The organism is Burkholderia sp. Tr-862 (genome assembly GCF_011753085.1).
Classification (GTDB): Bacteria; Pseudomonadota; Gammaproteobacteria; order Burkholderiales; family Burkholderiaceae; genus Burkholderia; species Burkholderia ambifaria.
This window is the reverse complement of sequence record NZ_VWWG01000004.1, coordinates 1-55,919: the sequence shown is the minus strand read 5'-3', so window position 1 is coordinate 55,919 and position 55,919 is coordinate 1. Positions and strand designations below refer to the sequence as shown.

Genomic DNA, 55,919 nt, shown 5'->3' with positions numbered 1-55,919 from the left:
ATGCGAAGCGCGTCGTCGAACTGCTGAATCCGCTCGGCGTCGATCTCGTCGAGCTGTCGGGCGGCAGTTACGAAGTCCCGGCGATGCAGGGTGAAGCGCGCGACGGCCGCACCTTGGCCCGTGAAGCGTATTTCCTCGAATTCGCGCGGGACATCACCGACGTCGCGGCCATGCCGCTGATGGTGACGGGCGGGATCCGGCGTCGCGCGGTGGCCGAGCAGGTGGTCGCCAGCGGCGTGGCGATGGTCGGCATCGCGACCGCGCTGTCGATCGATCCGAACCTGCCGCGCGACTGGCAGGCCGGCAAGGACAGCGCGCCGGCGCTGCAGCCGATCCGGTGGAAGAACAAGGCGCTGGGCGCGCTGGCGAACATGGCCGTCGTGAAGTTCCAGCTCGCGCGGTTGAGCGCCGGGCGGCGCACGCATCCGGGCGTGTCGCCGCTGCGCGCGCTGGTGTCGCAGCAGATGGCCGCGCAGTGCCAGACGCGGCGCTACCGCAAGTGGATGGCGGGGCGCGCGGCGCGTTAGGCGTGAGGGCGATGCGTCGTGCGGCCTGATGCCGGCTCAGACCGGATACGCATCGTCGACCTTCAGGTTCGCGAGCCGGAACAGCGTGCGCAGCGTCTGCGGATGAATGTCGCGGCGCGCGGCGAGCGACGTCAGCATGAAGTCGAGCACCTTCGCGTAACGCAGCAGCACGAGGCAGCGCGCGAGGTCCGCGTTGCCGCCGCGCATGCCTTCGGCGAAGTGGACCATCTGGGTCGACAGCGAGCGCGCCATCTCGAGTTCCATCTGCTGTTTTTCGGTCCATTCGAGCTGCGGCTGTTCGAGCAGTTTCGCGAGAAAGAGCTGGAACGACGCATCGGATGAGTTGGGCAGCGCATCCATGGGGAGCCTCGTTGCTTGCGTGGATCGTTCGGGCGTATCCGGTGGACGGATCCCGATCCGGTTCATGTCCGCGCCGACCGGTGACGCGGGTGTCACTGCAATGCGGATGCAGGTTTCGTACCAGCGGCGTGATCCGATTGTCGAGCAACGTTGACGCGGGGCGCGGCCGCGGTCATCGCGTCCCGCCGGTGCTGGCTTGCATGGAAAATCGACGAAGGGATTCATACGCCGCGCGTGGTCACGATCGACCGCACGTCAGGGCCCGGACGGATGAAATGCTTCAGCGATGTAACGTAACGCGGCGTTGAAACCGGTTGCGTGTTTCGGTCGACGGATCGCCGGAATGTCGCGACGCCTGTGTGTCGGCGGCGCCCCATGGCCTCGGGCGGCTGCGTGGCGCGCGCCGCGACCACGTCCGCCGCATCGTCGAGTGCCGCGACGCCTGCGCCGGATGTTTCATATCCGAGACGTTTTCGCGCGCGGCGATCCAGATGCATATGCAACGGACCTCGCCCGCGCGATCCAACTGGCCCTGCGAATAACCGGACAACTGTCCATGGGCAGCCGCGCCGTGTTTGCGAACAATCTCCGCATCATCCCTGCGAGGTTCGACATGAGCGTCCACGCCTTCTTCTCGGCCAACCTGCTGCTCGCCTACACGGCTTATTTCATCGGCACGGCCAGCCCCGGCCCGAGCAATCTCGCGATCATGTCGGTCGCCGCGAACCATGGCCGCAAGGCGGCGCTCGCGTTCGCGCTCGGCGTCATCTCGGGATCGATGTTCTGGGCGACGGTGGCCGCGCTGGGCGTGTCGGCGGCGCTGCTCGCATGGTCGAAGCTGCTGGTCGCGATCAAGCTGTTCGGCGGCGTGTATCTGCTGTGGCTCGCGGTCAAGTCGGGCCGCACCGCGTGGTCGGCCAGTGCGGCCGATACGCTGAAGGCGGCGCCCGAGCAGAAGCTGTCGCGCCTCTACGCGCGCGGCGCGATGCTGCACCTGACGAATCCGAAAGCCATCCTGGTATGGGTATCGATCGTCGCGCTGTCGTCGAACGGTGCGGGTGCGTCGCACGGCGCCGTCGTGCCGGGCTGCATCGCGATCGGTTGCGTGGTGTTCGGCGGCTATGCGCTGGTGTTCTCGACGGACGGCGCACGCCGGCTGTACGTGCGCGGCCGGCGTGCGATGGAAGCGTGTCTCGCGGTGGTGTTCGGCGTGGCGGGCGTCCGGTTGCTGGCGTCGAACGTATAGGGCGGCGCGTCGCGAAACGGCGGCGCGCGCATCGACGCGCTAACGTTCCCGGTCCGCGCGTGGCGCGCACGCGCAAGAAAGCCGCTGCACCGGCGCGGGCAGCGGCTTGTTCCGGGCACCGCGCTTCAGAAAATAAAGCCGGTGTTGATGAACTTCGAGTGGTGATCCGACACGATCGAATCGAGCAGCTGCTTGCTGCCCTCGGTCTGCTTGGCCGCGACCATCGAGCGGATCGAGAACGCGCGCAGCGCATCGGTCACCGACAGCGTGCCTTCCGCCGAGTCCTTGCGACCCGCGAACGGGAACACGTCCGGCCCGCGCTGGCACTGGCAGTTGATGTTCACGCGGCAGACCTGGTTCACGAGCGGATCGACGAGCGCGCCGATCTGCGCCGGATCGGAACCGAAAATGCTGACCTGCTGGCCGTGGTCCGACGTCGTCACGTAGTCGAGCGCGGTTTCCACGTCGTCGAACGTCGCGACCGGAATGATCGGCCCGAACTGCTCCTCGCGATACAGCTTCATGCCTTCGGACACCGGATAGACGACGGCCGGGTAGAACAGCGTCTTGCTGAACTCGCCACCCGAGTGGTTGACGACCTGCGCGCCCTTGGCCTTCGCGTCGTCGATCGCGTCGGTCATGTACGCGGTGCGATGCATGCCCGGCAGCGGCGTGATGCTGACGCCTTTCTCCCACGGCATGCCGATCTTCAGCTGTTCGAGCGCGGCGGTGAAGCGCTTCAGGAATTCGTCGACGATCGAACGGTGCACGAGCAGCATCTTCAGCGCGGTGCAGCGCTGGCCGTTGAACGACAGCGCGCCGAGCAGGCATTCCTTCACGGTGAGGTCGAGATCGGCGTCGGGCAGCACGATCGCCGCGTTCTTCGCGTCGAGGCCGAGGATCGCGCGCAGCCGGTGCGACTTCGGGTGCTGCTTCTTCAGGTGGTCGGCCACCTTGCTCGACCCGATCAGCGCGAGCACGTTGATCTTGCCCGACGCGAGCATGTGCGGCACGACCACCGCGCCCGGCGCGTAGATCGTGTTGATCACGCCTTTCGGGAACGCGTCGCGGAACGCCTCGAGCAGCGGCTCGAACAGCAGCGTGCCGTACTGAGGCGGCTTGAACACCACGGTGTTGCCCATCAGCAGCGCGGGGATCAGCGTCGCGAAGGTTTCGTTCAGCGGATAGTTGTACGGCCCCATGCACAGCACGACGCCGAGCGGCGTGCGGCGGATCTGGCCGATCGTGCCTTCCGCGATCACGAAGCGCGAGTTCGCGTTGTCGAGCTCCTTCAGCGCGTCGATCGTCTGCGTCATGTACGTGACGGTGCGATCGAACTCCTTCTGCGAATCGGCGAGGCTCTTGCCGATCTCCCACATGATCAGGTTCACGACCAGCTCGCGCTGCGCGACCATTCGCTTGATGAAGTCCTGCATGCACGCGATGCGCTGCTCGACCTTCATCGTCGGCCACTCGCCGCGGCCCGAGTCGTACGCGCGCACCGCGGCGTCGAGCGCCGCGTCGCTTTCCGTCTCGCCCATCACCGGATAGCTGCCGATCTCCATCTGCGCGACGCTGCCGTCCGGCTGGCGCACGCACACGGGCGACAGCACGGTCTTGGTCGTGCCGTCCCACGGGCGCAACTCGCCGTCGACCAGCGAGACGCGCTGATGGATCGGGGCGGCGAGCCGGAACTCGGCGGGGATGTCTTGATAGTCGGGAAACAGCTGCTGCAGGGAGGCGGAATCGGGCATGACGGTCTCGTTTGACAGGTGTCCGGGAAGGACGGGCGATGCGGAATCCTGAGCTGAATGATCCTCGATCCTTGAATCGGCATGATGACGCGCGCACGACGTGACGTCACGCGGCGTCACGCGACGGCATGGCCGAAACACGGACTGGAACCAGTTCCATTAAAAAGGAACGCCGAGCCGATTGCAACATTTACCGAACGCGATCGTTCGGTGCGTAAACGTTTTGTAGGATTGTTTCCAAATGCCGGAAATAAGCCGCTCGGTGCGTGCGCAAACGTTTCACGACGGCCGGTTTGGGCGGATAATGGCCACGCGCGGCACAGAAAAAATTGCCCCGGGACCTGAGAGAAAACATACGCAGTGAAGAAATGAGAGAAGGTGCCGCCGCGCTGCCGAAGCGAGGTCGGCTGCCCGGAGCGCCGGGTCGGGGTTGCCCGCCCGGCGCGCACCGGACCTGTCGCGGTGCGCCGCGATCATTCGACGTCTTCGTCATCCTCCGCATCGAGATCGTCTTCCTCCCCGTCCCGCCCCGGCGCCGCATACGCGCTAGCCTGTTCCAGCAACCACGCACGAAATGACTCCAGCGGCTTGCTGTGGCTGAGCTCCGTCGGATACACGAGGTAGTACGCCGAATCGCCGACCGTCGCCGCGTCGCACGGCACGACGAGGCCGAGCTGCTGCAGCTGTTCCTCGACGAAGAACTTCGGCACGAGCGCGATCCCGAGTCCGGCCGCGGCCGCGCTGATCAGCATCGTGTGGAGTTCGTAGCGCACGCCCTGCATCGTGCGGATGTCCTCGACGCCGTGCGTCTCGAACCATTGCGCCCATGCGCCGGGGCGCGTCGTCGAGTGCAGCAGCGGATACGCGAGCAGATCCTCCACGCGTTCGACCGGCCCGTCGAGCAGCGCGGGCGAGCAGATCGGCACGACTTCCTCGCCGAACAGATAGTCGGACGACGTGCCGGGCCAGGTCGGCTTGCCGTAATGGATCGCGGCTTCGAAGTGCGTGTCCTCGAACGAGAACAGGTCGGTGCGGCTGCCCATGTTCACGCGCACGTCCGGCGTGCGGTCGTAGAAGCTCTTGATGCGCGGGATCAGCCAGTGCGACGCGAAGGTGGGCAGCACGGCGAGCTCCAGGTAGCCGCCGCCGCTGCCGTGCGCGATGATCGACAGCGTGTCGCGATCGAGCGCCTCCAGCGCGCGCCGCACCTGCGTGCCGTATAGCTTGCCGGCGCGCGTGAGCACGACGCGCTGCTTCACACGTGCGAACAGCCGCACGCCGAGGCTCGCTTCGAGCGTCGCGATCTGCCGCGATACCGCGCTTTCGGTGAGGAACAGCTCCTTCGCCGCGTGCGTGAAGCTCTCGTGGCGCGCCGCGGCTTCGAAAGCCACGAGCGCGCCCATGTTGGGGATCTTGAATTTGCGCATGATTTTGTCTGACGAAGGAACCCGCCCGAAGCGGGCCGGCGGACGAGGGCGGGAACCGTGAATAATTCCAAAAACTCATCACGTGTCAATTTAATCTCGCTTTACGCCCGGCTGCAACCCTTTGAATAATGCATCCCACGCAAGGTCAGGCGCCCGTTGGGCGGCCGGCCAGCCGAGATGCCGGCACGTTTGCCGGTGGTCCCCCGACACGAGAATCCTGATGCGCAATCCGAATATCGAGAGCCTGCTGACGAAGCTGCTGGGACAGGCGAAGACCGACGCCCTGTTCGCGACCCTGAACATGCCGGCCATCCTCGACGAATGGGAAACCGACGTCGTCACGCGCGCGGAAATCGCCCAGGCAATGAACATGGCGCTGTTCGAAGGGCTGCTCGAACGTTCGGCGAACGGCCGCGCGTATACGGCCGAGGCAATCGAAAACGGCGGTTCCGTCTACTTCGACCACGGCGCGCTGCGCACGGTGCGCTGGCCGCACACGGGCGCGCTGCCGCCGGGCGAAGCCGCGTTCACGCGGATCCTGCGTCCGCTCGGCTTCCGCCTGAACGGCCGTTATCCGCTCGACAAGCTCGGCATGACCGGCCGCGCCTACGCCCATGAAGACGCACCGGACGAGATCGCGCAATTCTTCGTCAGCGAACTGCATCCGGAACGTTTCTCGAAGGAATTCCAGCAAGCCGTGACGAACGTCGTGAGCTCGTCGCGCGATCCGCTGTCGCCGGCGGCCGTCGCGCTGCTGTGGGAGATCGAGCGCGAAGGCTGGCTGTCGCTCGACGCCGCGCATGCGCTGCTGCCCGAGATCGTCGGCGCGTTCGCGCGCCAGCACGACCTGCCGAACGAACTCGACTACGAGACGCTGCTGCTCGAATCGGCCGAGATGGCATGGATCGCGACCGAAGGCAACGCGTTCAACCATGCGACCGATCGCGTGAACGACGTATTCAAGCTGTCCGACGACGAGAAGGCGAAGGGCCGGCCGATGAAGCCGGAGGTCGAGCGCTCGCGTTCGGGCCGCGTGTTCCAGACCGCGTATCGCGCCGACATCGTCGAGCGCGAGTTCCGCACGCGCGACGGCGGCACGGTGAAGCGCAACGTGCCGGGCTCGTTCTATGAATTCATCACGCGCCGTCGCACGTTCGACCAGGCGGCGCGTCGCTGGGTGACGGACCTGCGTTTCGATGCGGGCAACGCGCAGGGCATCTTCAAGATGACGGCGAACGCGGCGAAGTAAGCACGACGCACGCAAGACAAACGGGCCGGTGGCTGATGACAGCCGCCGGCCCGTTTGCGTTGCATGGGCGCCTCGCGCGTCAGAACAGATGCGTGACCAGGTAGAACAGCACCAGCACGCCGATCGGTATGCCCAAGAGCCATGCGATCAGATACTTGCCCATGTCGTTGTCCTCCGCGTGACCGCAACGCAGGACGCGTCGCGGCGGTGTGAGGAGACTGACGCGTTACAGCTCGCGATCGAACTCCTTCATTTGCTTCTCGGCTTCGTCGCGCGCGATCCCGTAACGCTCCTGGATCTTGCCGACCACATACTCCCGGTTGCCTTCGGCGACGGCCAGGTCATCGTCGGTCAGCTTGCCCCACTTGGCCTTCAGCTTGCCCGACAACTGCTTCCACTGACCCTTGATCTTGTCTTCGTTCATGGTGTGCTCCTGTCGTAAAGGGAGAAAAGTGCGGCGCTAGGCCGCGTGACACCTCAGGCCTTCGCCTTCAGGCCGGATGCGTCGACGTGCTTCACGCCCTTGACCGAGCGTGTCACGGCGATGGCTTTCTTTACAGCGATCTTCGAATGCAGCACGCCCGTCAGCGTGACGACGCCGTCCACCGTCTTCACGTCGATGTCCGTGCTCTTCACCCCTTTGGTGGTCGCGAGTTCGCTCTTCACCTTGGTCGTGATCCATGTATCGGTCACGGGCTGGTCCGATTCGGCCTTCATGGATTTCTCGGTCGACGACGCCTGTGCGTGCACGTTCGTGAGCGGTGCGGCAGCGAGCAGGAAGGCCGCGCTGACGGCGAGCAGCGTCGAAAGGTGCGAGGTCTTGTTCATTGATGTTCTCCTTCGATTGGCGTGAGTGAATGAATGTGAATGGGGATCGCGCGGCGAGTTATCGCGCGATCGGCGTGTCGTAGCCGGGCTCGCGCGGCGGCATGTCCGGGCGCGGCACGTCGGGCGGCCGTGGCACGGGTGGATCGGTGCCAGGCGACGGTTCGGGCGGATGGTCCGGAGCCGGTTCGGGCCGCGTCGGATCAGGTGTCTGATGCAGCTTCATCGGGTGGTCCTCCTCTGCTGTAGGTCAGCGCGTGAGCGCCGATGCAGTACCAGCGTACCGGCGCGAACGCACGCACACATCGCGCAAATTCACCGGGTTGCCTAGTGCGTTTGCACGGGGACGGAACGGGCGCGCGGGAACGGGAAATGCGCCGACAGACGGCGATGCGGAAGGACAGGCGCGGGTGCCGCGCTGCGCGCGGCTTGGCGGGATAGCGCACGCTGGCGGCGCGGCACGCGAATGTACTATTGCGCGTGATGCATCCGCGCGTGCCGAGCGCATCGGCGGCACGCGACCATCGCGACAACGTGCCGGGCCGGCGCATGTCGGCGCCTCATGGCGCGGATGCGGCCGAACCGGCAACCATGCAGACGACGTGGACGACCCTTCAATGGACGATCGAGTAAACGAACAGACGCTCAAGTCGCATACCGACCGGCGTCAGCTGTATCAGATCATCGCGGGGCTCACCGAAGGCGTGATCCTCATCGAACCCGACCAGCGCATCGTGTGGGCGAACGAGGCCGCGCTCGCGATGCACGGCGTCACCGAGCTCGACGCGCTCGGCGCGGACGTGACCGAGTATCGCGAGCGCTTCCGGCTGCGCTACCGGAACAACCATCCGGTGGGCGACGGCCACTATCCGATGGACCGCGTGATCGCGGGCGAGGAGTTCAGCGACGTGACGGTCGAAGTCGAATCGGCCGCCGACGAGAACGTGAGCTGGGTTCACCGGATCCGCAGCCTCGTGCTGACGAACGCCGCCGGCGAGCCCGACTGTCTCGCGCTCGTGCTGCACGACGCGACCGAATGGGCGAGCGCCGAGGAGCGCTTCGAGCTCACGTTCAACGCGAACCCGGCGCCGGCCGTGATCTGCCGGCTCGACGACCTGCGCTACGTGAAGGTCAATCAAGGCTTCCTCGACATGACGGGCCACGCACGCGACGACGTGCTCGGCCGCTCCGTCTACGAAGTCGATGTGCTCGATCAGGCCGAGCAGCGCGAGCTCGCGATCGAGCGGCTCGGCGAGGGCGCGACGATCCCGCAGATGGAGGCCGTGCTCAAGCGCGCGGACGGCGGCACGAAGGCGGTCGTCGTCGCCGGGCAGCCGATCGACATGAACGGCGAAGCGTGCATGCTGTTCACGTTCATGGATCTCGAGCCGCGCAAGCAGGCCGAGCTCGCGCTGCGGCAGAGCGAGGAGTGCTTCGCGAAGGCGTTCCGGATGGCACCGGTCGCGACCGCGATCGTCACGGCCGACCGCTTCGAGCTGCTCGACGTGAACGATGCATTCGTCGGGATGGCCGGCCATGCGCGCGACGATCTGCTCGGCAAGTCCGCGGACGAGATCGGGCTGTGGGCCGAACGCGGCGCGCGCCAGCGGATCGACAGCGAACTCGCGCGCGACGGCAACGTGCGCAACGCGGACGTGCAGATCCGCACGCGCGATGGCGACGTGCGCGACTGCGTGGTGTCGGCCGAACCGGTCGCGATTCACGGGCAGGATTGCCTGCTGATCGCGTTGCTCGACATCAGCGATCGCAAGCGTACCGAGATGGAGCTCGTCTACGCGATCGAAACCGCGATGCAGGATGCGTCGTGGTTCAGCCGCACGCTGATCGAGAAACTGGCGAACGTGCGGCGCGCGAATGCGCCGGACGCGGGCGCGCAGCTATCGGATCTCACCGCGCGCGAGCGTGACGTGTTCGACCTGCTGTGTCACGGCCTCGCCGACAAGGAGATCGCCGGCCGCCTCGGGCTCGCGCCGAACACGGTCCGCAATCATGTCGCGACGATCTACGCGAAGCTCGACGTGCATAGCCGCGGCGAGGCGATCGTGTGGGCGCGCGAGCGCGGGATCGTCGGCGCGGCCGACGCGAACGGCGCGCGCGGCGAGAAGGGTGCCGACAAGGGCGGCGCGAACGGCAAGGACTGACGACGCCCGGGCGCAGGCCGTCTCCCCCATCGGTGCGAATGCACCATGCAGGCTGGTGCATCCGCATCTGCCGCGCGCGGCGCGCGGCTGCGATCCTGTCCACTCGGCGGTGCGGCGCGGGCTGCGGCACCGTCGGCTCTCTCCCCAATTCATTGCAGGAGACGACCATGGACAGGAATCGCATCGAAGGCAAGCTCAAACAACTGAAGGGTTCGGTCAAGGAAGCACTCGGCAAGGTGACGGGCGACCGCGAGACGGAGGCGGAAGGCGTGGCGGAACAGCAGGCCGGCAAGATCCAGGAGAAGGCCGGCGAGGCGGCCGACGAGGTGCGTCGTCATACGGGCACCGACCGGCACTGAGCGCCATTGACCCATCGCGTGATGCGTCGACACCGCATGACGCAGCGATGATGCTCGATCGACATCACCCCACGCAGCCTTGATTTGAAGGCACGTGCACGCGTCCCGCCCGATGTTTCTCCTTCCCGGTCCGCCGTCGCGCGGGCCGGCGCCGTCGACACGCATGGAACTTGATGACAATTCCTCACTACATAGTTCCGATATTTCGTTTGCTGCACGCGTATTGGCTACCCACAATCGGTTCACCTCTTTCGCGCTGACAGGTTCTTCGGAGACGGAACCGCGGTGATCGACCGGCAGGCGTTGCGCCTTTGGTGCAGCCCCGGCGACAGCAGAATTCACCGGCACGCGGGAGGTCGCCGCCGCGCGATGGTCGCGCGGCGCACCCGACCCATACAAGAAGGATTGGCCGATGACGTTCCGCATTCGTTCGCTTTCCGGCATTGCACTGACCGCCGCGATCCTCGCGTTCCAGACGGGCGTGGCCCACGCGCAGGAGGCGGTCATCAAGGTCGGCGTGGCCGTGCCGCTGACCGGCGGCGGCGCCGCTTACGGCAAGGACATCGAGAACGGCGTGCGCATGGCCGTCGACGAGGCGAACGCCGCGCATACGACGATCGGCGGCAAGCCGGTGAAGTTCGTCGTCGCGTCGCAGGACGATCAAAGCGATCCGCGTATCGGCGTACAGGCCGCGCAGCAGCTGACCGACGCGCAAGTGGCAGTCGTGATCGGCCACTTCAATTCGGGCACGACGCTGCCCGCGTCGAAGATCTACGCGAAGGCCGGCATTCCGATGATCACGCCGTCGGCGACCAATCCCGACATCACGCGCGCCGGGCTCGGCACCGTGTACCGCGTGATCGCCACCGACGCGCAGAACGCCGGCAACGCCGGCGCCTATGCGGCGAGCGTGACCAAGGCGAAGCGCATCGCGATCATCGACGACCGCACCGCGTTCGGCCAGGGCGAAGCCGACGAGTTCGAGAAGGCCGCGAAGGCGAACGGCGGCACGATCGTCGCGCGCGAATTCACGAACGACAAGGCCGTCGACTTCAGCGCGCAGCTCACGAAGATCAAGAGCACGAACGCCGACCTGGTGTTCTTCGGCGGCCTCGACGCGCAGTCCGCGATGCTGGTCAAGCGCATGCGCCAGCTCGGTATCCGCGCGCAGTTCCTGGCGGGTGGCGGCGTGATGAACGCGAACTTCATCAAGCTCGCCGGCAACGCGGCCGAAGGCGCGTCCGTGTGGGAGTACGGTCAGCCGCTGTCGCGTCTCGCGAAGGGCAAGCAGTTCGAAACGAAATTCAAGCAGAAGTACGGCGTCGACATGCTCGCGTATGCGCCGTTCGCGTATGACGCGACGTGGATCGCGATCAACGCGATGCAGAAGGCGAACTCGACGAAGCCGGCCGATTTCAACGGCGCGCTGAAGGGCACGCGCTACGACGGCATCACCGGCACGATCGCGTTCACGAACACGGGCGACCTGAAGAACCCGAGCTCGACGCTGTATGAAGTGAAGAACGCCGCGTGGCAGCCCGTCACCACGCAAACGGCGGACTGAATACCCGAACGCGCGCGGACTTTCGCGGCGACGCCCAACGTGCTGAAATACCCAAGGCGATCGGATGCGATCGCCGCGCATGTCGGGGCGATTCGCCGGGCGGTCCGCACGCACGACGCCGCGCGCGACGCGGCACGAACAACCTTCGGGCGCGGCCGGCTGGCCGCGCCTTTCACGTGCAACTGGAGTCAGTCGTGAGTTCTCAAGTCGTCATCGTCGGCGGTGGTGTGATCGGCAGCTCGATCGCCTATTTTCTGCGTGCTACCGATCCGACGGTGTCGGTGACCGTCATCGAACGCGATCCGACCTATGCGAGGTCGTCGTCGGCGTTGTCGGCCGCATCGATTCGCCAGCAGTTCTCGACGCCGCTGTCGATCGAGATGTCGCTGTTCGGGATCGACTTCCTGCGCACGATCGGCGAGCGGCTCGAGGTCGACGGCACGCGGCCGTCGATCGATCTGCATGAAGGCGGCTACCTGTTCCTCGCGACGCCGGCAGGCGATGCGACTCTGCGCGAGAACCATGCGCTGCAGACGAAGCTCGGCGCCGATATCCGCTTGATGGATCGCGATGCGCTGCGCGCGAAGTTTCCGTGGCTGAACGTCGACGATCTCGTGTCGGGCGCTTATGGCGTCAGCGGCGAAGGGTGGTTCGACGGCTACGGGCTCGTGCAGGCGCTGCGCAAGAAGGCGCAGGCATTGGGCGCGCGCTACGTGCCGGCCGACGTGACCGGCGTCGTTCGCGACGGTCGCAAGGTGACGCATGTGATGACGAGCGACGGCGAGCGCTACGCGTGCGACACGCTCGTCAACGCGGCGGGCGCATGGACGCGCACGCTGTCGTCGATGATGGGCATCGACATTCCCGTGTATGCGCGGCGTCGCAGCATCTTCAACGTGTCGTCGCCGGCGCAGCTCACCGGTTGTCCGCTGCTGATCGATCCGACGGGCGTGTATTTCCGGCCGGAAGGGCGCACGTATATCTGCGGGACGTCACCGAGCCCGGATCGCGATCCCGACGATCTGCCGCTCGACGAGGTCGATCACGACCTGTTCGACGAAGTGATCTGGCCGACGCTCGCGAATCGCGTGCCGGCGTTCGAAGCGCTGCGCGTGGAGAACTGCTGGTCCGGGTACTACGAGTACAACGTGTTCGATCACAATGCGATCATCGGGTATCACCCCGAGCTCGATAACGTCGTGTTCGCGAACGGCTATAGCGGGCATGGGCTGCAGCAGGGGCCCGCGACCGGGCGTGGGGTGAGTGAACTGATTCTGGGCGGGCGGTATGAATCGCTCGACCTGTCGTCGCTCGGCTGGGAGCGCGTGCTCGAAAACCGGCCGATCGTCGAAAAGAACGTCGTGTAGCGCGGCGTGACCGCCCGGTGTGGGGTGGGCGGGATTCTCCTTGTGTCTCAATCTGATTGGCCCGGCTTTGCCGGGCTTTTTTTGTTCTTCGGGGATTATGGGTGGGGCGGGGGCGGTCGGCATTCGGGCAGTAGCGGACGGTCGCTATTGCGAATACTCGAAGAAGCTCAGTTGCACGCATGCGCTTCATGCCAACAGACCGGGTTCGGCCATATACGGTCACCCGCCCGGACCATCCCCTCGACATTGACGCGTCCGGTCCTCATCCATGAGCGGCCGTTCGTTTGGCGACGATGCAAGTCGCTTCATCTGCCTATGCGCGCGACTTTTCTTTGCGTCCAATTCCTCTTACGTGACTATTGGCAGCTAGTGCGGCTGCTATTGATCTGCGCGTTCGAACCGTTCTCAGACCGTTCGTGAAAATTTGAAGCGGCTTAGGGTTTCCGAGCTTGTTGCCACCTACTACATTGACTAAAAAAAAGTGCTCGCCACTCAACTCTTCCTGTCTGATTCGTCGGCGGCGACCCGAGCCCTCTCAAACAGCAATGTCATCGTGACCGGCCGCACTGCTGGGCCGCCCAGCACCACCGCTTTTGACGATCTCGCATGAGGTGTGTCCTTCGCCGTGCGAGGGAGGTCATCATGTGTCACAAGCAGCTAATATCCGCATGCCTGCTAGCGGCCCTCGCATCCGCTCCGACCCTTGCCCAACACGAAAACCACGCCGCTGCGGAACCGGGGGGCGGGAAGTTCGGCACCGTGAAGTTCCCCACGTCATGCAGCCCTGCGGCACAAGTCCAGTTTGAGAAGGCACTGGCGATGCTGCATTCATTCTTTTACCCTTCGACGCTCAAGGCGTTCGAGGCCGTGACCCAGATCGATCCGCAATGCGCCATCGCCTATTGGGGCTTGGCTATCGCCCAGCGGCCCAACCCCCTGGTCCCACCCTTTGACGAGACGGCACTCAAGCGCGGATGGGACGCAACGGAGCAGGGCTTGGCGCTGGGTCCCAAGACCGAACGGGAACGCGAATGGCTGCTGGCAACCGAGGTGTTTTACAAAGACTACGACAAAATCCCCCAAAGTCAGCGCACGTTGGCATACGAGCACGCGATGGCGCGCTTGACGAAGAAGTATCCCGACGACACCGAAGCCGCGATTTTCTACGCGCTCGCACTCAACGAGGCTGCGCTGCCCAGCGACAAGACGTATGCCAATCAACTCGAGGCTGCAGCGATCCTGGAGAAAATCTACCGTGTGCAGCCCGACCACCCCGGTGTCGCACACTATTTGATCCACAGCTACGACTACCCAGCGCTCGCCCAGCGCGGGCTGCCGTATGCCAACCAATACGCGCAGATTGCCCCGGCGGCGCCGCACGCCCTGCATATGCCCTCGCACATCTACTCGATGCTTGGCATGTGGGACGAATCCATCAAATCGAACCAGGCAGCGCTGACGGCGATGCAGGAAGAAACTGCCAGAAGCTGGCCAGGCGCCACCCACGGTGGGGCGCCCCATTCATGGGATTTCATGGAGTATGCCTATCTACAACTGGGCCAGGACGCGCATGCAAAACAAGTCCGCGATGAGGCCAACGCTGCGACGAAATTTCCATTTGACCGACTGGCAGTCTATACGGCGCTGGCTGCCATCCCGGCGCGCTATGCGCTCGAGCGCGGTGACTGGCAAGAGGCTGCCACGCTCGAGCCGCGTGGCAGCCGCTGGCCGCAAGCCGAGGCAATCACGTATTTCGCCCGCGCGCTAGGCTGCGCTCGCAGCGGCAAGGTGGACATGGCGCAGACCAATCTCGATATGCTCGCGCAGCAGCGTGCGAAGCTCGAAGCGGCCAAGCAGCCATACTGGGCCGAGCAGGTCCAGATTCAAATCCAGGCCGCCTCGGCGTGGCTGGATCATGTCCAGGGCAAGGACGATCAGGCGCTGAAGCAGATGCGCGCCGCGGCCGACCTGGAGGACAGCACCGAAAAGCAGGTCGCGATGGAGAACCGGCTTTACCCGATGCGCGAACTGCTGGGCGAGATGTTGCTCGATCTGAAGCGACCTGCCGATGCGCTGAAGGAGTACGAGGCATCGATGCAAGCAACCCCCAACCGCCTGCGCGGCCTGTATGGCGCAGCGAAGGCGGCAGACCTGGCGCAGGATAAACAGAAGGCGCAGCTCTACTATGGGAAGCTCGTCGCGCTTACGCAAAACGCAGATACGGTCCGGACCGAGGTACGCGTGGCCAAGCTGTACCTTGACCAGCATTAGGGCGGCCAGCGTTGGCCGCTTCACCCTTGAAAGCTGCCGCTGAGGTAGCGTCGTGTCGAACGTCGGCAACGGGTCGACTCCGGTCCGCTGATGATCTGCGAGCGCGAGCACGGATTAGGGGTGGGCTTGCCCAATCGCGCTCGCATGGGCGCGACCACCACGGCTGCGATCACTCTCGAAAGGACGGATCAAGCCCCTCGACCAATCGCATCAGCGCATAAAGTGCCCTTGCTTCATGACCCGCGTGCAAGTACTCGAACTGTTGCGCCGCGTGTTCACAAACAGCGGGTGCCGGTAAGGTCCAGTTGTTGATATTGCCTATCGGCGTGTCAAAGTGCGGGCCGAAGGGCAAACAGCCCCGGCGTGAAACACACATGAAACCGGGGCTGTCGGGTACGTCAATGCAGTTGTCGCTTTAGATCGGAAAGTTCCGAATGCATCGTACTTACTGCATTCGTGATCTTGGCATCAAGACTGCCGGCCTGTTGGCAAGCACGCTCTGCACGATCACCGATTCGTTCGAGATCGTCGACGCATTGCCGAATACGATCTTCATCGTTGGACGCCATGAGCTTCTTCGCCGATTTGCATTCCTTGTCCAACTCATCCACCCAGTTGATCAGGTCCTTTGGAATCGTCCTGTCGGCGTGACAGGTACGTGATGCCTCGCTCACGGTTTGCTGCAGATGGGTAAAGCGCTTTTGGATTTCACTGGCTTGCAACATGATGAACTCCTCCTTGAACGTCGGTTCCAGATGAGCTCAGGCAGCAGATAACTCCGGCGTCGCCTGTGGTATCGCCAGTCGCTCGCTTCAATCGGCCGGCGGCAACACTGCATTGCATCAAAGCTGCAACCGAGCCCGCGGAACGTGGAAGTTCTAGTGTAGGCCACTACCGCAGGGAGTACTAATCCGGGCAGGCCGCCAGGATGCGACATCGACGTGACACTCCGTGCACCGCCGACGGCGCAGGCTGATTGCTCGAGGCAATATCTCCTGTGCGCTCGCGCCCTGTGAGCTGCAAGGGCTGCAAAGGCTCCTTACCCCGAATACGCATGGCCTTGGATGCCGGACTCGTCGTCCCATCGGTAAGCGATCGATAAAAGACAGAAACCGGCCATCTCCGGCCGTTCGCGCGCGCTGCCGAGCGGGCATTTAAATGTCCTGTCCTATCTGCTTGGCGGACGCTCGCCACAGTGTTCAATTTGTCGCGTTGCCGATCATTGCGAACATCGCCCCGAAGAAGTCAACGTGACCGGCTCGACTGAAGGCTTCGTTTCAAGCTTGATCCGGGGGAATACAACCGAAACTGCTGGCAAAAGCGATATCAGCGCGAGGCCTGACGCGACATAGACGAACGCCTTCTACCAATGCAGCGTGCTGTCGGGCAACTTTGCGCCCGTCCACACGAAGGCAAGCAACGCGCCATTGATGGCGACGAGAAAGCCGGCCATCGCGTCAAGTACCGTGACCCACTTCCGTGAAAACTCACTGGCGCCGCTCATGCTGCTCGCGAGGGCACATCCCAACGCCACCACATAGCTCCGTCGACTCGTCGCAGAACACGCTTGCTTCCCTCCTTTATCCGTCGGCCAAGAAAAAGATAAATTTGCGCTGAATCTGTGCGCTCAAACCAGCATCGACTGCTGGGCGAAGATGCCCGCCATCGCGCCCTGCGATGATGCCTGGGTGACCGAGGGCAAGAGAGGCGTGGCAAGGTCGCCGGCGGCGTAGATGCCGGGCATGCTGGTTTGGCGGCGCTCGTCGACCTTAAGGGCGATGCCGACGGGCGTATCCACCGTGGCGAGGCCCAGCGATTCATGCAGATTTGCGGACGGCTTGTTGCGCGGATGGGCGAACAGGACGTCGACCGCGACATTGCGGCGGGTATCGAGATTGACGGTGGTGATACGGCCCTGGTGATGGGCGATCTCGACGATCCGGCCATCGACGACAGGTATGTTGCGGCGCGCCAGATCGGCCTGGATATCGGGCGCAATGTCATGACCATCGGCGAAGACAGTCAACTTGTCAGTCCAATCGCGGAACAGCCTGACAGACTGGTGCGACTGCGGGCCGGACCAAACGAGGCCCCAATGCTGGCCGGCGACTTCAAAGCCGTCGCAATACGGGCAGGGCACGATGGACGTGCCCCAGCTTTCGGCAAAGCCCGGAACATCAGGCATCTGGTCGGCGACGCCATAGCTCAGGATCAGGCGGCGCGCCCTAAGGCTTTCGTTATCGTCAGTGACGACGCAGAAATCGTCGATGGCGCCAGACACGCTCTCGGCCCGGGCATCGACCAGCCTGATCGTTGGATAGCGCGCCAGCTGCTGCCGCGCCTCGACCAGGATGTCCAGCGGCGGCTTGTGATCGTGGCCGAGCAGGCCATGCGAGTGGCCGGCAAAGCGGTTGCGCGGCCGGCCGGTATCGAGAACGGTGACCTTGCGGCGGGCACGGCCGAGCTGCAGGGCGGCGGCGAGGCCGGCAAAGCTGCCGCCGATGATGATGACGTCATTCATGGTGATCGGCTCCGGATTGTGGATGGAGGGGGCTGGGCGTGGTGTGCAATGTCGTCCGGCGATACGCGCTTGAGACGGTCAGCGAGCAGGGCTTCGGCATTGGCGAGAAAGTTGCCCATGGGTGTATTGACCGGCCGGACAATGCCGCATTCGATATCGCCGGGCGCCCCGGGGAAACCTGATTTGGACAACCGGTTGAAACCAACCCTTGGCTTGCACATTTAAGATACTGCGTGGTATCGTAGTGCAAGAATTTGAATACTGTCAAGTACTGGAATTGTCGTGACCGAAAACAGTCAGGGCCGGCGCGGCCGGCCCGCCAACGAGGCGCTTCGCCAAACGATAGTCGACGCCGCCTGCGAACTCTTTGTGGAATTGGGTTTTCAAGCGACGACCATGGACAAGGTCGCCCAGCGGGCGAAGATATCCAAGCTAAGCATCTATCGGCACTTCGAGAACAAGGAGGCGCTGTTCAGCGCGGCCATGGCGGCCCACTGCCATCAGTTTTCACCACAGGCCCTTTTTGAAGGCGTCGACGGTTCGGCCGAAGATCAGCTCATGGCGGTGGGATCATCCCTGCTTCGCACGCTGTTGAGCCCCGACGTCCGGAGTGTCGAAGCCATGGTGTTGGCCGACAAGACGAATCAAAAGTCGTTAAGCAAGCTCCATTACGAAGCCGGGCCGGCCCATGTCATCGCCCAAATCGAGGCCGTGTTGCGTCAGTTGCACGCGAAAGCGATTCTGAACGTACCCGATGCTCTCAGGTCCGCCCGCTTGTTTGCCGCGCTTTTCAAAGGATCCGATCTCCTGCTTATCGCGCGCTTCGATGAGGCGAGAGCACGGGACGACAACGAAATCGAATCCTATTGCCGCTCGGCCGTCGCCATGTTCATCGCCGCGCACGGTCGCAGCGACCACGCGCACGGGTAGCCTGGTTACGAACGGATTAGAACAAGGAGATGGCATGGCAGAGAAAAATGTTGATCAGGTAGCCGACTGGAATGGCCAAAGCGGGGAGCGCTGGGTCACTTACCAGGCCCGGCTCGATGCCATGATGGCTGTGTTCGGCCAGGCCGCGATCGAAGCCGCCGCGCCCGCCACGGGCGAACGCGTGCTGGACGTCGGCTGCGGCGCGGGCGCGTCTAGTCTGGATCTGGCCGCCCGCGTCGGCGCGGGGGGCCACGTGCTCGGCGTGGACATATCCGAACCGCTGATCCGCCGAGCGCGCGCGCTTGCGCCCCAGGATGCGCCGGCGCTGTTCCGGGTGGCCGACGCCAGCAGCGCCGAGCTGCCCGAGGGCGCGTTCGACCTCCTGTTCTCGCGCTTCGGCGTGATGTTCTTTGACGATCCCACAGCGGCGTTCGCTCATATGCGCCGTGCGCTCAAGCCGGGCGCGCGAGTCGTTTTCGTCTGCTGGCGCAGCATGGCCGAGAACTATTGGGTGCGCTTGCCGATGGGCGCGATCAAGGGCATCGTCCCGCCGACGGCGCCGCCCGATCCCGAGGCGCCCGGCCCATTCTCGTTCGGCGACCGGGGGCGCGTGGCGCGCATCCTGACGGCGGCCGGCTTCACCGATATCGCTATCGCGCCATTCGATGCTTCCATCCCATTCGGCGAGGGGGAGACGCGGGATGCGGCGATCGACGACGCGGTAGAGATGACACTCGAGGTCGGCCCGCTGTCGCGCGTTCTCGCTGATCAGCCCGACGACATCCGGGCCCGCGCCTCGGCCGCGGTTCGAGCCGCCTTCGCGGGCCTCCCAGGCGAGCGGTCGGTGATGATCGACGGCGCGGCGTGGATCGTCACGGCACGCAATTCGGCAAGCTGACAGGGATTAACAACGGAGACGCCCCCGCTCGGTGAAGCGGGGCGTCAGATTGATGTCCCTTCTGGCTTGGAAGCCGCCATTAGCGAGCGAGTGGCTTTGATGGCATGACCTGCACTCGGACGGGAAACTGACTTCTTCATTGAAGTGGCATGCGAGCTTGATGGTTTCCGCAAAGGCGGCATTGGACAGCGCGCAAGCGTGCCCCAGTTTCATCTTCGCAGGACAGTGGCGACGTACGGTGTAATGCTGCTGTCCGACAGCAAGCAGCAACGCAGGCCATGAACGCCGCGACGAGATCTCGCGAGGGTGGACCAGCATGCTAATATTCGCACGCGAACAATCGAAGGAGCGCGAAAGGATTTCGAATGGATCACCGGCTCGTTTATCTCTTGAATGTGGGGCAGCGTCGTCTGCATCGTTGGTCTCAGGCGCGCACGGCTGCTGGCGGCGTAACGGCTGCGCAAGCCGGTCTGCTCTTTTTTCTGGCGAAGAACGACGGGGCCTTGATGCACGAGGCAGCGGCCGCGCTCGACATCAAGGCGCCAGGAATGAGCGGTCTCGTCGATCGAACCGAACGTGCGGGCCTCATCGAGCGCCACGCGGACGAATCGGATGGACGCGCGACACGCCTGTGGCTCACCAAGGAAGGTCACAGCGTGCTCAAGCGGACCAAGGCGGGTCTCGTCGACCTGAATGCACGGCTCACGGAAGGGTTCTCCGCATCCGAGATCGACATCGTGGCGCGCTGGCTGAGCAGCCTGCAGGAAAAGTTTCCGGCCGACGACAATCCGGAATAACCGCGCGGGATCGTGTGCCGCGTCCCGCGCGGGCCTGTCCCATGTTGTGTCAGCGTACCTTCGTGAAATCAGGTTGGCGCTTTTGGGCAAAGGCCATGAACGCTTCCTTTGCCTCCGCGCTGCCCAGTCGCTCCACGAAAATGGCGCTTTCGTTGTCCATCTGCGCGACCAATTTTTCCGCGTCGCGCATCAGTCGTTTCGTTGCCGTGAGCGACCCACTGGGCTTTGAGGCAATTTTCGCGGCGACGCGATGCGCTTCCGCGCGCAGATCGGCTGCGCTGACGGCCTTGTTCGCGATGCCCCACGCAACCGCGGCATGGGCGGCGACAGGTTCGCCGAGCGCGAACATCTCGAACGCTCGGTTATGGCCAATCCGCGATGGAAGCAGGTAGCTCGATGCTGCCTCGGGAACCAGCGCGAGATTGACGAAGGGCGTGATCAATTGCGCATCTTCGGCAATCAGCACGTAGTCGCAATGTAACAACATCGTCGTTCCGATGCCGACGGCCTTGCCTTGAACCGCAGCGACGAGCGGCTTGGTCGCCGTCGCAAGCGTGCGCAGAAAGCGCACCACGTGTCGTTCCTTCGGCCCGTCTCCCGCCGCTTGTGCAGCGAATTCCGCCACGTCATTCCCTGCCGTGAAGCTGTCTCCATCCCCCTGAAACAACAACACCCGGATCTCGTCGTCGTCATTCGCCCTTGCGACGGCGTCTGCCAGCGCGCTGTACATGTCGTTGGTGAGCGCGTTCTTCTTCTCGGGGCGCGAGATCGTAACAGTCAGTACCCCATCCGAAAGAACAGTCTTGATTTCCGGCGTCATGGTTTCGTCTCCAAAGTAGGGTTGAATCGTCGAAGCGTCGCGGGAACTGGTTCGCATGCGAATATTATGTCAGTTCGCATGCGAAGTAAACGCGTGGATGCACTTCGGTTCCGGAGGCGGATGGGGCTGGCGCATCAGCGTCACACGTGGACACGTCGCGCGCCGCGCGTGCTCGATTGTTGCTTTTACGTATCGTCGCTTGTGCTCGGATGTGGGCGCGTAGTCGATATGCCGAACGTGCTAGCAGGCGCTGCTTTCGTCATATCGATCAGTGTGCGTACCGGATGTTCGAGGTCATCTCGTCATCATCGAGCAGGCGGGGAATGGATCCTTGCAAAAAGTCGATCCAGCTTCTGATCTTGGCATCCAGGTACTCGCGGGACGCGTATATTGCGCGGATCCGTGATCCCGGCAGCTCGATCGAACTCGGTTGAACGGACGCATCGAAATCGACAGAGCATCTTTTTCGTTATGGCTCAGATGCGGCAAGTGCTTTTGACCCGCCCGCACCTCACGCCAGCAAGCACGCGATCAGATCGTGCGTCGTGCGCACCTCGTACTTCCGCAGCAAGCTCGCGCGATGGATGTCGACCGTGCGCGGGCTGATGTTCAACTCCTTGCCGATCTCCTTGCTCGTCAGGCCGTGAACCAGGAATGCCGCGACGTCGCGCTCGCGATCGGTCAGCGTGCTCGTGACGTCGGGATGCTTTGCGCTTTCGGACAGGTCGGTGAAGGTCCAGACGGCCAGCTCGAAGGGCCGCTTCGGGTTGTATCCGAAGCCGCACACGGTGACCCAGAAATGGCTGCCGTCGACACGGCGCATGATGCGATCGTCGCTGAACCCGGCATGTTTCGCGAGCAGCGGCGCGAGGCGCCGGCCGGTCGTCGCGAAGTCCTTCTGCTGCGGATACAGCTTCGCGAACGACTGGTCGATGATGTCGTCACGGGTCGCCCGGAACAGCTGCAGCGCCTTCTCGTTGCACTCGACCATGATGCGCTCCCTGGCCACGATCGCCGCGACGGGCAGATGTCGGAAGAGATCTTCGTAATCGAGACGGGGCGTCGTGTCGGTCATGTTCGGCATCTTGTCGACGGGGCCGAACCGCGTTCGGACCAAGGCTATCGGGCAGGTTCGCTCCTGCCGGATTGTAGCGCTTGCCGAACGCTCACCCGACTTGAAAGACGCAGCAATCGTGTCCTTCGCCCGCGCACTGGACTTCGGTCGAGTGCGCGCGCGGGCCCTTGGCAGCCGGGTCGGCCGCGGTGTCGTTGACCCAGTCCATCGCGCCGGCGAACCAGCCCGCGAACATGTAGCACAGCTTGCCGTGTTTGTCGGGCTGGGCGAGCACGAACGACGAATGGTGCAGATGGATGCGCGCATGCGACGTCGCAGGATCGGCTTCGACGAGGGTGAACAAACCCCAGCCGCGCTGCGACAGCCGCTTCAGATAATGCTCGAACACGGCCATGCCGCTGATGCCGTGCTGCGTCGCCTCCTTGTCGCACCAGTGATAGGCCGACTTGTAGCCCGCCGTGTAGAGAATCGAAGCATAGGCTTCGCGGCCGAGCGCCTCTTCGATAGCTGCATGATTGTTCGTGAAGAAGTGGCGCGGCACGTACAGCATCGGCAGCGCGTCGGTCGTCCAGACACCGGTATCCGGATCGACGTCGATGGGCAATTGCGGGTGCATGGCGGGTGCGTTGATATTGGGCGATTCAACCGTTCCAGACTTCGCCGAATACCCGCAGCCAGTTTTCGCCCATCACCTTTTTGATGCGCGATTCGCTCCAGCCGGCACGCTGCATCGCGGCCGTGAGGTTCGGGAATTCGCCGATCGTGCGGATGCCTTGCGGATTGACGACCTTGCCGAAGTCCGTCAGACGACGATAGCGGCCCTTGTCGTGCGTGATCCAGTCGAAGAACTCGGTGCTGTAGCCCTGCGTGAAATCCGTGCCGATACCGACTTTGTCCTCGCCGATCAAGTCGATCACGTATTCGATCGCTTCGAGATAATCGTCGATAGTCGCGTCGGCGCCGCGCCGCAGGAACGGCATGAACATCGTGACGCCCACGAAGCCGTTGGCCTCCGCGATCTCGCGCAGTTGATCGTCCGTCTTGTTGCGCGGATGCTCTTTCAGGCCGGACGGACAGCAGTGCGAGTAGGTGACCGGCTTCGTCGAACAGGCGATCGCGTCGGACGACGTCTTCGCGCCGACGTGCGAGAGATCCACCATGATGCCGACCCGGTTCATCTCCTGAATCACTTCGCGGCCATAGCCGGACAATCCGCCGTCCGGCTCGTAGGAGCCCGTGCCGACGAGGTTCTGCGTGTTGTAGCAGAGCTGCACCACGTTCACGCCGAGTTCCTTGAACACTTCGATGTAGCCGAGATTGTCCTCGAACGCATACGAGTTCTGGAAGCCGAAGATGATGCCCGTCTTGTTCTCCTTCTTCGCGCGCAGGATGTCGTCCGTCGTGCGCACCAGTGTGAGAATTTCGCTGTATTCGCGGATGTGCTGCTTCATTTCCGCGATGTTGTCGATCGTCTTCTGGAAGTCGTCCCACACGGAGACCGTGCAGTTGACGGCCGTGACGCCGCCCTTGCGCATGTCTTCGAACACGGAGCGCTCGAATTTGGAAATGTTCAGGCCGTCGATGATGATGCTGGCGTCATGAAGGCTGGTCATCGTGTCGCTCCGTGCGTTGATGTTGTGCGGGACGGCCGCTCAAACGGCGCGTTCGACGCCGCGCTTGGCGGACTGGGCGGCTCTGCCGGTTGCCGGGCCGGCTTCCTCGAGTGCCGTCTTCGACGTTTCCGGCAGCGACAGACCGCCGATCATCGCGAAGATCGACACGGCGATCAGGTAGTACGCAGGCGACAGGTTGGTCCCGGTCGCCGAGATCAGCCACGTGGCGACGAGCGGGGCGGTGCCGCCGAAGATCGTGTAGGCGAGGTTGTAGGTGATCGCGGACGCCGTATAGCGGGTTTTCGTCGCGAACACTTCCGACATCAGCGGCGCCGTCACCACGCCCGAGAACACCGCGCCGATCGCGAGCAGCGCGACGCCGATCAGCGAGTGCGACAACACGCCCGAGCCGCCCAGCGAGAAGGCCGGATACACCGACACGATGATGAAGATGCCGGTCGTGGCGATCGTCGCGCGGCGGCCGACGAGGTCGGAGAAGAGGCCGGCGACCGGGCACAATGCCGCGGCGAACAGGAGGGCGAGCACCGTCACGAGGAGCGACGTGCCGCGCGACAGGTGGCCGGCCACTTGCAGGTAAGTCGCGAAATACGTCGTGAACGTGTAGAAGGACAGCGCCGTCACGGACACGAACGCACCGAGCTTCAGGATGTTCCGCGACTGCGAATGCAGCGTTTCCATCAGCGGGGCATGCGCAATGTCGTGCTTGCCTTCGAGCGCCTGGAACGCGGGCGTTTCATTCAGGTTGACACGCAAGTAGACGCCGATGAGGCCGACCGGTGCCGCGATCAGGAACGGCACGCGCCAGCCCCACTCGATCATCGCCTGCGACGACAGCGACGACTCGAGCAGATAGGCGACCACCGCCGCGCAAGCGAACGACGAGAAGGTCGATACCGGCACGAAGCTGCCGAAGAAGGCGCGACGGCGGCGCGGCGCATGTTCCATCACGTACGCGCATGCGCCGGCGTATTCGCCGCCGGCGGAAAAGCCCTGCACGCAGCGGATGATCGTGAGCAGCAACGGCGCCCAGTAGCCGATGCTCGCGTAGGTCGGCAGCAGGCCGATCAACGTCGTCGAGCCGGCCATCAGCAGGATCGTCAGCGCAAGCGTGCGCTTGCGGCCGATCCGGTCGCCGATGACGCCGAAGATGAGGCCGCCGAGCGGTCGGAATGCGAAGGCCACCGCGAAGACGGCGAACGTCTTCAGGAGTCCGATCGTCGGGTCGCCGCTCGGGAAGAATTCGCGCGTCAGGATGGTGGCGAGAAAGCCGTATGCGGCGAAATCGAACCATTCGACGAAATTGCCGATCGACGCTGCAGCGATCACGCGTCGTAACGTTCTGGTGTCGACGTCCTGGGTGGTCATGGTCGTGTCCTCTTCGTGTGGGGCGCTTTGGGTCGCGTCGAAACCCATGGTAGGGAGGACAATTACCTAGGTCTATACGTGTCAATTACCTAGGTAATCGGGGGCGGGGCGGGGCTGATGGGCGATCGGCCCGACTGTCGGATGGGCGTCGGGAATCGGGCAAAAAACCGCGCGCGCGTTCGGGCACCAGGCAAAAAGCCGCGCCCGCAGCGTGGCGAAAGACAAGCGCGAGCCGGCTGCGGGTTCAGGGGCGGGTGGCAAGGCGCGTGGCAGGCTTGGCAAACGCCAAGCCTGAATCGTCGGAAGAATGACGCCGGCCATTGCGTCATGGCAGCGGGGGCGAACGGTCGCCTGGCCGCACGGGGCGAGTATGGGGCTGACGCCATGTGCCGGTGCGCCTCTGGGGCGACGAGCGAACCTAGGAACGGCGGAAAGGTTCGTACAGGGTCGATGAAGAGAACATCGTCAGAATAAAAGCCCCAGCATCGCCGCCTTGACCGCGGCTTCGGTCTTGTTGGTTGCGTTCAACTTGCGCATTGCATTGACGAGGTGAAATTTGACGGTGCGGTCGTCGACATGCATGATTTTGCCGATCTCGGCGTAGGTTTTCCCCGCGGCAGACCATCGCAGCGTCTCGCGCTCGCGAGCAGTCAGCTCGACGGCATATTCGGGCACGAACTGCGCGAGCAGATGCATGCTCATCGCATAGTTGGCCATGTTCGCGAGCCATGACATCTGGTAGCCCTTTTCCGCGAGCTCGCGCTCGTCGATCGGCTCGCCCGATCGCACCATGGTCACGAGCCCGATCGCCCCGGTGCGGCTGATGGACGGCATGCACCAGCCGTGGCGCAAGCCATGGTGTTCCGCTTCGTCCCAGAACTCGACGCTCTGTGTCTGGCTATCGGCGCGCCAGATCAACGGGCTCATCTGGCTGAGTCCATGCCGCACCGTCGGGTCGACGGCAAAATAATTCTGGCTCACATAGCGGTCGACCCACGTCTGCGGATAGTTGGACTGCAGCATGAACTGCGGCTTGCTGACCGGCAATGGAACGCGCAGACCGAACGAACAGTACTCGAATCCAAGTGCTCGCACGTCAGCCGTGAACTCCCGAAACACGTCGGTCTCGGATTTTGCCGTAGCGTATCCATTCAGATACTTCTCTCTCCAGGCATGCATATCATTACCTTTCGGTCAATCCTGCCCGCGAAGGCGGGCTATATCGTGAGGTTGGTGCGTTGACCGGTTTTTCAACAACTTATTCAAGAGGGAGACTCATTGTTTCAAGTATCGAGTGGCAAGCATGGTGTGTTCGCGAATTTTTCTCCGTGATGGCGGATTCAGGGGGGCCCGCGCTCGATATTGATCGCTCGAGTTGTGGGGTTTGCATGTGGGCATGGCGACTTGTACATCCTGATAATGCGGTGGCATTGTTTGGATGATTTGTAATAATCGTAAATAATATGCACACGATCGCGCCGGCTATCACGAATCACAACGCGGGCGCGCTACAAGCGTTGCAATGGCCTTCGCCTAGCCGATAGCCGCGAATCTTGCCAAACTATGCGGCAGCGATTTTAACAGGTGCCACGTCGAGAGAACGGACATGCCAAAAAAACTGAACGATGGATACGTACGATTGACCTTGCCGGCGTTTTACGCGCTGCACTTCCGTCAGCATATGTGTCAGCAAGCCCCGAACGTGTTGCATGACTTGTGGGGCGAGGGCATTAGCGCCGTCAACGCCGGCTACTACGAACTGATCTGCACCGAAACGCGACCGACCGCGAGCGTCGGCTGCGTATGGCATGTGGCGGTGGGCCAGTCCGACGTGAGGGTCGGGAAGGACGACGTCAGCAGCAACGTGATGCTCCTCAACATGAACGGTGACGATTATGGAGCGCGATACAGCCAGGAATTGATCCAGGGCTGGCTGTGCTCGGGCGTCCGTCAGCGCGAACTTGAATCGGCCATCTTCGCAGGTCACTGATTTTGTTTTCAATGCATAGGGTTATCTTGCATGAAACCCTATGCTTCGCGGCACATCATTTATGCCGCTCCGCCCCCGATTTCCATCGATCCTCCTGATCCGTGTGGCAATGGCGCGATGACAGCCACGGTCATCCATGCCGTGACGCGGCCCTCCGATAATCAAGTGCGCTCCGGCCGGTTTTTCCGACCGACTCCCGTAGCGCTCGCCAGTTGAATTCCGCCCTCTCCGTTTGCACGGCGTAATGTCCCAGCGCATTCGCCGCGAAGAATCTCGCCCGAACGCCCGACCCTGCCCATTCGGGCAGCTTTTTTGACTTGGCAATTTCGGGTCCAATTCGCGCTAACAATTCTGAGATAAGAGAGAGAGGGCATTTACGATGCTGACTTTATTGTCGGGAAGAAGCGCTGATTTGAGTCGCGAGACGATGAATCGACTTGCGGAGTTTCGGCATAAGGTCTTTATACAGGAACTCGGTTGGTCATTACCCACCGGCGACGGCATCGAATTTGACGACTTCGATCACGCGGACACCCTCTATGTCGTCGCTTGCGACCGCAGCGGTGAAATCGTCGGATGCGGTCGGCTGCTGCCGACCGATGAGCCTTATCTGCTCGGTGAGGTGTTTCCGGATTTGATGGGCGGCGCATCCCTTCCCTGTGCGCGCAACGTGTGGGAACTGTCCCGCTTCGCGATGAGCATGCCGCGCGGCGAGTCGTTGACCGCGGAAGAGTCGTGGCAAAACACGCGCGCCCTGATGTCCGAAATCGTCCGTGTCGCGCATGCACATGGCGCCGACCGTCTCATTGCCTTCTCCGTGCTCGGCAACGAACGGCTGCTGAAGCGGATGGGCGTCAACGTGCATCGCGCTGCTCCGCCGCAAATGATCGACGGCAAGCCGACCTTGCCGTTCTGGATCGAGATCGATGAGCAAACGCGCGCGGCGCTGAACCTCGACGCGCTGGAACACAGCGTGCCGTTCAACCTGTCGCGCGCCCTGCCTATGTCGCACGCGTTCGGACAAGCGGTGTGAACGCTCGATGCGCACGCACCGGGAAGCACGACGGTCCGCCGCAGCCGTGCCCCGGTGCAATGAATTAACTCAAAGGTGTGCCCTGAAGATGAACTGCTTTAACGACGTGGCTCGGCTGGTCCTGGCCCGAAGGGGGAAGGTGAAATGACGCTTCGAGTGGTAGTGACCGGTATTGGCATCGTGTCCCCATTGGGTTGCGGTAAGGAATTGGTGTGGCAGCGCTTGATCGGAGGAAGCTCCGGGCTGCGCCGGCTCGGCGACGACATCGTCGGTGAACTGCCCGCCAAGGTCGGCGGGACCGTACAGGGCAAGACCGACGATCCCGACGGCGGGTTCGATCCGGAGCTTTCGGTGCCGAACAAGGAACTGAGGAAGATGGATCGCTTCATCCAGATGGCGATGGTCGCCGCGGACGAGGCGCTCGCTGAATCCGGATGGGCGCCGCAAACCGAGCATCAGCGCGAGCGCACGGCTACGGTCGTCGCATCGGGCATCGGTGGATTTCCCGGTCTGGCGGAGGCGGTCAGGATTGGCGAGACGCGTGGCGTGCGGCGGCTGTCGCCGTTCACCATCCCGTTCTTTCTGTCGAATCTGGCGGCTGGCCAGATTTCGATCAAGCACCAGTTTCGCGGGCCTCTCGGCTGTCCCGTGACTGCCTGTGCGGCGAGTGTGCAGGCAATCGGCGATGCGATGCGCCTGATCCGGACCGGCGAGGCCGATGTCGTGCTGGCCGGCGGCGCCGAAGCGGCCTTCGACAAGGTCAGCCTGGGCGGATTCGCGGCGGCGCGGGCGCTGTCGACCGGTTTCGGCGATCAGCCGACCCGGGCCTCGCGCCCGTTCGACCGCGCCCGTGACGGCTTCGTCATGGGCGAGGGGGCCGCGATGCTGGTGGTCGAGTCGCTGGACCATGCCATCGCACGCGGCGCCAGCCCGATCGCGGAAATCATCGGGTATGGAACCACGGCGGACGCCTATCACATGACCGCCGGACCCGACGACGGATCCGGCGCCATGCGGGCGATGAAGCTGGCGCTGGCCATGGGCGAGATCGCCCCGGAACAGGTGGGCTACGTCAACGCGCATGCGACTTCGACGCCAGTCGGCGACTCCGGAGAAATCGAGGCGCTGAAAACCGTGTTCGGCGTGGGCGCCGGTCCGGCGATTTCCTCGACCAAGTCGGCCACCGGGCATTTGCTTGGGGCGGCGGGCGCCATCGAAGCGGCGTTTTCGATTCTCGCCCTGCGCGATGGCGTGATGCCCGGCACGCTGAATCTCGAGCACCCCGACGAAGCTGCCGCCGGCCTGGATCTGATCGGGCCATCCGCACGGCACGTTCCCATCGAGATCGCACTGTCGAACGGGTTCGGGTTTGGCGGCGTCAATGCCTCGGTGCTGTTCAAACGGTATCCGCCGGATAGCTCGGCCTCGGCGCATTGAACCCAGACGCTCGCAGCCCGCGTGCCATTCGACATTTAGAAAGGATTGCGAAGCGTCGGTAATCGGCGCTACGTCGCGGTCCGCCTACGCCCACGCCATTCGATGGCGAGGGCGCGTCACGTGCAATCCGGGTTCCAGTCGTCATCCAAAGGGAAAACTTTCCGTGTTAGACACCCTCATCGTGGGCGCCCGCTGCGCGGGCGCCACACTCGCGATTCATCTGGCGCGCGCCGGCAAGCGCGTTCTGGCGATCGACGCGGGCAATCTCCCGAGCGACCAGCCATTGTCCACTCACTGGATTTCGCCGTACGGCATGGCGCTGCTGGACGAACTGTCTCTGGGTGACAAGGTGCGCAGCTTCGCGCCGCCGGTGCCCAGCATGATGTATGGCGTCGACGAGGTGACCGGCCGCATCGAGTATCCGGTCGGCGGACGTTGCTCCTGCCCGCGACGCATGGATCTCGATGCGGTCCTGCTGGAGGAGGCGCGCACCTCGGGGGCCGAGGTTCGTACGCGGACCAAGCTGGTCGGCCTGCTGCGCGACGGCGGGCGGGTGACGGGCGCGGTGGTCGAACAGGGCGGAGCCCGTGAAGAAATTCGGGCGCGGGTCGTGGTGGGCGCGGACGGTCCGCACTCGACCACGGCGGAACTCGTGAACGCCGACGAGTATCACGACTACGACTGCCCCCGTGCGATTTACTGGGCCTACTGGCCGCGGCCGGACTGGTTCGACGACGATCCACGCTATCAGGGTGGCGCGATGAACTGCCTCTTCGGCGACGATATCGTGTTCGTCTTTCCGACCAACCGCGACCTGTTGCTGATCGGGGTGGCTTTTTCGAAAGCGCAGTTGCCGGAGTGGAAAGGGCGCGTGCTCGAAAAGCTCATGGAGACGCTGAGCGCCAACCGTCACACGGCGCCGCTGATTACCGGGGCGCCTGCGAGCAAGGTGCTCGGCGCGTTGAAGCTGCGCTTTTTCTTCCGTCAGGCAGCAGGGCTGGGCTGGGCCCTGGTCGGCGATGCGGGCCTCTTCATGGACCCGTCCCCCGGCTTTGGGATTACCGATGCGCTGCGCGATGCACGCGCGCTCGGCCGAGCGATTGTCGACGGCGGCGACGACGCGCTGGTGCGCTACTGGCGTCAGCGTGACGCGATCTCGATCGACCTGTTCGAATACTCGCGTAGTCGCGGCGCCCTCGACCACAACAACCCGCTCAGCCGGATCCTGTACGGCAAGCTGGCGACCGATCCGGTGCTGCAGGCACGCTTGCTCGCTTCACTGAATCGCGAGTGCTCGCCGTTTGCGGTATTCGATCGGAGCGATATCAAGCAATGGGCAGACGAGGCCGTTGCGCGCGGCGAGATGGACGTGATCCAGCCTTTGATCGACATGTCCCGGCGAGGCGAGGCGATCCGCGCCGAGATGGCGTTGCGCCAGCGTCTGGCCGAGGAAGCCTGTTCCGGCCGGCCGCAAGCGTCCGAGCCTGACGAGATCGAATCGTTCGCGGTCGGCAGCGATCACGACGTTCGCGTGAAGGAGTCCATATGAGCGCGGAACACCGGAGCGTGGTCGTTGCGGCCACGCGATTTCAAGCCACGGCGGGGCACGTTCGCCACTCGCCGGCCCTGCGTCGCGTAACTCGAGGAGAGACGCTTTGACCATCGAAGCCACGCTGGACAGTGAGCTCGCACTCTCGCGGCTCAAGCTGCCACGACACTTCCACCGAATCAGTTCCGTCGCCACGATCCTCTATCTGGCGCACGCGCTTGCATTCTTCCTGATCCCGGCCGCGGTGGCGTTCGCCGTCGTCGATATCCCGGCGTCGACGCCGACACGCATTGCCATGGCGATCGTCTTGGGCGTGATCGGCGGGCATGGCATGCACCTGCTGACCTTCGTCGGGCACGAGGGGATGCACACGAACCTGCATCGCAACAAGTACGTGAGCGCCGCGCTTGCGCTCATCTGCTCGTCGCTGGTGCCCGGCTTCCTGATCGTCGGCTTCAGCATGACGCACTGGAAGCACCATCGCTTCACCGGTCAGGACATCGACCCGGATGTCCAGATCTATTCGCAGTACCGCACATTCTGGTCGCGCTTCTTTCTCGCGCGCTCGACGGGCGTGCGGATCTATCTGAAGAACGCCATGCGCATGGCGGCGGGGCTGCCCTGGCCGGAGAACACCCGGTTGCCGTTCAGCCAGCGCGAAATGCGCTGGATCTCGCGGCTCAACGTTGCGTTGAACCTGTCTGCGGTGACGGCCTACGGGTTCATCTGGCATCGCTCGTTGTGGCTGGGTTTCACGGTCATGCTGATTCCGTATATCGGGGTGTACGTGTTCAGCACGATCCGCGCATACATCGAGCACACGGATACCGTGCCGGGGCGATATCGCGACAGCCGCAGCTATACGTCGCCGATCTATACCGCGCTGTTCTTCGGCAGCAATTACCACCTCGAACACCACCAGTATCCGGCCGTCCCGTGTTATCGGCTGCCCGCGCTCCACGCGTACCTGGCGTCCCACGGGTTGTTCGAGGGGACAGGCGCGCAGGTCGAGCCGTCGTTCCTTGGGGCGTTGCGTTATACGACGGGTCGCTTCCAGTACCCCTGCGTCAACCTGCAGTCCGCGACGGACGAATTCCTCGAGCGGATGGCAGACGGTCGTCTCGATCGCGAAGCGGCCACGGCCGACGCTCGGGACGGCGACGCGCTGGTCGCCGTCGCGCGCAAGTAGAAACGATCCGGTAGGTACATGCCAGCCTGAACTCGGGTCCGGTGTGCCACAACGCCACCCCTGTAGCAAAGAGAGGAATCATGTTCATCCAGAATGCGTGGTACGCAGCAGCACTTTCCGAGGAAGTCCAGCGGGAGCCCTTTGGGCGGACGATCCTGAATCAGAAGATCGTCATGTACCGTACGTTGGCGAACCAGGTCGTCGCCCTCGAGGACCGATGCCCGCACCGACAGGTTCCGTTGTCCCGCGGGCGCGTTGTCGGTGACGATCTCCAGTGCTGGTACCACGGGCTCCGGTACGACTGCTCCGGCGCGTGCGTCAGTATTCCGAGCCAGAGCACGATCCCGAAGGGCGCGCGGGCGCGGGCATTCCCCGCCGTCGAGAAATACGGCTTCATCTGGGTGTGGACCGGCGAGCCGGACCAGGCCGACGAAGCGACGATCCCGAACCATTGGGTCTGTTCGGCGCCTGAACTCGCCGGGAAGATGAGCTATTGCACCATCGCGTGCAGCTACTTGTTCGGCATCGACAACATCCTCGACATCTCGCACGCCGCGTTCGTGCATGCGAAGACGCTGGGTTCGCTCGACATCGTCGAGACGCCGCCCGAAATCGTGATCAACGACGATGAAGTCCGCGTGCGCCGGTACCTGCGCCGCGAGAAGACGCCGCCGCTCTACACCCATATCCTGAAGCTCGACTACATCGACCGCTTCCAGGAGGTCGTGTACTGGCCCATCGGCAACACGCGGGTCGAAACGCGGGCGCACGCCTGCGACGATGCCAGCGGCCAGGTCTACCACGTCTACACGACGACGATCTTCACGCCCGCCACGGACACCACCACGCATGTCTTCGTGGGCATGCACCGCGATTTCGACATCGACAACGAACGGTTTACCGAGTTCACCGCGAAGGAAGTGTTCGCCACCGTCATGGAGGACAAGGACGTCGCGGAGAGCCTGCAGGCGAACTGGAGCCCCACGGCGCCGATGATCGACATCCAGCTCGATCGACCGGCGTTTGCCGCGCGGCGGATATTGGAGCGCATGGGCGCGAACGCGTCGATTCGAGCAGCCGTATGACGCACGCAGCGGAAGTATCGACGATCACCGGGAAGGAAACGACGATGAATCACCAAGGACGAGCCGGTCTCTATGTCGGCGAGTTGCTGCGCGAGCTCGACACGTCGGCGCAGGACGAGGTCAGTTTGCGGCATCCGATGACGTTCGGAGAAATCGTCGGTCGCGGCCAGGTCGAGCGCCTCGCGGCTGCCGCCGACGGCATCTTCTCCGAGGTGGAGCCGACACACGCGTGGAGCGGCGCCGATATCGGCGGGCGCGAATGGCACGGCCGCTTCCAGGACCGTCAGATTCGCGGCGTGACGGTGGCGCGCCGGTTCGGCACGCGCATTCAGGTCGACATCTTCCTCGGCTCGTTTCCCGCGCCGGTGCGCCGGGCGCTGTATGACGCGAGCCGGGATCTCGTCGACGCCAACGTGTGGACGCTGCCGCCGGGGATCGATACCGCGTTGCCGCCGGTACCCGACGATGAAGTGCTGGACGCCAAGTTGCCGTTCGGCATCACCGACGAGATGTTTCTGACCAGTCCGGTGGCGTGCAAGCCGATTCGCGGCAGCGCCGATGTCGAACGCGTTTGCGGCCACTCGATCGCGGTCTACGGCGGGCGGGCGAGCGGCCCGCGTCTGTCGGCCGGCGCGACGACGCTGAGCCTCTGGACAGGAGAGGTCGGCGGGCTGCCGCTGGAAGTGGCGAACGTCATTCACTGGGAAGATGCCCGGAACGTGAAGGGCATGGCAATGGCGATGCGCCCGTGGCCGGTCGTGGCGCTGTTTCAAGCGCGGATGCGGGCGCGAACGCTGTCGTTTCTCGACGCGTCGTATTTCGAATCCGAATCGGGCGACGGCGTGACACCGCTTCAGCCGCGCGAGGTATAAGGACATGAACGGACCCAGCGTGCTCACTCCGCAGGCGCAGTCGAACGCCGTCTCGCCGTGGCCGGTTTTCTGGATCGCCAGTGTGGCGGTGTTCCTCGTTTCGATCGACGTCACCGTGCTCTACGCGGCATTTCCCGCGTTGCGATTGGCGTTTCCCGATGCGCACCCGACCGGCCTGTCGTGGGTGCTGAACGCGTACACGCTGGTGTTCGCCGCGTTGCTCGTGCCGGCCGGCCGCCTCGCCGACCTGCGCGGGCGCAAGCGCACATTCCTGCTTGGTCTCGCGATGTTCCTGGCGGGATCCTTCGGCTGTGGCATCGCCACGCGTGTCGAGATGCTCTGGGCGATGCGCGCCGTGCAGGGAGCAGGCGCGGCGCTGTTGTTGCCTGCGTCGCTGTCGATCCTGCTGGCGGCGTTCCCCGTCAACAAACGGGCGATCGCCGTGAGCTTGTGGGGCGCGGTCAGCGGGGTGGCCGGTGCGTTGGGGCCGAGCCTCGGCTCGTTCCTGGTCGATCGCTTCGGCTGGCCGTCAGCCTTCTTTCTCAACCTGCCGCTCGGGGCGATCGCGCTCTGGCGCGGGAGGCGCATTCTCGACGAGTCGCGCGATCCCGAGCGGGGCGCGCCGCTCGATCTCATTGGCGTCGTCTTGCTGATCCTCGGCGTTGGCTCGATTGCTTTCGGTTTGGTGCAGTCGGAGGCGGTCGGCTGGACTTCCCCCGAGGTGGCGGTGGCGATCGCCGGTGGGCTGGTCATGCTGGCCGCGTTCGTTGCGTGGGCGCGCACGGCACGGGCCCCGGCCATCGATCTGTCGCTGTTCCAGGATCGGACTTACCGCTACATCAATCTGGCTTCGCTGTGCTTCGCGATCGGCTTCGCCATGATGTTTTTCCAGACATTCCTGTTTACCACCGGTGTCTGGTCGTATTCGCTGACACGTGCGGGATTGGCCGGCAGCCCCGGGCCGTTGCTCGTCGTCCCCACGGCGATCGTGTGCGGACGGTTTGCGGCGCGCGCGGGGCACCGGCTTCTGCTGGTGACCGGGAGCCTGATCTCAACGGCGGCAAGCGTGTGGTTCGCGCTGGTGCCCGGCGTCACGCCCGACTATGTGCACGCGTGGCTTCCGGGGGCGCTGCTGACCGGACTGGGGGTGGGCATGGTCATGCCTGCGCTGTCGGCCGCCGCCGTCGCGCATCTGCCGCCGGCCCGCTTCGGCGTGGGCTCGGCCGTGAACCAGGCGATACGCCAGATGGGATCGGTGTTCGGCGTGGCGCTGACGGTCGCCATAACAGGCAACGCGATAGGTCACCTCGCGGAATTCCGCACCCTTTGCTACCTGCAGATCGCGCTCGGTCTGGCCACCGCAATCCTGTGCGCGCCGGTGGATACGCGACCGCGAGCGCTGGCGCCTGCGACGGCGCATTGATGGCCGGGTGTTGGCCAGCGCCGGTTGGCGCATGAAGCTTTCACCAAAACAAAACAAAACAACACCAATTATCCGAGGGTCTCACGATGGCCGGTAGCATTCCCCCCTCCCCCCTGACGGCGGAGCGCATGACCTCGTCTCTGCTCGACATTCTTCGAGAGCGGGCCGAGCAAACGCCTGAGCAGATCGCATTCCATTTTCTTCGCGACGGCGAGGATGATGTCGTGAGCTGGTCGTACGGCCAGTTCGCCGCCGCTGCTGTCCATGTGCGCGACAGGGTGCTGCAGCACTCGTTGCATGAGCGGCGCGTATTGCTGCTGCTCGAACCCGGCCTGAGCTACGTCGCGGCGTTGTTCGGCATCCTGCTCGCTGGCGCCACCGCGGTGCCTTCGTTTCCGCCTGCCGGTTCTCGCGCGGTGGCACGCTTCACGTCGATCTGTCGCGACGCCCATCCTGACGTGGTCATTGCCGGCAAGCTTCACCGCTCGCTGCAACCGCAGCTCGACGCGCTCTACGGCGACCAGCGTGCAGCGCCGGCCTTGCTGACGATCGACGAAGATTCCTTCGACGATAGCGAAGTATCGGCACATGACGTTCGCAACCTGCTGGAGCAGCACGTCGACCTGGATCGGCCGGCGCTGCTTCAGTACACGTCGGGATCGACGGGCGAGCCCAAGGGCGTGATCGTCACGCACGAGAATCTCGTCAGCAACTGCGCGGTGATCGCCGGGCGGCTCGGCCCCGATCCGGATCGCGTCGGCTGCACATGGTTGCCGCCGTATCACGACATGGGGCTGATGGGCGCGCTGCTGCTCGCGGTGTACAGCGGCTTTCCGCTCGTGATTCTGTCGCCGCAGCATTTCGTCCAGCGTCCTTATCGCTGGCTCAAGGCGATCACCGACTACCGCGTGACCACGAGCGTCGCACCGAATTTCGCGTTCGACCTGTGCGTCGACAACATCAGCGAAGAAGAAGCCGCCACGCTCGATCTAAGCGCGTTGCAGCACGTATTCTGCGGCGCGGAGCCCGTGAGCCACACGACGCTCGAACGGTTCTTCGCGCGCTTCGGCCGGCACGGCTTCGAGCGCCGTGCCGTGGTTCCCTGCTACGGCATGGCGGAGGCGACGCTCTATGTATCGGGCAAGGTGGGCCGCTCGCCGGTCTCGCTGATCGAGGTCGACAAAGAGGCGCTCGTTCGGGGCGTGTGCAAGCCGCACGACCCGGAAGTCGACGGGCACGGACGCGCCACGCTGGTTGGGTGCGGGCCCGCGGCAGTCGGCCATCGGCTGCTGATTGTCGATCCGGCGACGAAGCGCGTGCTGCCGGAGCGCACCGTCGGCGAGATCTGGTTTAGTGGTCCGAACGTTGCAGCGGGCTATCTGAATCGTGCGGACAGCGACGACATCTTCGCCGCGACGATTGCCGACGGAGACGGCGGTGATCCGACGCGCTACCTGCGCACGGGCGACCTCGGCTTCCTGAACGGCGGCGAGCTGTTCGTGACGGGCCGCATCAAGGACGTCGTGATTGTCGCCGGGCGCAATCTCTATCCGACCGACATCGAGGGATCCGTGCAATCGGCGCACGAGGCGATTCGCACCAACGGCGTGGTGGCTTTTTCGATCGACGGCGGGCAAGGGGAGTCGCTCGTCATCGTTGCGGAACTCAAACGCTCGCGCCGTCCGAGTCCAGAGCAAATGAGTGAGGTGCGAGCCGCGATCACGTTGGCGGTCACGCGCGACCACGGGGTCTCGCCGGCGGTGGTGCACCTCGGCCCGACTGGTGCGATTCCGCTCACGACGAGCGGCAAGGTGCGTCGGCAAGCGTGCAAGCAAGCGTTCCAGCAAGGCAGCTTGAGCGCACTCGAGACGCGCGCATAAGCGGTTCGCACGAACCGCATCCCCGATTTTCATTGACGCTGTCTTTCTTCGGAGCCAGTCATGGCTGAAGCGGATTCTTTGTCTTCGCGAACACCGGCGGCCGCCCATGAGGCGCAAGCCGATACCGACGTGCGCGCACGCCGGCTCGCTTATCTGACCGTGGGTATCCCCGCGCTCGGTTTCGCACTGGCGATTGCCTATACGTACCTATATGGGGTGCGCGCAACCGACTTCGTACTGTTGGCGGTGATGTATTTCTCGACCGCGATCGGTGTCGAAACCGGCATGCACCGGTATTTCTCGCATCGGTCGTTCAAGGGGCGGCCGGTCGTTACCGTGATGCTGGGCGTGCTCGGCAGCATGGCCGCCCAGGGGCCGATCCTGTTCTGGGCCGCCACGCACCGGATGCATCATGCGTTCACCGATCAGGACGGCGATCCGCATTCGCCGCGCCCGCGCGCGAACCGGCACGGCAAGCTCAGTCGATTCGCGGGCCTTTGGCACGGCCACGTGGGCTGGCTATTCACCGTGCGCCGCGAGAACTGGAGCGCGTATGCCGCAGACCTGCTGCGCGACCGTCTGATCGTCAATCTCAATCTGCGCTACGGGTGGTGGGTGCTGCTCGGCCTCGCGATTCCCGCGCTCGCGGGCGCGTTGCTCGCGCCCGCCGGGCAGAGCTTGCTCGGGGCCGTCGGCGGCTTCCTGTGGGGCGGCCTCGCTCGGATATTCCTGCTCGATCAGTCGACCTGGGCCGTCAATTCGCTGTGCCACACGATCGGCACCCGACCGCACGCGACACGCGACCATAGCCGCAACCTGGGCCTGCTCGCGATCGTGTCGGTGGGCGGCGCATGGCACAACAACCATCACGCGCAGCCGGCGTTCGCCAACAACGATCACGCGTTCTGGCAGATCGATCCGTCCGCCTGGCTCATCCGCCTGCTCGACGCGCTGGGACTCGTCACGGAGGTGCGCTATGCGCCGAAGCGCCGCGCGGCGTTCTCCTCAACTTCGCCGTAATCCTCTATTAGCGTTTGGAGAATCCTATGAATTCGTCGATTCAGGTTGCCCCCGGCGTGACTGCCGCCGGCGGGCTGTCGGCCCCTGACGGCCAGATCCCCGGCGTTTCGCCGCTAAAAGGCAGTGGTGCGCGCGTCAAACGCTACACCGCCCTGGCCGTCATGCTGGTGCCGCTTGCCGGGTTCGCGCTGGCGGTGCGTCAACTCGTGCTGGGCGACTTCGCCGTCACCGACCTGGTGTTGTTCGCGGTGTTCTATTTTCTGCACATGGGCGGGATCACGATGGGCTTCCATCGGTATCTTGCGCACAAGACGTTCCGGACCTCGAAGTGGTTCGAAGGGCTGCTGCTGATCTGTGGCTCGATGGCCGCGCAAGGGCCGGTCATGTTCTGGGTGACGACGCATCGCCGTCATCACCTGTACAGCGACCAGAAGGGCGATCCGCATTCGCCGAACCTGGGCGGCGCGGGCCTGCTCGCGAAGCTGCGCGGCCTCTGGTATGCGCACATGCCGTGGATGCTGGCACCGGACGTGTCGGGGTGGACGTTCTTCGCCCCCGATGTGTTGCGCGATCGCCGCCTGTTTTTCTATCACCGCACCTATGTCTGGTGGATCGTGCTCGGCCTCGTGCTGCCCGCCGCAATCGGAGGCGCGATCGGCGGTTCCTGGCACGGCGCGTGGAACGGCCTGCTGTTCGGTGGCTTCGCACGGATTTTCCTGGCCAATCAGGCTGCCTGGTGCGTCGGGTCGGTTTGCCACATGTTCGGTGGACGGCCCTTCAAGACCGACGACAACAGCGCGAACAACTGGACCGTCGCCATCCTCACGTTCGGCGAAGGTCTGCAGAACAACCATCACGCGTTCCCCGCGTCGTATCGCCATTCGGTGAAGTGGTACGAGCCGGATCTCAGCGCGTGGGTGCTCTGGACGCTCGGCAAGGCGGGGGTCGTCTGGGACCTGCGCTTGCCGGGGCCGGCCGCGATCCGCAAGTTGGCCAAGCAACCGTATTGAAGAAAGTTGCCTTCATGAAGCTGTTCATCTCCCTCGTATAGAAGGATTATTCATCATGTCTCAAGCTGGAATCCTGGGCGGCCTGTTCGGCCGCAAGAAAGCGGTCGCCGCCGACGTCGGCCCCCTGACGGAAGCGTCGATCCGCAGCTGGCTGGTCGACCGGCTCGCGAAGCAGCTGAAGATGGACCGGGCTGCCATCGATCCCGCCAAACGCTTTGACGAGTATGGGCTCGATTCGATCGTTGCCGTGCAGGTGTCGGGCGATCTCGAGAAAGTCGTGGAGCAGCGGCTGTCCCCGGCGCTGCTGTTCGAACACAACAGCATCGACGAACTGGCGCGCCACCTCTCGACCGAGCTCGGTCTGCAGGCTGCGTAAGCGGAGATCGACATGGCGAACACCTACACTGTTCCGAGCGCGCCGCCGGCGCGTTTCGACGAATTCCTGCAGAAATCGAAGGCGCTCGAGGGCGTGCGGCTGACCGATGCGATTCCAAAGTCGCTATACGAGCCGCGTGCGTGGCGTGGCGTTCTCGGCTTCGTGGTGAGCTATGCGGCGTATGTCGGCGCGCTCGTCGGCATCGCGTACGCGCCGCACTGGTTGTTCTACGTTCCGCTGTGGCTGCTGGCTGGCCTGGGCGGCTGGGGGCTGCATTGCATCGCGCACGATTGCGGGCACAACTCGTTCTCCCGCTCCCGGTGGTTCAACCTGACGATCGGGCATCTATCGCTGCTGCCGCTGCTGTATCCGTTCCATGCGTGGCGTCACACGCATAACCTGCACCACGCGAACACCAACAACCTCGAGCTCGACACCGACTGGCGGCCGATTCCCGCGCCGCTTTACGATCGCATGCCGCTCCTCAAGCGCCTCGAGTACGCCGGTACCCGCAAGTGGCTGTTCTGGGCAGGTACGTTGAGCTACTGGAAGGAATCGGGCTTCCGTCCCGGCTTCTATCCGAAGCGCGAGATGCGGCGCGACGTGAAGCGCTCGATCGGCTTCGTGCTGATCGTCGCGATGCTCTATTTCCCTGCGCTGATCTACTTTACCGGCGTCACGGGCCTGTTCCTGTACTTCGTCGTGCCGTGGCTCATGATCCACGCGTGGTTCAGCGCCACGACGCTGATGCATCACACGTCGGACGACATCCCGTTTCTGCCGTCGCAGCACTGGACGCCGAACGCAAGTCGCCTGCTCGTGACGACGGACTACCGGTATCCGAAGTGGCTGCACTTCATGACCCATAACATTTCGGTGCATACGGCGCACCACGTCGCGCCGATCGTGCCGTTCTACAACCTTCCGAAGGCACAGGCGGCGCTCAAGGCAGCGTTTCCGGGAATGATTCGCGAAAAGGATTTCACGTTCGGCGATCTGTGGCACGTGATCCGCCACTGCCACTTCTACGACACCGAGTCAGGCTATTACCGGACCCTGTCCCGGGAGGCCGTGGCCGTCGGCGCGCGTGCGGCGACGGAGGGCCGGTGATGGCGGCCGCGAATCACACGGAAGTCTCGCCGATCACCCGGCAGACCAGGAAGGCGCCTTCGCTGCGCGTGCGGCTCGGCCGTCACGCGTTCCGGATGCTGAACACGTTCGCGCCGCGCATTGCCGGACGGCGCGCGGCCGATGCGTTCGGCTTCACGCGTGGCTACGGGCTGCCCGTCAGCGATCGCATACCCCTCGGCGCGACGGTGACGTCCATCGAGGGCAACGATGACATCGACCGGGCCTATTATTGGGAGGGCGGTGCGGCGCGGGTGCTGCTCGTGCACGGCTGGGGCACCGACAGCAGCAGCATGCTGAGCTTCGTCAAGCCGATGAAGACGCTGGGCTTTTCGGTGGCGGCATTCGACGCGCCCGCGCATGGTCTGTCGCCGGGCAAGCACACGACGATGACGCAGTTCACGCGGGCGACGGGTGCGGCGCTGGATGCGATCGAAGGCGCGCAAGTGGTGATTGCACATTCGCTCGGCTCGATCGCGACGATCTCGGCGCTGGCGGAGCGCTCGCGCCGCGCGTCGTTGCGCTGCATCGTGCTGATCGCGCCGACGAGCGCGCTGACCGAGGTGCTGGAGCGCTGGGCGAACCGCGACATGGCGTTGCCGCGCCCAGTGATCGAGCGCATCTATGCGGAGCTGCAATGCCGCAATGGCGTGCCTGTCAGCCATTGGGACATTCTGGCGCGCGGCGCGTCGCTCGATGTCCCGGTGCTGGTCGTGCACGACCCGGCCGATCCCGTGGTGCCGTACTGCGAGGCGCAGCGGGTGGTGGCGGGCCTGCCGCAGGCGACATTGTGGCCGGCGCCGGGCACGGGTCACGGGCGGATCTTGTCGGATGCGAGGGTACGCGAGCAGGTGCGCGAATTCGTGAAGCGACAAATGTCGAATCTTGGAGAGTTGGCGGGATGAGCACGACAGCGGTGGAGATGCGCACGTTGATGTGTCTGGTGTGCGGCTGGATTTACTCGGAAGAAAAAGGTGCGCCGGAAGACGGCATTGCACCGGGCACGCGCTGGGAAGATATTCCGGCCAAATGGAAGTGTCCCGAGTGCGGCGTCGGCAAGGAGGATTTCGAAATGATATCGATTTGACCGAACGGAGGGGGCGCCGCGCGGCGCCCCCGATCCTGTGCCCGCAAGCACGAGATGCGGGTTCACGAGCGTGCCGGGCAGGCGAAGCCGCATCCCACGGCAGGCAACACGCGACGATGCGGTGGCATTGCTTCAGGCGAAACTGAACGTTGAATGGAGTGTTGAAATGGTTGCTCGACAAGTAGTGATCTGCAGTCCGGTAAGAACGCCCATCGGGGCGTTTGGTGGCACGTTGACGAACGTCGCCGCGACGACGCTCGGCGCAATCGCGGTGCGCGAAGCGCTGCGCCGCAGCAAGGTTGATCCGGCGGCGTTGGCTTCGGTCGTGATGGGCAACGTCATTCAGGCGGGAAACAAGATGAATCCCGCGCGTCAGGCAGCCGTCGGCGGCGGCATTCCGGTGGAGGTGCCTGCGCTGACCGTGAATCGCGTCTGTGGCTCGGGCGCTCAGGCCATCGTGAATGCGGCCCAGGAAATCTGGCTCGGATTCGGCGAGGTCGCGGTGGCGGGCGGTATGGAAAACATGGACCGTGCGCCGTATCTGCTGCATAGCGGTCGGTGGGGCCAGCGCATGGGCAATACCGAAATCGTCGACAGCATGCTCGGGGACGGCCTCGTCGACGCGTTTTCCGGCCGGCATTCCGGATGGCATACGGAAGACCTCGTTTCGAAGGTGGGCATGACGCGCGAGCAGCAGGACCGTTGGGCGGAACGTTCGCAAAGGCGCTTCGCGCAGGCTCAAGAGCGCGGGGCGTTCGACGCCGAGCTCGTCGCGGTCGATATCGAGGGGCGCAAGCAACCCGTCCGATTCGAGCGCGACGAGCAGCCGCGGCCGGACACGACGATCGAGTCGCTTGCCCGATTGAAACCCGCGTTCCGGTCTGACGGCACCATTACCGCAGGCAATGCACCGGGATTGAACAGCGGCGCGGCGGCGATGGTCGTGGCCGAGCGGCAGTATGCCGAGGCGCGTGGAATCGAGCCGATCGCGACGCTCGTGTCATACGGCGTGGGTGCGGTCGAGCCAGGGATGTTCGGACTGGGGCCCGTGCCGGCAGTCAGGATGGCGCTCGCGCGTGCCGGATGGTCGTTGAACGACGTGGAGCGTTTCGAGATCAACGAGGCCTTTGCCGCCGTGCCGATCGCGGTGATTCGGGAGCTCGGCATCGACGAAGAGCGGGTGAACGTCGAAGGCGGCGCGATCGCGCACGGTCACGCCATCGGTGCGACCGGTGCGGTCTTGACGACCCGTCTCGCGCATTCGATGCGCCGTGATGGCATCAAACGCGGCATGGTGACCTTGTGCATTGGCGGCGGCCAAGGCATCGCCCTCGCGCTGGAGGCCGTCTGACGGCGTCCTGATCGCGACGGGAGCCGGCGACGTCCCGATCATCAGCAATCACGGAGAAGACATGGACCAGCGTTCAGCACTCGAAGACCTGTGTGCCCCTGCCGCGACCGGGCACACGACGACGCAGGCGGAGCTCGCGCGCAAGTGGTTGACCCACTTCGGCGCCGACCGCGTGCAGGACCTCGACCTCGGCATGCTGGAGGCGATTGCCGGCTACGTCAGGAAGGGCGTCTCTCCTCCGGGCGAATAGCGCGCGATTCACGTGCGTCCGTTGCGTGTCCAGCGCGCGTGACCGGCCGGGCCAACGGTGCAAGCGCGGCACAGCTTGCCCCTGGTCTGGCTCGGTCCGATCGCACGCGGACGTGTCGCCCGGCGTCATCGCGTTGATGGCGTCGCGGGGCTGTAACGGCGCGGATGCCGGGGTCGCGATGGGCCTCGCGCATTCGCGGCGTGTGCCGGCCCGGACGGCCGTGGACGAAACGCGGCTGTTCCTCAATTAATGACCAAACCGCAAGACCTAGTGCATAGATATCGTTTGCGGCAGCGTTAATGACTATCGACAATCGTGGCTCGAATTCCCGCCCTTGCGCCAGAAGCGCCTTGGGCGGGCGGCACCTGTCGGCTATCCCGGCCGTCCGTGCCATCCAGCTCACGACGACATGTACGCGTTTACGCCCTCATTCCAGAATCCTGCCGGTTCGCCGATCCGCGAGCTGTTCAAGTACCTCTCCGAGCCGGGGATGATTTCGTTCGCGGGCGGCTATCCGGCCAGCGACCTGTTCGACGTCGACGGCCTGAACACGGCCGCCGAACGCGCGTACGCCCACCCGGTGCGCTGCCTGCAATACGGCCCGACCGACGGCCTTGCCGAACTGAAGCAGCAACTGATTGCGTTGATGGCGCGCCGCAACGTCGCGTGCACGCCGGCCGAACTGCTCGTCACGACCGGCTCGCAGCAGGGCCTCGACCTGCTGCTGCGCGTGATGGTCGCGCCGGGCGACGTCGTGCTGACCGAACAGCCGGCTTATCCGGCGACGCTGTCGGCGATGCGCCTGCAGCAGGCGCGCATCATCACGATCCCGGTCGACGGTGAAGGCCTCGACGTCGATCGCCTCGCGTCGCAACTCGCGTCCGGCGCGATCGCGCAGCCGAAACTGCTCTACACCGTCCCGACCTTCGCGAACCCGACCGGCGCGACGCTCACGCGCGAACGCCGGCTGAAGCTGCTGCGTCTCGCGGTGCAATACCGTTTCCTGATCGTCGAGGACGATCCCTACGGCGACCTGCGTTTCGCGGGCGAGCCGGTGCCGTCGATGCTCGCGCTCGCGAACGAAGTCGAAGGCGCGCGCGACTGGATCGTGCATTTCGCGAGCCTGTCGAAAATCGTCGCGCCGGGGCTGCGCGTGGGCTGGACGATCGCGCCGGCCGAGATCGCGCGACGCTGCGTGATCGCGAAGCAGACGGTCGACCTGTGCAGCACGCCGTGGACGCAAGCCACCGCCGCCGAATATCTCGCCGACGGCGCGCTCGAACGCCATCTGCCACGCATCACGGCGGCCTACCAGCGCAAATGCGACGCGATGTGCGACGCGCTGCGCGACGGTTTCGGCGATGCGATCACGTTCCATCGTCCCGAAGGCGGGATGTTCGTGTGGGCGCGGATCGGCGCGGTGTCGTCGGACGTGCTGCTGCAACAGGCGATCGCGAACAAGGTCGTCTTCGTGCCGGGCAAGGCGTTCTTCGCGGACAACGTCGACGCCGCATCGCTGCGCCTGTCGTTCGCCGCGCCCGACGTCGACGCGATCCGGGAAGGCGTGGCGCGCCTGGTGCGCGCGTATGGTGCGGCGCTGGCCGCGTGAGGAGACACCCATGAACATCGTCATCAACGACACCGCATGGCTGGATGAAGCGCCGGGCGTGGCCGATATCCGTCCCGTCGCGCACAAGTCGTCGCAGATCAGCGCGGGGCCGCAATACGTCGCGGACGTGCTCGGCCGCTTCGGCGCGGATTCGACCGACACGGGCGACGCCGCACCGGTCGTCCTCGGCTATAACTGAACCGCGCGGCGGCGGGTTTGCAACGGACGCCGTGGGCGCGCCGCGAGCTGCGCCGCCGAAACGGGTAAGCTAGCGCGACCGAATCCCGCAAGATCGCCGCGCCATCATGTCCGATCCCGCTTCCGAATCGCTCCCGCAAACCTATGACCGCCTCTGGTCGTGCCTCGAGTCCGGCGTCGGCACGCAACGCTCGCCGTTCACGATGGTGCAGGCCGCGACGCTCGGTCTCGACGGCGCGCCGAAGGTGCGCACGATCGTGTTGCGGCAAGTGAGCCGCGCCGATCGTCTGCTGGCGTTCCATACGGATGCGCGGTCGGAGAAGGTGGCGGAGTTGCGCCGCGATCCTCGCATCGCCGTCGTCGCGAACGATCTCGACGCGCTCGTGCAGATTCGCGCGGAAGGCGTTGCGTCGATCTGCGACGACGAAGCGCAACGGCGCGCGATCTGGCAATCGAGCCGTTCGCATACGTTGCTGCTGTATCGCGCACCGTTGCGGCCGGGCACGCCGATCGACTCGCCTGAAGAGGCGCACATCACGTCAAGCCCAGGCACGGCCCCCACCGACGACGGCTATCGGAACTTCTGCCTCGTCCACGTCACGGTGACGCGCATCGACTGGCTCGAACTTGCCCGCGGTGGTCATCGCCGCGCGGTATTCGACGTGAACGACGACGGCTACGCAGGCCGCTGGATCGCCCCCTGACGTCGACGTTCGCACGCCTGCTACAAACGCGTACAAATCAGACACATCCCGGATACATCAGACCTTTCAAATGGGTGACCGCCGCGTAACCGCCGCGTGCCCGAATGAAAGCAAAGGCGCGCCCGGGCGCGCGGCATGTTCACTTTCAACCTCACGAAAGGAGATGCCGAGCGATGTCTTCCACACCGTTTTCCCCGATGCGTCGGCACCTGCTGGCCACGTCCGTGGCCGCGGGTGTATCCGCGATGCTGCCCACCGCGCTGCATGCGGCAACCGGCGACACCGGCATACGCCCGTTCACCGCCCATATCCCCGATGACGCACTGGTCGACCTGCGCCGCCGCATCACCGCGACACGCTGGCCGGGTCGCGAGACCGTCGCCGACGAATCGCAAGGCGTGCGGCTCGCGCGCATGCAGGCGCTGCTGCGCTACTGGGGCACCGACTACGACTGGCGCAAGGGCGAGGCGCGCCTGAACGGCTTCCCGATGTTCATCACGGAAATCGACGGGCTCGACATCCACTTCATCCACGTCCGATCGCGGCACGCGAATGCGATGCCGATGATCATGACGCACGGCTGGCCCGGTTCGGTCTTCGAGTTGGTGAAGGCGATCGGCCCGCTCACCGATCCGACCGCGCACGGTGCGAGCGCCGACGATGCGTTCCACGTCGTCGTGCCGTCGCTGCCGGGCTTCGGCTTCTCGGGCCGCCCGACGAAGACGGGCTGGGGCTCGGACCACATCGCCCGCGCATGGGGCGAGCTGATGGCGCGCCTCGGCTATACGCGCTTCGTATCGCAGGGCGGCGACTGCGGCTCCGTGATTTCGCACCGGATGGCGATGCAGCGCGTGCAGGGCCTGGCCGGGATTCACGTGAACATGCCGGCGACGGTGCCGCCGGACATCGCGACGCTGCTTCAGGTCGACGCGCCGGCCCCGACGTCGCTGTCGCCGAAGGAGAAGGCCGCGTACGAGAAGCTCGCGACGTTCTATCGCGACAACTGCGGCTACTCGGCGATGATGGTCACGCGTCCGCAGACAGTCGGCTACGCGCTCGCCGATTCGCCGTCGGGGCAGGCCGCGTGGATGTACGACAAGATCTCGCAGTGGACATACAGCGGCGGCGTACCCGAACGTTCGATTCCGCGTGACGAGATTCTCGACGACATTTCGTTGTACTGGCTGACCAATACGGCGACGTCCTCCGCGCAGATCTACTGGGAGGATCACTCGAACAACTTCAACGCGGTGGACATCTCGCTGCCGGCCGCGATCACGGTGTTTCCCGGCGAGATCTATCAGGCGCCGCGCAGCTGGGCCGAGCGCAGCTATCACAACCTGATCTACTTCAACGAAGTCGACAAGGGCGGGCATTTCGCGGCATGGGAGGAGCCGGAACTGTTCGCGCGCGAAGTGCGTGCCGGTTTCCGGCCGTTGCGTCGCGCGTAAGCGCGGCTCGACGGGCGCGCGCGGGCCGGTTGCGATGCCGGCCTGCGTCCGTTGCCGCATCGGTGCATGGGGGCGCGTGTGTTGCGCGGCCCCCGAAACGTACCGCCTCGCGGGCGTTTTTTGAATCGCTCTGTGTCGTATCCGAACACAGATACGTTGGGATACAAAGCGTCCGGATGGTTCGGATATAAATCCGGTGAAGCGATTCACACGGCGGCGCGAAGCGATGCGCAGCCGGCGTGAACGGCGATACCGGAGCGCCCGCACCTGCCGTGGGCTCCTCACTTAGCGATCGACAATGGAGAACGAGTCATGCCTGATACCGTGAATAGCCGCCGCCGCCTGATCCTGGGTACGACAATCGCAAGCCTGAGCCTCGCCGACCTCGGCTTCGGCTCGCTGGCGCACGCGCAGTCGGCGCCCGATGCCCCGACGAGCCGCGCGGCCGGCGCGGCGTCGCTCGGCACCATCCACCAGATCGACGCGGGCGTGCTGAACGTCGGGTATGCGGACCTCGGGCCGAAGAACGGCCCCGTCGTGTTCCTGCTGCACGGCTGGCCGTACGACATCTACAGCTACGCGGACGTCGCGCCGCTGCTCACGGCGGCCGGCTATCGCGTGATCGTGCCGTACCTGCGCGGCTACGGATCGACGACGTTCCGCTCGGCCGACACGCTGCGCAACGGCCAGCAGGCGGTGACGGCCGTCGACATCGTCGCGCTGATGGATGCGCTGAAGATCGACCGTGCGATATTCGGCGGCTACGACTGGGGCGCACGCACGGCCGACGTCATCGCGGCGCTGTGGCCGCAGCGCGTGAAGGCGCTGGTGTCGGTGAGCGGCTACCTGATCGGCAGCCAGCAGGCGAACACCAAGCCGCTGCCGCCGCAGGCCGAACTCCAGTGGTGGTATCAGTTCTACTTCTCGACCGAGCGCGGCGCGCTCGGCTACGCGGAGAACCTCGATGCGTTCAACAAGCTGATCTGGCGGCTCGCGTCGCCGAAGTGGCAGTTCTCCGACGAGACCTATGCTCGCAGTGCCGCATCGTTCCAGAATCCCGACCACGTGGCGGTCGTGATCCACAACTATCGCTGGCGCCTCGGTCTCGCGAAGGGCGAAGCGAAATACGACGACATCGAGCGGCGGCTCGCGGCCGGGCCGGTCATCACCGTGCCGACGATCACGATGGAAGGCGATGCGAACGGCGCGCCGCATCCGGCCCCGGCCGCGTATGCGAAGAAGTTCACCGGCAAGTACCAGCACCGCACGATCACCGGCGGCATCGGCCACAACCTGCCGCAGGAAGCGCCGCAGGCGTTCGCCGATGCGATCCTGCAAGTGGAGCATCTGTGATGCGGGCGCGTACCGGTGTTGTGCGTCACGGCGCGCGCCGTGCGCTCGTCGCGGGCGTGTTGCTGGCCGGCGCGTTGTCGGCGAGCGTCCCGGCCGCGTTCGCGGAGCAGCCGAAGCCGGCCGCGTCGCCGATCTACGGCGTGACGATCCCGCCCGGCTACCGGAAGTGGGAAATGGTCGCGCCGGCCGAGGAGGCGGCGCCGCTCGACGAATTGCGCGTGGTGCTCGGCAATCCCGTCGCGATGCGTGCGCTCGAAAAGTCGACGCTGCCGTTTCCGGACGGCACGATCCTCGTGAAGCTCGCGTACAAGCGCAAGCAGTCGGACGAGTTCCCGTCGGCGACGGTGCCGGGCCAGGCGACCACCGTGCAGGTGATGGTGAAGGATTCGCGTCGCTATGCGTCGACGGGCGGCTGGGGCTTCGGGCGCTTCATCAACGGCGTGCCGGCCGATATTGGTCAGCACCAGACGTGCTTTGCGTGTCACCAGGCGCGCGTGAAGAATCACGACTTCGTGTTCACGCGGTTGGCGCCCTGATGTGACTTGACGGGATTGGCTTGACGGAAAGGCGTGCCGCACGAGGCACGCCTTTTTTTGTAGCGCGCGGATGACGGGACACGGATCGGCATGCGGGTTTGTATCGCACTGTGTCTGCGGCCGCTCCTGAAAAACTGGCATGCAGGAAGCACCGGTTTTGGAAACATGCCGGATACGTGAGCGGGTTCTACTGTCGACATGCAGGAAACGTTCGATGCCAGCCGATCTGGATCGGATGCCGAATGATCGATACACCCACTTCCTTTTAGGAGAACACTCATGAAAGTCGCTCGAATCCTCGCCGTTGCCGTCCTCGCTTCGATCCCCGCATTGTCGTTCGCCGATACCGGCCACGGCCTCACGCGTGCCGACGTGCGCGCCGATCTCGTTCGGCTCGAGAAGGCCGGCTACAGCCCGGCCAGCGGCGAAGCCAACTACCCGGACGATATCGCTGCCGCGGAGAACGCAGTCGCCGCGCAGCAGCTCGCGCGCTCGGACCAGAACGGCCCGTCGAAGTCGCAGGGCGACAACGTCGCCGCCGCGTCGGTGCCGGCCGCCCGCTACGCCGCGTCCGACACGGGCGCTGCCCGCGACGGACGCACGGGCGCCGCCGACGGCCTGTACGCGCATTCGTGATCCGCTGCCGCGCCTGCCGAGCGCCGGCGCGGCCGCATCGGAAACATTTCAGATGGACAACACGACAGGAAGGAGCAAGACGATGGTCGGTTTGACGAAACGGGTGCTGGTGTCCGCGGCGGTGCTTGGCGGGCTGTTCGGTGCGGTCACGGCGCAAGCTGCGCCGAAGGAAGACCTGAAGGGCACGAACGTCGTGCTGGTGCACGGCGCGTTCGCCGACGGGTCGAGCTGGAACCGCGTGATTCCGCTGCTCGAGGCGCGCGGCCTGCATGTCGTAGCGGTGCAGAATCCGCTGAGCTCGCTCGCCGACGATGCCGCCGCGACGAAGCGCGCGATCGACGAGCAGAAGGGGCCCGTCGTGCTGGTCGGCCATTCGTGGGCCGGCGTCGTGATCAGCGATGCGGGCAACGACGACAAGGTGAAGTCGCTCGTCTATGTTGCCGCGTTCGCGCCGGACAACGGCCAGTCGATCGCCGATGTCACGCAGGGGCTGCCGGCGCCGGCGTGGGCCGGCGAGCTGCGCAAGGACTCGGGCGGTTTCGCGACGCTGTCGGACAAGGCGATCGCGCAGGATTTCGCACCGGACCTGTCGCCCGCGCAGCAGCGCGTCGTCGCGGCGACGCAAGGGCCGTGGTACGGTGGCTGTATTTCGCAGAAGGTCACGCAGGCCGCGTGGCATGAGAAGCCGTCAACGTTCGTCGTCGCGACGCAGGACCGGATGATCGATCCGAAGCTGCAGGAGACGATGGCGAAGCGGATCGGTGCGACGGTCACGCGCGTGAACGGCAGCCACGTCGCGATGTTGAGCCAGCCGAAGGCCGTGGCCGACGCGATCATCGCGGCCGCGGAGCGTGCGAAGCACGATACGCAGTGATCGATGCGGCGCCGCGATGCGAATGGCGCGCGGCGCCTCCTTCCCGCCATCCGCCTCGAAGGAAGTCCCCTTGGGGGAAATGGCGGGCTTTCTCGGAGCACATTCTGATGACGCAGCAACTCTGGCAACTGTCGGCGACTGAAATCGCGAAGCGGGTGCGGCAACGTGAAGTGTCCGCGCGGGAAGTGGCGGATGCGACGCTGGCCCGTCTCGATGCGGTGAACCCGGCGATCAACGCGGTGGTCGAGCATCGTCCGGACGACGTGCGGCGGCAAGCCGACGAAGTCGATCGCGCGATCGCGCGCGGCGACGATCCGGGGCCGCTCGCCGGCGTGCCCGTGACCGTGAAGATCAACGTCGACGTCGCGGAATTCGCGACGACCAACGGCACGCGCCTGCAGGAAAACCTGATCGCGAGCGCCGACAGTCCGTCGGTCTCGAACCTGAGGAAGGCCGGCGCGGTGCTGCTCGGCCGCAGCAATTCGCCGACGTTCGCGCTGCGCTGGTTCACGTCGAATCTCGTGCATGGGCATACGTACAATCCGCGTAATCGGTCGCTGACGCCGGGCGGATCGAGCGGCGGCGCGGCGGCTGCCGTGGCCGCCGGGATCGGCCCGCTCGCGGTCGGCACCGACATCGGCGGCTCGGTGCGCTATCCGGCCTATGCGTGCGGTGTGCACGGGATCCGGCCGTCGCTCGGACGCGTCCCGGCGTTCAATGCGTCGTCGCCCGAGCGTGCGATCGGCGCGCAGTTGATGTCGACGACCGGGCCGATCGCGCGCACGATCGACGATCTCGCGCTGGCGCTGCGAGCGTTCGCCGCACCGGACCCACGCGACCCATGGTACGTGCCGGTGCCGTTCGAAGGCCGTGCGGCGCCGAAGCGAGCAGCGCTGTGCGTGCGGCCGGGCGGCCTGCAGGTCGTGCCCGAAGTCGAGGCCGCGTTGCGCGATGCCGCGCGCCGGCTCGTCGATGCAGGGTGGACCGTCGATGAAATCGACGATACGCCGCCGATGCGCGAGGCTGCGTTGTTGCAGGAGCAGCTCTGGCTTGGCGACGGATTCGACGCGTTGACGAACGCGGTCGCGAGCGACGGCGACCCGGGCGCGGCCGCGGTGATCGCCGCCGTGCGCGGCAAGGTGCGCGATCTGCCGGCCGACGTGATCAGCCGCGCGCTCGTGCGGCGTACGACGCTGACGCGGCAGTGGCGGCTGTTTCTCGATGAATACGCGGTATTGCTGCTGCCGGTGTCGTCGGAGCTGCCGTTCCCCGACGACCTCGACAGGCAAGGACCGGAAGGGTTCGAGCGCGTATGGGAAGCGCAGCTCACGCTGCGTGCGCTGCCGGCGATGGGGTTGCCGGGACTTGCGGTGACGACGGGGATCGTCAATGACGTGCCCGTAGGCGTGCAGGTGGTCGCCGCGCATCATCGCGAGGATCTGTGCTTGCTGGCGGGGCGCGACATCGAGGCGCGCGGCGCGCTGGTGACCGTGGTCGATCCGATCGTCTGAGGCGGCGACGGGCGTGGTGCATCGGCGATGCACCGCGTCCGCCGAATGTCGGTTATCGATCCTTCAAAGCGCGCCGTTCGACCCGGCGCGCGATTCCATTTCGGATTCCCTCGCAACGTGCGGCGCGTCGTGTGCCGTACCGTTCCTGACTTCGCAGTCGCCCATCCTTTCAAGAACCTTCGATGCGTGCCATCGAACGGCCGTCGCTCCAGATCCCCCGCATGAACCCGCACCGATTGCGCGCGTCTGCCATTGCATTTCGCGCGCCGCTGATTAGGAAATGAATTTTTATTGGTTCTGCTTCCTCGAGCGCACTCGCATAGTCGGGCTGACGGCTATAGACAGCACCCAAGCTGCGCAGGCCGCAATCCCGGCGTTGTTGATCATACGAATTTGCGAGAACGAGGAAGCGTGATGACGTTTGCATTGGAAGAACGAACGGCTGCCCGGCAGGCGCTCGAAGCCGCGCGCGCGGCGGCCGCATCGGCGGGCACGCCTTACGCGGGCGGCGTGGCGCCGCAAGTCGCGTGGGCGCTGTTCACCGCCGGCGACGCGTTGCTGGTCGACGTGCGCACCGCGGAAGAACGGAAATTCGTCGGCCACGTGCCGGAGTCGCTGCATGTGCCGTGGGCGACCGGCACGAGCCTGACGCGCAACCCGCGCTTCGTGCGCGAGCTGGAAGCGAAGACCGGCAAGGACGCGGTGGTGCTGTTGCTCTGCCGCAGCGGCAACCGGTCCGCGCAGGCGGCCGAAGCCGCGACCAAAGGCGGTTTCACGCAAGTATTCAACGTGCTCGAAGGGTTCGAGGGCGACCTCGATGAACAGCGGCATCGCGGCAGCCGGAACGGCTGGCGCCATCGCGGCCTGCCGTGGGCTCAGGACTGAGTCACGGCCGTTACGGGGAGAAGTCAGCATGGCCGCATTCGACATCGACGACATCGTTCAATCGCTTCAGACCGTGCGTCGCGCGTGGCGCGAGAAGCAGCGGCGCTCGCTCGAACCGGGCGGGCGCGACCTGCCGGCGCGCGAGGCGCTCGCACAGATCATCGGCGCGCTGAAGGGCGTGCTGTTCCCGATGCGGCTCGGGCCGCCCGACCTGCGGCAGGAGAGCGAGAACTTCCATGTCGCCCACGCGCTCGACGCGGCGCTGAACGCGCTGCTTGCGCAGGTGACGCTCGAACTGCGCTACGCGGCGCGGCAACGCAACGCCGACGCACCGATCGAAGACGTGGCGTCCACCGCCGTGCAGGCGTTCGCCGAACGCCTGCCCGACATCCGCCGGCTGCTCGACAGCGACGTGCTGGCCGCATTCCATGGCGATCCGGCGGCGGGCAGCGTCGACGAAGTGCTGCTCTGCTATCCCGGCATCCTCGCGATGATCCACCACCGGCTCGCGCATGAGCTGTACCGGCTCGGGCTGCCGCTGCTCGCGCGGATCATCGCCGAGCAGGCCCACGCGGAAACCGGCATCGACATTCATCCGGGCGCGCGCATCGGTGGCGGCTTCTTTATCGACCACGGCACGGGTGTCGTGATCGGCGAGACCGCGATCATCGGCGAGCGCGTGCGAGTGTACCAGGCCGTCACGCTCGGCGCGAAGCGCTTCCCGCGCGATGCTTCCGGCCATCTGGAGAAGGGGCTCGCGCGCCATCCGATCGTCGAGGACGACGTCGTGATCTATGCAGGCGCAACGATCCTCGGCCGCGTGACGATCGGCCGCGGCGCGGTGATCGGCGGCAACGTGTGGCTCACGCAGGACGTACCGGCCGGCGCGAACGTCACGCAGGCCGTGCTGCGCAGCGAAGCGAATGCCGCGCGGCGCGAACCGGCCGAGCCGGTGCCCGACGCGCGGGTGACGACATGAGCGACCTGATCCAGCACTTCGGCGCCAACGTGCGCAAGCTGCGCGAAGCGCGCACGTGGTCACAGGAGCAGCTCGCCGAACACGCGGGGCTGAACCGTTCGTATGTCGGCGAGATCGAGCGCGGCGAGGCGATCGCGTCGATCGTCACCGCGGACAAGATCGCGCGCGCGTTCGACGTGTCGATCTCGACGCTGTTGCCCGGCGTGTACGTCACCTGACTCATCTCGCGTCCTTTCCCGTTCGGCAGTGCCATGTGACGGCTATAGCATGTTGAGCCGGCAGGTGCGTGCTTCCGATAATCACCGAGCGTCATAAGCAATCCCGTTTTTCATCTTAAGAACCCGGAGCCACACATGTCGACCGTTGCAAGCGGCACGGCCGCGCTGAGCGATCACGCCGCCCGCCAACTAGCGAACGCTACCAAGACCGTCCCGCAGCTTTCCACGATTACGCCGCGCTGGCTGACCCACCTGCTGCAGTGGGTGCCGGTCGAGGCCGGCATCTACCGCCTGAACCAGGTGAAGAACCCGGAAGCCGTGCGCGCCGCGTGCACGCAGCTCGAGGACGAAAGCGTGCTGCCGCGGACCTTCGTGCCGTACGAGGAACAGCCGCGCGAGTATTTCCTGAACGCGGTGAGCACGGTGCTCGACGTGCATACGCGGATCTCCGATCTCTACAGCAGTCCTCACGACCAGATCAAGGAACAGCTGCGCCTGACGATCGAGACGATCAAGGAGCTGCAGGAAAGCCAGCTGATCAACAACCCGGACTATGGGCTGCTCGCGAACGTGACCGACGAACAGCGAATCTTCCCGCTGACCGGCGCGCCGACGCCGGACGATCTCGACGAGCTGCTGACCAAGGTGTGGAAGGAGCCGGCGTTTTTCCTCACGCACCCGCTCGCGATTGCCGCGTTCGGCCGCGAATGCACGCGGCGCGGCGTGCCGCCGCCGACGGTCAGCCTGTTCGGCTCGCAGTTCCTCACGTGGCGCGGCATTCCGCTGATCCCGTCGGACAAGGTGCCGATCGCCGACGGCAAGACCAAGATCCTGCTGCTGCGTGTCGGCGACAAGCGCCAGGGCGTCGTCGGCCTCTATCAGCCGGGCGTCGCGGGCGAGCAGGGGCCGGGCCTGTCGGTGCGCTTCATGGGGATCAACGATCAGGCGATCGCGTCGTACCTGATCTCGCTGTACTGCTCGCTCGCGGTCCACTCGCCGGATGCGCTGGCTGTCCTCGATGACGTCGAAATCGCCAAGTACCATGACTATCCCGACACCTACCGTTAATCCCGGCTCGGCCGGCAGCGACGCGCTCGCGTTGCCGCACGCGCCGCTGCCGGCCGGCCTGCCCGA

At 64.9% G+C, this 55,919-nt stretch carries 56 protein-coding genes (1 of these 56 running past the window's edge); 41 read left to right on the top strand and 15 right to left on the bottom strand.

All coding sequences use genetic code 11. The features are described from left to right. Nucleotides 1-527: the 3' end of an NADH:flavin oxidoreductase/NADH oxidase family protein gene (locus F3J14_RS02445; protein ID WP_166721613.1), read on the top strand. Its footprint begins 709 nt before the window's first position; 527 of the gene's 1,236 nt are visible here — the last part of the coding sequence; its start codon lies off the left edge, out of view; its stop codon occupies nucleotides 525-527. Nucleotides 528-563: 36 nt separating this feature from the next. Here F3J14_RS02445 and F3J14_RS02440 read toward each other — a convergent pair whose 3' ends face one another. Next, nucleotides 564-887, bottom strand: a complete 324-nt coding sequence (locus F3J14_RS02440) for a DNA-binding protein (protein WP_166721612.1) — start codon at nucleotides 885-887, stop codon at nucleotides 564-566. Between the two features lie 613 nt (nucleotides 888-1,500). On the opposite strand from F3J14_RS02440, the gene F3J14_RS02435 reads away from it, so the two are divergent. Further along, nucleotides 1,501-2,133 (top strand): LysE family translocator, encoded by a 633-nt coding sequence (locus tag F3J14_RS02435; protein ID WP_166721611.1) that lies wholly within the window; start codon nucleotides 1,501-1,503, stop codon nucleotides 2,131-2,133. 125 nt (nucleotides 2,134-2,258) lie between these two features. Here F3J14_RS02435 and F3J14_RS02430 read toward each other — a convergent pair whose 3' ends face one another. Next, nucleotides 2,259-3,887, bottom strand: a complete 1,629-nt coding sequence (locus F3J14_RS02430; RefSeq protein ID WP_166721610.1) for an NADP-dependent glyceraldehyde-3-phosphate dehydrogenase — start codon at nucleotides 3,885-3,887, stop codon at nucleotides 2,259-2,261. Between the two features lie 473 nt (nucleotides 3,888-4,360). Further along, nucleotides 4,361-5,314, bottom strand: a complete 954-nt coding sequence (locus F3J14_RS02425; protein ID WP_006749569.1) for a LysR family transcriptional regulator — start codon at nucleotides 5,312-5,314, stop codon at nucleotides 4,361-4,363. A gap of 220 nt (nucleotides 5,315-5,534) precedes the next feature. Between F3J14_RS02425 and F3J14_RS02420 the strand changes: the two genes are divergently transcribed. Next, on the top strand, nucleotides 5,535-6,563 hold the full coding sequence (locus tag F3J14_RS02420) for a DUF1338 domain-containing protein (RefSeq protein WP_166721609.1): 1,029 nt from the start codon (nucleotides 5,535-5,537) through the stop codon (nucleotides 6,561-6,563). Between the two features lie 226 nt (nucleotides 6,564-6,789). Here the strand turns inward: F3J14_RS02420 and F3J14_RS02415 are convergent, their stop codons facing one another. Genes F3J14_RS02415 through F3J14_RS02405 form a run of 3 tightly spaced genes read right to left on the bottom strand, consistent with a single transcriptional unit; the run spans nucleotide 6,790 to nucleotide 7,614 of the window. Next, nucleotides 6,790-6,987, bottom strand: coding sequence for a CsbD family protein (locus tag F3J14_RS02415; protein WP_006749571.1), 198 nt, complete (start codon nucleotides 6,985-6,987; stop codon nucleotides 6,790-6,792). Nucleotides 6,988-7,040: 53 nt separating this feature from the next. Further along, complete coding sequence (locus F3J14_RS02410) at nucleotides 7,041-7,391, bottom strand: BON domain-containing protein (RefSeq protein WP_166721608.1); 351 nt, start codon at nucleotides 7,389-7,391, stop codon at nucleotides 7,041-7,043. A 58-nt stretch (nucleotides 7,392-7,449) separates the two neighbouring features. Next, nucleotides 7,450-7,614: a hypothetical protein gene (locus F3J14_RS02405; RefSeq protein WP_166721607.1), complete on the bottom strand. Its 165-nt coding sequence runs from the start codon at nucleotides 7,612-7,614 to the stop codon at nucleotides 7,450-7,452. 391 nt (nucleotides 7,615-8,005) lie between these two features. Here F3J14_RS02405 and F3J14_RS02400 point away from each other — a divergent pair, with 391 nt between their 5' ends. The 5 genes from F3J14_RS02400 to F3J14_RS02380 all read left to right on the top strand — a co-directional run bounded on the left by F3J14_RS02400 (nucleotide 8,006) and on the right by F3J14_RS02380 (nucleotide 15,111). Continuing rightward, a complete protein-coding gene (locus F3J14_RS02400; protein WP_166721606.1) occupies nucleotides 8,006-9,550 on the top strand; it encodes a helix-turn-helix transcriptional regulator in 1,545 nt (514 codons plus the stop codon). Between the two features lie 167 nt (nucleotides 9,551-9,717). Further along, nucleotides 9,718-9,909, top strand: coding sequence for a CsbD family protein (locus F3J14_RS02395; RefSeq protein WP_006749575.1), 192 nt, complete (start codon nucleotides 9,718-9,720; stop codon nucleotides 9,907-9,909). Between the two features lie 412 nt (nucleotides 9,910-10,321). Next, a complete protein-coding gene (locus tag F3J14_RS02390) occupies nucleotides 10,322-11,473 on the top strand; it encodes a branched-chain amino acid ABC transporter substrate-binding protein (RefSeq protein ID WP_166721605.1) in 1,152 nt (383 codons plus the stop codon). A 194-nt stretch (nucleotides 11,474-11,667) separates the two neighbouring features. After that, on the top strand, nucleotides 11,668-12,840 hold the full coding sequence (locus F3J14_RS02385; protein ID WP_166721604.1) for an FAD-binding oxidoreductase: 1,173 nt from the start codon (nucleotides 11,668-11,670) through the stop codon (nucleotides 12,838-12,840). A gap of 819 nt (nucleotides 12,841-13,659) precedes the next feature. Next, the gene (locus F3J14_RS02380) at nucleotides 13,660-15,111 is read left to right on the top strand and encodes a hypothetical protein (RefSeq protein ID WP_166721603.1); all 1,452 of its coding nucleotides are present in this window, start codon (nucleotides 13,660-13,662) and stop codon (nucleotides 15,109-15,111) included. A gap of 398 nt (nucleotides 15,112-15,509) precedes the next feature. On the opposite strand, the gene F3J14_RS02375 is transcribed toward F3J14_RS02380, so the two are convergent. The 3 genes from F3J14_RS02375 to F3J14_RS02365 form a co-directional block, all read right to left on the bottom strand. Continuing rightward, nucleotides 15,510-15,836, bottom strand: a complete 327-nt coding sequence (locus F3J14_RS02375) for a hypothetical protein (protein ID WP_166721602.1) — start codon at nucleotides 15,834-15,836, stop codon at nucleotides 15,510-15,512. A 638-nt stretch (nucleotides 15,837-16,474) separates the two neighbouring features. After that, nucleotides 16,475-16,615, bottom strand: coding sequence for a hypothetical protein (locus F3J14_RS35520; protein ID WP_247682100.1), 141 nt, complete (start codon nucleotides 16,613-16,615; stop codon nucleotides 16,475-16,477). Between the two features lie 123 nt (nucleotides 16,616-16,738). After that, on the bottom strand, nucleotides 16,739-17,632 hold the full coding sequence (locus F3J14_RS02365; RefSeq protein ID WP_166721601.1) for an NAD(P)/FAD-dependent oxidoreductase: 894 nt from the start codon (nucleotides 17,630-17,632) through the stop codon (nucleotides 16,739-16,741). Nucleotides 17,633-17,914: 282 nt separating this feature from the next. Here F3J14_RS02365 and F3J14_RS02360 point away from each other — a divergent pair, with 282 nt between their 5' ends. The 3 genes from F3J14_RS02360 to F3J14_RS02350 all read left to right on the top strand — a co-directional run bounded on the left by F3J14_RS02360 (nucleotide 17,915) and on the right by F3J14_RS02350 (nucleotide 20,257). Then, nucleotides 17,915-18,562: a TetR/AcrR family transcriptional regulator gene (locus tag F3J14_RS02360; protein WP_166721600.1), complete on the top strand. Its 648-nt coding sequence runs from the start codon at nucleotides 17,915-17,917 to the stop codon at nucleotides 18,560-18,562. Between the two features lie 34 nt (nucleotides 18,563-18,596). Further along, nucleotides 18,597-19,460 carry a class I SAM-dependent methyltransferase gene (locus F3J14_RS02355; RefSeq protein WP_166721599.1) on the top strand — a complete coding sequence of 288 codons (864 nt, stop codon included), beginning with the start codon at nucleotides 18,597-18,599 and terminating at the stop codon, nucleotides 19,458-19,460. 365 nt (nucleotides 19,461-19,825) lie between these two features. Beyond that, nucleotides 19,826-20,257 (top strand): MarR family winged helix-turn-helix transcriptional regulator, encoded by a 432-nt coding sequence (locus tag F3J14_RS02350; RefSeq protein ID WP_006749586.1) that lies wholly within the window; start codon nucleotides 19,826-19,828, stop codon nucleotides 20,255-20,257. Nucleotides 20,258-20,306: 49 nt separating this feature from the next. Here F3J14_RS02350 and F3J14_RS02345 read toward each other — a convergent pair whose 3' ends face one another. From F3J14_RS02345 to F3J14_RS02320, 6 genes are all read right to left on the bottom strand, one after another. Beyond that, nucleotides 20,307-21,077, bottom strand: a complete 771-nt coding sequence (locus F3J14_RS02345) for an enoyl-CoA hydratase (protein ID WP_166721598.1) — start codon at nucleotides 21,075-21,077, stop codon at nucleotides 20,307-20,309. 511 nt (nucleotides 21,078-21,588) lie between these two features. Next, a complete protein-coding gene (locus F3J14_RS02340; RefSeq protein WP_041491586.1) occupies nucleotides 21,589-22,161 on the bottom strand; it encodes a PAS and helix-turn-helix domain-containing protein in 573 nt (190 codons plus the stop codon). 82 nt (nucleotides 22,162-22,243) lie between these two features. Next, nucleotides 22,244-22,768, bottom strand: coding sequence for a DUF5943 domain-containing protein (locus tag F3J14_RS02335; protein WP_166721597.1), 525 nt, complete (start codon nucleotides 22,766-22,768; stop codon nucleotides 22,244-22,246). 25 nt (nucleotides 22,769-22,793) lie between these two features. Next, nucleotides 22,794-23,765: a dipeptidase gene (locus tag F3J14_RS02330; RefSeq protein ID WP_166721596.1), complete on the bottom strand. Its 972-nt coding sequence runs from the start codon at nucleotides 23,763-23,765 to the stop codon at nucleotides 22,794-22,796. Between the two features lie 39 nt (nucleotides 23,766-23,804). Beyond that, complete coding sequence (locus F3J14_RS02325) at nucleotides 23,805-25,151, bottom strand: MFS transporter (protein WP_006749591.1); 1,347 nt, start codon at nucleotides 25,149-25,151, stop codon at nucleotides 23,805-23,807. A gap of 465 nt (nucleotides 25,152-25,616) precedes the next feature. Further along, nucleotides 25,617-26,270, bottom strand: coding sequence for a LuxR family transcriptional regulator (locus F3J14_RS02320; RefSeq protein ID WP_228908934.1), 654 nt, complete (start codon nucleotides 26,268-26,270; stop codon nucleotides 25,617-25,619). Nucleotides 26,271-26,757: 487 nt separating this feature from the next. Between F3J14_RS02320 and F3J14_RS02315 the strand changes: the two genes are divergently transcribed. The 30 genes from F3J14_RS02315 (at nucleotide 26,758) to F3J14_RS02170 (ending at nucleotide 55,853) form a co-directional block, all read left to right on the top strand. Next, entirely contained in the window at nucleotides 26,758-27,141 is a 384-nt protein-coding gene (locus tag F3J14_RS02315) for a DUF4902 domain-containing protein (RefSeq protein WP_166721594.1), read from the top strand. A gap of 379 nt (nucleotides 27,142-27,520) precedes the next feature. Further along, the gene (locus F3J14_RS02310) at nucleotides 27,521-28,174 is read left to right on the top strand and encodes an acyl-homoserine-lactone synthase (protein ID WP_166721593.1); all 654 of its coding nucleotides are present in this window, start codon (nucleotides 27,521-27,523) and stop codon (nucleotides 28,172-28,174) included. 144 nt (nucleotides 28,175-28,318) lie between these two features. Beyond that, nucleotides 28,319-29,611 carry a beta-ketoacyl-ACP synthase II gene (gene fabF, locus F3J14_RS02305; protein WP_166721592.1) on the top strand — a complete coding sequence of 431 codons (1,293 nt, stop codon included), beginning with the start codon at nucleotides 28,319-28,321 and terminating at the stop codon, nucleotides 29,609-29,611. 163 nt (nucleotides 29,612-29,774) lie between these two features. Continuing rightward, a complete protein-coding gene (locus tag F3J14_RS02300; protein ID WP_166721591.1) occupies nucleotides 29,775-31,160 on the top strand; it encodes an NAD(P)/FAD-dependent oxidoreductase in 1,386 nt (461 codons plus the stop codon). A 106-nt stretch (nucleotides 31,161-31,266) separates the two neighbouring features. Continuing rightward, nucleotides 31,267-32,349 (top strand): fatty acid desaturase, encoded by a 1,083-nt coding sequence (locus tag F3J14_RS02295; RefSeq protein ID WP_166721590.1) that lies wholly within the window; start codon nucleotides 31,267-31,269, stop codon nucleotides 32,347-32,349. A gap of 41 nt (nucleotides 32,350-32,390) precedes the next feature. Continuing rightward, the gene (locus tag F3J14_RS02290) at nucleotides 32,391-33,434 is read left to right on the top strand and encodes an aromatic ring-hydroxylating dioxygenase subunit alpha (RefSeq protein ID WP_348771933.1); all 1,044 of its coding nucleotides are present in this window, start codon (nucleotides 32,391-32,393) and stop codon (nucleotides 33,432-33,434) included. A gap of 44 nt (nucleotides 33,435-33,478) precedes the next feature. Next, nucleotides 33,479-34,306 (top strand): hypothetical protein, encoded by an 828-nt coding sequence (locus F3J14_RS02285; protein WP_247682098.1) that lies wholly within the window; start codon nucleotides 33,479-33,481, stop codon nucleotides 34,304-34,306. A 4-nt stretch (nucleotides 34,307-34,310) separates the two neighbouring features. Further along, the gene (locus F3J14_RS02280; RefSeq protein WP_166721588.1) at nucleotides 34,311-35,729 is read left to right on the top strand and encodes an MFS transporter; all 1,419 of its coding nucleotides are present in this window, start codon (nucleotides 34,311-34,313) and stop codon (nucleotides 35,727-35,729) included. A gap of 128 nt (nucleotides 35,730-35,857) precedes the next feature. Next, the gene (locus F3J14_RS02275; protein ID WP_247682097.1) at nucleotides 35,858-37,609 is read left to right on the top strand and encodes a fatty acyl-AMP ligase; all 1,752 of its coding nucleotides are present in this window, start codon (nucleotides 35,858-35,860) and stop codon (nucleotides 37,607-37,609) included. A 60-nt stretch (nucleotides 37,610-37,669) separates the two neighbouring features. Then, complete coding sequence (locus tag F3J14_RS02270) at nucleotides 37,670-38,629, top strand: acyl-CoA desaturase (RefSeq protein WP_166721586.1); 960 nt, start codon at nucleotides 37,670-37,672, stop codon at nucleotides 38,627-38,629. Between the two features lie 26 nt (nucleotides 38,630-38,655). Continuing rightward, the gene (locus F3J14_RS02265) at nucleotides 38,656-39,639 is read left to right on the top strand and encodes an acyl-CoA desaturase (protein WP_006749603.1); all 984 of its coding nucleotides are present in this window, start codon (nucleotides 38,656-38,658) and stop codon (nucleotides 39,637-39,639) included. A 55-nt stretch (nucleotides 39,640-39,694) separates the two neighbouring features. Further along, a complete protein-coding gene (locus tag F3J14_RS02260; RefSeq protein WP_006749604.1) occupies nucleotides 39,695-40,015 on the top strand; it encodes an acyl carrier protein in 321 nt (106 codons plus the stop codon). A 12-nt stretch (nucleotides 40,016-40,027) separates the two neighbouring features. After that, nucleotides 40,028-41,125 (top strand): fatty acid desaturase, encoded by a 1,098-nt coding sequence (locus tag F3J14_RS02255; protein WP_166721585.1) that lies wholly within the window; start codon nucleotides 40,028-40,030, stop codon nucleotides 41,123-41,125. Further along, nucleotides 41,125-42,048, top strand: a complete 924-nt coding sequence (locus F3J14_RS02250) for an alpha/beta fold hydrolase (RefSeq protein ID WP_166721584.1) — start codon at nucleotides 41,125-41,127, stop codon at nucleotides 42,046-42,048. The genes F3J14_RS02255 and F3J14_RS02250 overlap by 1 nt, the downstream gene beginning before the upstream one ends. Continuing rightward, nucleotides 42,045-42,230, top strand: coding sequence for a rubredoxin (locus F3J14_RS02245; protein ID WP_006749607.1), 186 nt, complete (start codon nucleotides 42,045-42,047; stop codon nucleotides 42,228-42,230). Before F3J14_RS02250 ends, F3J14_RS02245 begins: the two co-directional genes overlap by 4 nt. A 166-nt stretch (nucleotides 42,231-42,396) precedes the next feature. Further along, nucleotides 42,397-43,581, top strand: a complete 1,185-nt coding sequence (locus tag F3J14_RS02240; protein ID WP_166721663.1) for an acetyl-CoA C-acetyltransferase — start codon at nucleotides 42,397-42,399, stop codon at nucleotides 43,579-43,581. A 61-nt stretch (nucleotides 43,582-43,642) separates the two neighbouring features. Then, on the top strand, nucleotides 43,643-43,831 hold the full coding sequence (locus F3J14_RS02235; protein WP_166721583.1) for a hypothetical protein: 189 nt from the start codon (nucleotides 43,643-43,645) through the stop codon (nucleotides 43,829-43,831). A 409-nt stretch (nucleotides 43,832-44,240) separates the two neighbouring features. Beyond that, the gene (locus F3J14_RS02230; RefSeq protein ID WP_166721582.1) at nucleotides 44,241-45,440 is read left to right on the top strand and encodes a PLP-dependent aminotransferase family protein; all 1,200 of its coding nucleotides are present in this window, start codon (nucleotides 44,241-44,243) and stop codon (nucleotides 45,438-45,440) included. Between the two features lie 10 nt (nucleotides 45,441-45,450). Further along, a complete protein-coding gene (locus F3J14_RS02225; protein WP_166721581.1) occupies nucleotides 45,451-45,639 on the top strand; it encodes a hypothetical protein in 189 nt (62 codons plus the stop codon). A 106-nt stretch (nucleotides 45,640-45,745) separates the two neighbouring features. Then, entirely contained in the window at nucleotides 45,746-46,342 is a 597-nt protein-coding gene (locus tag F3J14_RS02220; RefSeq protein WP_166721580.1) for a pyridoxamine 5'-phosphate oxidase family protein, read from the top strand. Between the two features lie 173 nt (nucleotides 46,343-46,515). Continuing rightward, nucleotides 46,516-47,793: an epoxide hydrolase gene (locus tag F3J14_RS02215; RefSeq protein WP_166721579.1), complete on the top strand. Its 1,278-nt coding sequence runs from the start codon at nucleotides 46,516-46,518 to the stop codon at nucleotides 47,791-47,793. A 312-nt stretch (nucleotides 47,794-48,105) separates the two neighbouring features. Then, nucleotides 48,106-49,146, top strand: coding sequence for an alpha/beta hydrolase (locus F3J14_RS02210; protein WP_166721578.1), 1,041 nt, complete (start codon nucleotides 48,106-48,108; stop codon nucleotides 49,144-49,146). After that, the gene (locus tag F3J14_RS02205; protein WP_166721577.1) at nucleotides 49,146-49,682 is read left to right on the top strand and encodes a cytochrome P460 family protein; all 537 of its coding nucleotides are present in this window, start codon (nucleotides 49,146-49,148) and stop codon (nucleotides 49,680-49,682) included. The genes F3J14_RS02210 and F3J14_RS02205 overlap by 1 nt, the downstream gene beginning before the upstream one ends. Before the next feature lie 279 nt (nucleotides 49,683-49,961). Beyond that, nucleotides 49,962-50,318, top strand: a complete 357-nt coding sequence (locus F3J14_RS02200) for a DUF4148 domain-containing protein (RefSeq protein WP_166721576.1) — start codon at nucleotides 49,962-49,964, stop codon at nucleotides 50,316-50,318. Nucleotides 50,319-50,400: 82 nt separating this feature from the next. Then, on the top strand, nucleotides 50,401-51,192 hold the full coding sequence (locus F3J14_RS02195) for an alpha/beta hydrolase (protein ID WP_166721662.1): 792 nt from the start codon (nucleotides 50,401-50,403) through the stop codon (nucleotides 51,190-51,192). Nucleotides 51,193-51,299: 107 nt separating this feature from the next. Further along, on the top strand, nucleotides 51,300-52,703 hold the full coding sequence (locus F3J14_RS02190) for an amidase family protein (protein WP_166721575.1): 1,404 nt from the start codon (nucleotides 51,300-51,302) through the stop codon (nucleotides 52,701-52,703). A gap of 414 nt (nucleotides 52,704-53,117) precedes the next feature. Next, a complete protein-coding gene (locus tag F3J14_RS02185) occupies nucleotides 53,118-53,588 on the top strand; it encodes a rhodanese-like domain-containing protein (RefSeq protein ID WP_166721574.1) in 471 nt (156 codons plus the stop codon). Between the two features lie 28 nt (nucleotides 53,589-53,616). Beyond that, a complete protein-coding gene (gene epsC / locus F3J14_RS02180) occupies nucleotides 53,617-54,567 on the top strand; it encodes a serine O-acetyltransferase EpsC (protein ID WP_166721573.1) in 951 nt (316 codons plus the stop codon). Further along, nucleotides 54,564-54,785 (top strand): helix-turn-helix transcriptional regulator, encoded by a 222-nt coding sequence (locus tag F3J14_RS02175; protein WP_006749621.1) that lies wholly within the window; start codon nucleotides 54,564-54,566, stop codon nucleotides 54,783-54,785. The genes epsC and F3J14_RS02175 overlap by 4 nt, the downstream gene beginning before the upstream one ends. A gap of 135 nt (nucleotides 54,786-54,920) precedes the next feature. Next, nucleotides 54,921-55,853 (top strand): family 2A encapsulin nanocompartment shell protein, encoded by a 933-nt coding sequence (locus tag F3J14_RS02170; RefSeq protein WP_166721572.1) that lies wholly within the window; start codon nucleotides 54,921-54,923, stop codon nucleotides 55,851-55,853. The last annotated feature ends 66 nt before the right edge of the window (nucleotides 55,854-55,919 follow it).

Coding starts and splice junctions, on each gene's coding strand:
- F3J14_RS02440 (WP_166721612.1), bottom strand. CDS start 887: ATGGATGCGCTGCCCAACTCATCCGATGCGTCGTTCCAGCTCTTTCTC.
- F3J14_RS02435 (WP_166721611.1), top strand. CDS start 1,501: ATGAGCGTCCACGCCTTCTTCTCGGCCAACCTGCTGCTCGCCTACACG.
- F3J14_RS02430 (WP_166721610.1), bottom strand. CDS start 3,887: ATGCCCGATTCCGCCTCCCTGCAGCAGCTGTTTCCCGACTATCAAGAC.
- F3J14_RS02425 (WP_006749569.1), bottom strand. CDS start 5,314: ATGCGCAAATTCAAGATCCCCAACATGGGCGCGCTCGTGGCTTTCGAA.
- F3J14_RS02420 (WP_166721609.1), top strand. CDS start 5,535: ATGCGCAATCCGAATATCGAGAGCCTGCTGACGAAGCTGCTGGGACAG.
- F3J14_RS02415 (WP_006749571.1), bottom strand. CDS start 6,987: ATGAACGAAGACAAGATCAAGGGTCAGTGGAAGCAGTTGTCGGGCAAG.
- F3J14_RS02410 (WP_166721608.1), bottom strand. CDS start 7,391: ATGAACAAGACCTCGCACCTTTCGACGCTGCTCGCCGTCAGCGCGGCC.
- F3J14_RS02405 (WP_166721607.1), bottom strand. CDS start 7,614: ATGAAGCTGCATCAGACACCTGATCCGACGCGGCCCGAACCGGCTCCG.
- F3J14_RS02400 (WP_166721606.1), top strand. CDS start 8,006: ATGGACGATCGAGTAAACGAACAGACGCTCAAGTCGCATACCGACCGG.
- F3J14_RS02395 (WP_006749575.1), top strand. CDS start 9,718: ATGGACAGGAATCGCATCGAAGGCAAGCTCAAACAACTGAAGGGTTCG.
- F3J14_RS02390 (WP_166721605.1), top strand. CDS start 10,322: ATGACGTTCCGCATTCGTTCGCTTTCCGGCATTGCACTGACCGCCGCG.
- F3J14_RS02380 (WP_166721603.1), top strand. CDS start 13,660: ATGCTGCATTCATTCTTTTACCCTTCGACGCTCAAGGCGTTCGAGGCC.
- F3J14_RS02375 (WP_166721602.1), bottom strand. CDS start 15,836: ATGTTGCAAGCCAGTGAAATCCAAAAGCGCTTTACCCATCTGCAGCAA.
- F3J14_RS35520 (WP_247682100.1), bottom strand. CDS start 16,615: ATGAGCGGCGCCAGTGAGTTTTCACGGAAGTGGGTCACGGTACTTGAC.
- F3J14_RS02365 (WP_166721601.1), bottom strand. CDS start 17,632: ATGAATGACGTCATCATCATCGGCGGCAGCTTTGCCGGCCTCGCCGCC.
- F3J14_RS02355 (WP_166721599.1), top strand. CDS start 18,597: ATGGCAGAGAAAAATGTTGATCAGGTAGCCGACTGGAATGGCCAAAGC.
- F3J14_RS02350 (WP_006749586.1), top strand. CDS start 19,826: ATGGATCACCGGCTCGTTTATCTCTTGAATGTGGGGCAGCGTCGTCTG.
- F3J14_RS02345 (WP_166721598.1), bottom strand. CDS start 21,077: ATGACGCCGGAAATCAAGACTGTTCTTTCGGATGGGGTACTGACTGTT.
- F3J14_RS02340 (WP_041491586.1), bottom strand. CDS start 22,161: ATGCCGAACATGACCGACACGACGCCCCGTCTCGATTACGAAGATCTC.
- F3J14_RS02335 (WP_166721597.1), bottom strand. CDS start 22,768: ATGCACCCGCAATTGCCCATCGACGTCGATCCGGATACCGGTGTCTGG.
- F3J14_RS02330 (WP_166721596.1), bottom strand. CDS start 23,765: ATGACCAGCCTTCATGACGCCAGCATCATCATCGACGGCCTGAACATT.
- F3J14_RS02325 (WP_006749591.1), bottom strand. CDS start 25,151: ATGACCACCCAGGACGTCGACACCAGAACGTTACGACGCGTGATCGCT.
- F3J14_RS02315 (WP_166721594.1), top strand. CDS start 26,758: ATGCCAAAAAAACTGAACGATGGATACGTACGATTGACCTTGCCGGCG.
- F3J14_RS02310 (WP_166721593.1), top strand. CDS start 27,521: ATGCTGACTTTATTGTCGGGAAGAAGCGCTGATTTGAGTCGCGAGACG.
- fabF (WP_166721592.1), top strand. CDS start 28,319: ATGACGCTTCGAGTGGTAGTGACCGGTATTGGCATCGTGTCCCCATTG.
- F3J14_RS02285 (WP_247682098.1), top strand. CDS start 33,479: ATGAATCACCAAGGACGAGCCGGTCTCTATGTCGGCGAGTTGCTGCGC.
- F3J14_RS02280 (WP_166721588.1), top strand. CDS start 34,311: ATGAACGGACCCAGCGTGCTCACTCCGCAGGCGCAGTCGAACGCCGTC.
- F3J14_RS02275 (WP_247682097.1), top strand. CDS start 35,858: ATGACCTCGTCTCTGCTCGACATTCTTCGAGAGCGGGCCGAGCAAACG.
- F3J14_RS02270 (WP_166721586.1), top strand. CDS start 37,670: ATGGCTGAAGCGGATTCTTTGTCTTCGCGAACACCGGCGGCCGCCCAT.
- F3J14_RS02265 (WP_006749603.1), top strand. CDS start 38,656: ATGAATTCGTCGATTCAGGTTGCCCCCGGCGTGACTGCCGCCGGCGGG.
- F3J14_RS02260 (WP_006749604.1), top strand. CDS start 39,695: ATGTCTCAAGCTGGAATCCTGGGCGGCCTGTTCGGCCGCAAGAAAGCG.
- F3J14_RS02255 (WP_166721585.1), top strand. CDS start 40,028: ATGGCGAACACCTACACTGTTCCGAGCGCGCCGCCGGCGCGTTTCGAC.
- F3J14_RS02250 (WP_166721584.1), top strand. CDS start 41,125: ATGGCGGCCGCGAATCACACGGAAGTCTCGCCGATCACCCGGCAGACC.
- F3J14_RS02245 (WP_006749607.1), top strand. CDS start 42,045: ATGAGCACGACAGCGGTGGAGATGCGCACGTTGATGTGTCTGGTGTGC.
- F3J14_RS02240 (WP_166721663.1), top strand. CDS start 42,397: ATGGTTGCTCGACAAGTAGTGATCTGCAGTCCGGTAAGAACGCCCATC.
- F3J14_RS02235 (WP_166721583.1), top strand. CDS start 43,643: ATGGACCAGCGTTCAGCACTCGAAGACCTGTGTGCCCCTGCCGCGACC.
- F3J14_RS02230 (WP_166721582.1), top strand. CDS start 44,241: ATGTACGCGTTTACGCCCTCATTCCAGAATCCTGCCGGTTCGCCGATC.
- F3J14_RS02225 (WP_166721581.1), top strand. CDS start 45,451: ATGAACATCGTCATCAACGACACCGCATGGCTGGATGAAGCGCCGGGC.
- F3J14_RS02220 (WP_166721580.1), top strand. CDS start 45,746: ATGTCCGATCCCGCTTCCGAATCGCTCCCGCAAACCTATGACCGCCTC.
- F3J14_RS02215 (WP_166721579.1), top strand. CDS start 46,516: ATGTCTTCCACACCGTTTTCCCCGATGCGTCGGCACCTGCTGGCCACG.
- F3J14_RS02210 (WP_166721578.1), top strand. CDS start 48,106: ATGCCTGATACCGTGAATAGCCGCCGCCGCCTGATCCTGGGTACGACA.
- F3J14_RS02205 (WP_166721577.1), top strand. CDS start 49,146: ATGCGGGCGCGTACCGGTGTTGTGCGTCACGGCGCGCGCCGTGCGCTC.
- F3J14_RS02200 (WP_166721576.1), top strand. CDS start 49,962: ATGAAAGTCGCTCGAATCCTCGCCGTTGCCGTCCTCGCTTCGATCCCC.
- F3J14_RS02195 (WP_166721662.1), top strand. CDS start 50,401: ATGGTCGGTTTGACGAAACGGGTGCTGGTGTCCGCGGCGGTGCTTGGC.
- F3J14_RS02190 (WP_166721575.1), top strand. CDS start 51,300: ATGACGCAGCAACTCTGGCAACTGTCGGCGACTGAAATCGCGAAGCGG.
- F3J14_RS02185 (WP_166721574.1), top strand. CDS start 53,118: ATGACGTTTGCATTGGAAGAACGAACGGCTGCCCGGCAGGCGCTCGAA.
- epsC (WP_166721573.1), top strand. CDS start 53,617: ATGGCCGCATTCGACATCGACGACATCGTTCAATCGCTTCAGACCGTG.
- F3J14_RS02175 (WP_006749621.1), top strand. CDS start 54,564: ATGAGCGACCTGATCCAGCACTTCGGCGCCAACGTGCGCAAGCTGCGC.
- F3J14_RS02170 (WP_166721572.1), top strand. CDS start 54,921: ATGTCGACCGTTGCAAGCGGCACGGCCGCGCTGAGCGATCACGCCGCC.